We start from the raw sequence: 57,367 nt of genomic DNA on the forward strand, positions 1-57,367 counted from the left end.
ACCGCACAGACCGCCGCCGACCAGGCGTGCGCCGCCGGGCGGCTCCCGTACGCACTGAGCCTGGACACCATCAGGATCGATGCCCTCCTCGCCCGGGGCAGGACCGAGGCCGCCGAGCGGATCGCGCTCACGCACTCGGTGGCCGGACAGACCGAAGTGGCCTGGGAGCAGCCCCGGTTCCTGATGAGCCTGGCGGCCCTGCGGATCGCGCAGGGGGACCTGCGGGCGGGGCTCTCCCTGCTCCGCGAGTGCGGTCACCACTGCGAGGCCGCGGGGATGGTCACCCCCGCGATGGCACCCTGGCGCTCCCGCGCCGCGGCCGCCCATCTCGCCCTGGGCGACCCCGCATCGGCGCGCACGCTGGCCGAGCAGGAGCTCGACCTCGCCCGGCGCTGCCAGATCCCCCGCGCCCTCGGGATGGCGCTGCGGGCGACGGGGGCGGCCACCGGTGGACCCCGGGGGCTGGACATGCTGGCCGAGGCCGTCCACGTCCTCGCCCCCGCACCCGCCCGCCTCGAACTCGCCCGCGCGCTGGACGACTTCGGATTCGCCCTGCTGCACCGGGACGACAAGCGGGGCGCCCGCCGGGCGCTGCGCCGCGGCCTGGACCTCGCCGTGGAGTGCGGTGCCACGGTGCTCGCCGCGCGTCTGGAGGAGCGGCTGCACCTCGCCGGGGGGCGGGTCGGCAGAGCCGGGACGGCGGGGCCCGGGGCGCTGACCGCGGGGGAGGAACGCGTCTGCACGCTGGCGGCACAGGGATACAGCAACAAACAGATCGCCGAACTCCTCGTCGTCACCCTGCGGACCGTGGAGACCCATCTGACCGGCGCCTACCGCAAGCTCGGGATCGCGGGGCGCCCGTACCTCGCCGCGGCCATGGCGGCTGCGGAGAGGTCTCGTGGGGGGAGCGGCACGGCGGAGGCCAGGGGGAACGGCGCGGTGGCGTCCAAGGGGCGCGGTCCGGCGCAGGCCGGCGGGAGGGGCCGCACGGCGGAGTCCTGACGTGCGGCCCGCGGGGTGAGCCGCGTCTCACCGGGGCGGTGCCCACTTGTCTATGCAACAAGTTGCATAGAAGGATCGGGGCATGGCGCTCGACCACGCGATCCTCGTCTCCCTGCTGGAGAAGCCGGGCTCCGGCTATGAGCTGGCCCGGCGGTTCGAGCGGTCCATCGGATACTTCTGGACCGCCACCCACCAGCAGATCTACCGCGTCCTGAAGCGGATGGAGAGCGACGGCTGGATCGACGTCCGCGAGGTGCCGCAGCAGGCCCGGCCGGACAAGAAGGAGTACTCCGTCGCCGCGCCGGGCCGGGCCGCGCTCTCCGCGTGGCTGCACGAGCCGATCGAGCCCGAGAGCGTCCGCCACGACCTCGCCGTGAAGATCCGCGGCGCGGCGTTCGACGATCCGGCCGCGCTGATCCGCGAGGTCGAGCGGCACCACCGGGCGCACACCGACCGGCTCGCGCACTATCTCGCCGGAGAGCGGCGGGACTTCACCGGTCCCCAGGCGCCCGCCACGCCCGACGCGGGGCAAGAGCTCCAGCACGTCGTGCTGCGCGGCGGCATCGCCTACGAGCGGATGACCCTCGCCTGGCTCGACGACGTGCTCGCCACCCTCCACCGGCTCGCCGCGCGCCACCCGAGCGGCCCCGAGCGCTGAACCGGCACCCACGACCCGGGCCCCGCCGTCCACCGGCACGCCCGGAAACCGTCCGTCACGACCCTCGACCCCCGATCCGGAAAGGCGACCCGCCATGGCCGACCAGCTCCTGTTCAACCCCCGCACCTACGACCCGGCGCACTTCGACCCCGAGACCCGCCGGCTGCTGCGCGCCACCGTCGACTGGTTCGAGGCGCGCGGCAAGCGCCGGCTGATCGAGGACTACCGCTCCCGCGCCTGGCTGGCGGAGTTCCTGGAGTTCTCCGCCAAGGAAGGGCTGTTCGCCACCTTCCTCACCCCGGCCTCCGCCGCCGACGGGCAGCCGGACAAGCGCTGGGACACCGCCCGGATCGCCGCCCTCAACGAGATATTCGGCTTCTACGGCCTCGACTACTGGTACGCCTGGCAGGTCACCATCCTGGGCCTCGGCCCGGTCTGGCAGAGCGACAACGCCACCGTCCGCGCCCGCGCGGCCGAACTCCTCTCCCAGGGCGAGGTGTTCGCCTTCGGCCTGTCCGAGAAGGCCCACGGCGCCGACATCTACTCCACCGACATGCTGCTGGAGCCCGACGGCGACGGCGGCTTCCGCGCCACCGGCTCCAAGTACTACATCGGCAACGGCAACGCCGCCGGCCTGGTCTCCGTCTTCGGCCGCCGTACCGACATCGAGGGCCCCGACGGCTATGTCTTCTTCGCCGCCGACAGCCGCCACTCCGCGTACCACCTCGTGAAGAACGTCGTCGACTCCTCGAAGTACGTCAGCGAGTTCCGCCTGGAGGACTACCCGGTCGGCGCGGACGACATCCTGCACACCGGCCGTGCCGCCTTCGACGCCGCCCTCAACACCGTCAACGTCGGCAAGTTCAACCTCTGCACCGGCGCCATCGGCATCTGCGAGCACGCGATGTACGAGGCCGTCACCCACGCCCAGAACCGCATCCTCTACGGCCGCCCCGTCACCGCCTTCCCGCATGTGCGCCGCGAGCTGACCGACGCCTACGTCCGCCTCGTCGGCATGAAGCTCTTCAGCGACCGCGCCGTCGACTACTTCCGCTCGGCCGGTCCCGACGACCGCCGCTACCTCCTCTTCAACCCCATGACGAAGATGAAGGTGACCACCGAGGGCGAGAAGGTCATCGACCTGATGTGGGACGTCATCGCGGCCAAGGGCTTCGAGAAGGACACCTACTTCTCCCAGGCCGCCACCGAGATCCGCGGCCTGCCGAAGCTGGAGGGCACGGTCCACGTCAACCTCGCCCTGATCCTCAAGTTCATGGGCAACCACCTGTTCAATCCGGCCGAGTACGACGAGGTGCCCACCCGCCTCGACGCGGCCGACGACGCGTTCCTCTTCCGGCAGGGACCGGCCCGCGGCCTGGGCGCCATCCGCTTCCACGACTGGCGCGCCGCCTTCGACGCCTACGCCGAGGTGCCCAACGTCGCCCGCTTCCGGGAGCAGGCCGACGCCCTCTGCGAGTTCGTCACGACCGCCGCTCCCGACGAGGCGCAGAGCCGCGACCTCGACCTGCTGCTCGCCGTCGGCCAGCTGTTCGCGCTGGTCGTGCACGGCCAGCTGATCCTGGAGCAGGCCCGCCTGACCGGTCTCGACGCCGACGTGCTCGACGAGCTGTTCGCCGTCCTCGTCCGCGACTACTCCGCCCACGCCGTGGAGCTGCACGGCAAGGATTCGGCCACCGCGGAGCAGCAGAGCTGGGCGCTGGGCGCGGTCCGCCGTCCGGTCGTCGACGAGGCCCGCTCGGCCCGCGTCTGGGAGCGCGTCGAGGCGCTGGCCGGGGCGTACGAGATGGCGCCGTAACCCCGCAGCCCCCGTCGGCCGCACTGCGGAGCGGCGGGCCCGGCCGGCACCCACGGGTCCCGGCCGGGCCCGCCGCTCCTGCCATAGGAGCACGGGTGGCCTGATCCCGTAGGCTCGACGGATGGCGAAATACTTCGATGTGCACCCCGACAATCCGCAGCGGCGCACCATCAGCACGGTGGCCGAGAGCATCCGCTCCGGTGCGCTCATCGCGTACCCGACCGACTCCTGTTTCGCACTGGGATGCCAGCTGGGCAGCCGCGACGGCATCGACCGCATCCGGTCGATCCGCAACCTCGACGATCGTCACCACTTCACCCTGGTGTGCCAGAACTTCGCGCAGCTGGGCCAGTTCGTGCACGTCGACAACGATGTGTTCCGCGCGGTGAAGGCGGCGACGCCCGGCAGCTACACCTTCATCCTGCCCGCGACGAAGGAGGTGCCGCGCCAGCTGCTGCACCCGAAGAAGAAGACCGTCGGCGTCCGGATCCCGGACCATGGCGTCACCCAGGCCCTGCTCGCGGAGCTCGGTGAGCCGCTGCTCTCCAGCACCCTGCTGCTGCCCGACGAGGAGGAGCCGATGACCCAGGGGTGGGAGATCAAGGAGCGGCTCGACCATGTGGTGGACGCGGTGATCGACTCGGGCGACTGCGGCACCGAGCCGACCACCGTCATCGACTTCTCCGGCGACGGCGTCGAGATCGTTCGCCGCGGCGCGGGTGACCCCGCCCGGTTCGAGTAGCCGGGCCGGGGCGCCACAACCGCCGGCACCGGCCGAGGCTCGGTGCCGGCCCCGCTCCGGTACCGGTCCCGGCCGGACCGGCTCGGTCGGAGGTCGGCACCGGCTCGATGACCCGGCCCGAGGAGGACGCCCGGGCGGCCTCCTCGACGTCCTCGAAGCGGAATGCGGTGACGAGCTTCTCCACCGGGAGCCTGCCCTGCCGGTGCAGCGGACGAGGCGGGGGACGAACGCGGCGGGCACGGCGTCCCCTTCGCCCACTCCCCGGACGCCGATCCCCTCGGTCAGCACCGTCATGATGTCGAACTCCGCCCCCGCCCCGATCCCGACCGGGGCCGGCGTGCCCTGCCGGCGCAGTGCGGCCGTCCGGGACCTCACGGGTGGCGGCACGCAGCACGCCCTCGCCACCACCGGTCAGCCGGCCGTCCTCTCCGAGGCCATCGCGCCCCACGCGGCCGGCGCCGAAGACCGTCACGGACCCGGTGCCCCGACCCCGGGTCTTCTCGGCCCGGGGCTGTTCCCGCGACAGCGGGACTCCGCGTCCCCCTCGGCCGCACGGCCCACCGGTCCAGGGCCGGGCAGCTGCGAGCGCGGTCGGGCAGCCGTCCCGCGCGCCCTTGCCGCTCTGCCCCTCCGGCCCCCTGTGGCGCCAAGTGCCCGAAAATCAGGTGGAGTCGGGTAAGGCGGCATATGGCACTATTCCCTGGCGAACATCCATACGGCCGGGCGGGATCGCTTCGGGCCGGAATTCCTTGGAGAGAACCATGCGACGTGCTGCCTTCCTCGCGCTGGGCGCGGCGATGCTGTTAAGTGCCGGATGTTCAGGGGCCGTTGAAGGCGAGCCCCAGTACCAGGCGGAGGATGCGGCGGCGGAGTCCGCCGGACATGAGAAGGCCGTACGGGCAGCCGTGGCCGCGACGAGCCGCGACGCTGCCCGGCTCGACGAGAAGATCACCCTGGGCGGCCGGGGCGAGACGTACTCCCTCGCCGTGCGAGGGCGCTTCGACCTGGCGCGGCACACCGGTCGGCTCACGGTGAACCTGCCGGGAGGGGCGGTCGATCAGGTGGAGGAGATCTTCACCGGCGGCACGGTCTACCTGCGGGGCGTTCCGGCGGCCGCCGGCAAGTGGGCGGCGATCGACCGTGACGACACCGAAACCCACTATCTGCTGCGCTCGCCGGTGAACGACCCCGAGCACCTGCTGCGCCAGGTGGCCGCGATGCGGTACGTCGCGAAGGCCGGGGAGGAGAAGATCGACGGCGTCACCGCCGTGCACTACCGCGGCGTCCTCGACTACTCCACGATCACGCTCCGGATGTCGCCGGAGACCCGCACCAAGGCCGCCCAGATGCGGGAGTCCCTCGGAGGGACCTTCCCGGTCCACGCCGATGCGTGGGTCGACGGGCGGCAACGCCTCGTGCGCGCCCGGCTGTCCTTCGGCAATGCCGGTATCGAGGTGACGAACACCCTCACCCTCTCGGCCCCCGGTGCTCCGGTGGAAGCCGATGCTCCCGCAGCTCGCGGCGTGGTCCGGACGCGCACGGTGAGCGGAGTGCTCCTCGGGTAGCGCCCTTCCCGCACGGGGGCCGTCCCGCCCCCCGCGACTTCCGGTCGTCGCGGCCCGGCCCCACGACGCCCCGCCCGGAAGCCACCCTCCCCAGATGCGCACCTACAGGTGCGCAACCATGGGTGCGCACCTGTCGTGTCACCCATGCGGCTGCCTCCCCCAGATCTTCAGGTACGCCGCGCGGTAGCCGGGCGGGTCCCAGGTCGTGGCGCCGCGGCTGTTGGCGGCCGTGGAGATGTGGACGGGGGCGACGTAGCCACTGGCCGGTTGGTGGGAGAAGGCGCGGTTGAACTCGTCGAGGATCTGCCAGCCCTGTTGGGAGAAGGGCTCGGGGACGGTGGCCGCCTGGAACTGCCTGCTGTTGATGCGCTGGAAGGCGGACGGGTCGCCGTCGCCGGCGCCGATGTTGAACGGGGCGCCGCCGCCCTTCCTGCGGGCCGCGCGCAGGGCCGGGGCGGCGTCGGCGAAGTAGACGTCGTTGATGGCGACGGAGTGGGTCCAGCGGTCCCGGAAGCGGGAGAGCAGCGAGGAGACCTCCTGGGGAGTGCGGCTGCTGGTGTCGGGGATCGGGATGTTCTCCTCCGCCAGCAGCCGCACGCCCGGACAGGTGGCCAGTTGCTTCTTGATCAGTTCGGATTTGTGCCGGGCGAACGGGATCGAGGCATCGGTGAACACGACGACTCCCGCATGGCCGCGGGAGTGGGCGATGACCCAGTCCGCGCTGACCTTCGCGACGTCCCGGACCCGGGTGGTGACGTTGCTGAAGAGTTCCGGGTCCTTGCTCGGGCCGGGGGCGTCGACCGCGTGCCAGCCGACGAGCGGGATGTGGTCCGCGCGGGCCTTGGCGACCTGCTGCGACGTCAGGCGCGGGTCGAAGCCGCCGATGACGATGCCCGAGGGCTTCAGGGCGATGGCCTGGCTGAAGGCCGCCTGGATACCGGCGGGAGTGCCCTGCCCGTCGATCACCCGCACGCGCCAGCCGATGGCCTTCGCGGCTTCCTGTACGCCCTTGGCGGCTCCCGCGACGCCGGGGTTGGTCATGGTCTGCGCGACGTAGACGATTCTTCCGCCGGCGACCGCCCGGGGCCCGCTCGTCGGGCCGTCCCAGGTGGTGCGGGGCTGCTCGGCCCGTGCGACGGCAGCCCGGGCCCGGGCCAGGACGGCGGGACAGCCGGACGACGCCGGGCCCGGCGAGGAGGACGCGGCCCCCGACGAGGCGCCGCGTTCGCAGCCGACGAGGCAGGCTGCCGCCATCGCGATGACGGCGGCGCCGCCCAGGACGGCCCTGCGCCGCGCGCGTACGGGCGCTCCTTGCGGAGGGACGGCACGAGGGGGAGGGCCGGGGGTCATGAGCCGGCGTGGACCGCGTCGTGCCGGGCCCGGGGCGGGTTCGTCCGCCGTCGGCGCAGCTGGCGGCGGGCCGCATAGCCGGCCATGCCGACGGCGAGCAGCAGGGTGGCGCCGTTGAACAGCGGGGTGACCCAGAACTGGGCGCCGAGCTGGCCGATCCCGGCGAGGCCGATGGCGAGCACGACGACGGCGACCAGCGTGCCCAGGGCGTTGGGGCGGCCGGGCCTGATCGCGGTGGACCCGAGCAGCGCACCGACGAAAGCGGGCAGCAGATAGTCCAGGCCGACGCTGGGGTTGCCGATCCGCTGCTGCGCGGCGAGCAGGACCCCGGCGGCACCGACGACCAGCCCCGATCCGGCGAACGCATGGACGACGTAGCGCCGGATGGGGATGCCCACCAGCTCGGCGGCGCGGGGGTTGGCGCCGATGACGTACAGGTACCGGCCGAGCGGCAGCCGCTCCAGGAGCAGCCACAGGACGGCGGTCAGCGCGAGGACGTAGAACGCCGAGACCGGCAGGCCGAGGAACCGGGAGTCGTAGAGGTCGGTGAAGGGCGCCGGCAGGCCGTGCGGACCGGGGACGATCCGGGCGCCGTTGGTGATCCAGCCGGTGAGGGCGTACAGAATGCTGCCGGTGCCGAGCGTGGCGATGAAGGAGTCGATCCGCGCGAATTCCACGACCACCCCGTTGAAGACGCCGACGACCGCCCCGCCGAGGACCACCACCAGGCAGGCAAGGGGCCAGGGCCACGCTTCGACGGCGATCAGCCGCATCGTCATGACGTGCGCGAGGCCGAGCCCGTAGCCGATGGACAGGTCGAAGTTGCCGGTGACGATGGGGATCATGGCGCCGAGGGCGAGGAGCGCGGGGATCGACTGGTTGGAGAGGATCTCCGAGATGTTGTCCAGGGTGGGAAAGGTGCCCGGCAGGGCGAGGGAGAAGGCCAGGAAGAGCAGGGCGGCCAGGGCCAGGAGGCCGTAGGCGCCCAGGAGGTGCCCGGACCGGCGGCCCAGCAGGGGACGGAGGGAGCGGGTCATGGCTCCACCGTCCCGGTGAGCGCGGTCATCGCCGAGGAGGCACGGGCGAGTTCGGCGACCGTGAGGGCCGCGCCGCTCAGCTCGGCCGTCGCCGCCCCGCGGACGAACACCAGGGCGCGGTGGCACACCCGGGCGACCTCCTCGAAGTCGGTGGAGAGGAGCAGGACGGCGAGGCCGTCGGCCAGTGCGTCCCGGAGCAGGCGGTAGAGCGCCGTCTTGGCGCCGACGTCCACCCCGGCGGTCGGCTCTTCGAGGATCAGCAGGCGCCGGTTCGCCCGGAGCCACCGGCCGACCATGACCTTCTGCTGGTTCCCGCCGGACAGGGTGGCGATCGGCGCCTCGGTGTCCCGGGGCGACACCGCGAACCGCTCCAGCAGGTCCGCCGCCTCGGCGCGCTCGCGGCGGGGGGAGAGCAGGCGCCAGGACGGCACCCCGCTCGCCCGGGGGTTGGCCAGGAAGTTCTCCCGTACCGTCAGTTCGGCGGCGCAGCCCTCCTCCTGACGGTCGCTGCTGACGAAGCCGACGCCGGAGCGGACGGCGGCCGTGACCGTGTGCGGGGCGTACGGCCGGCCGTCGAGCAGCGCCCGCCCGCCGGTGAGCGGCCCGGCGCCGGCGAGGGCACGGCCCAGTTCCCGGTGTCCCGCGCCGGTGAGGCCCACCATGCCGAGGATCTCCCCGGCGCGCAGCTCCAGGCTGACCGGCGCCGTGTTCCCGGTCCGGACGCGGTCGAGGACCAGTACGGGCGGACCCGTCGCGGGGGCGAACCGGTAGCCGCCCGGTTCGCGGCCCACGATGTCGCGCACCAGGCGGGCCGGGGGGTAGCCGGCGACCCGGCCCTGACTGATGAGGCGTCCGTCCCGCAGGACGGCGAAGGTGTCCGCGACCTTGTACACCTCGTCGATCCGGTGGGTGACGTGGACGATGGCGCGCCCCTGGTCGCGCAGGGTGTGCAGGACGTCGAACAGCCGGGCGCAGTCCGCTGCCGGGAGGCTGGCGGTCGGCTCGTCGAGCACGAGGACGTCGGCCCGGGTGGACAGGGCGCGGGCGAGGGCCACCAGGGAGCGTTCGGCGCGCGGGAGGCCGGCGACCTGGGCATCCGGGTCGAGATGCGCGGCGACGATGTCCAGGGCCGCGGTGCCCTGCCCGCGGACCATCCGCCGGGACAGCAGCCCCGCGCGGCGCGGGTAGCCGGCACCCAGGGCGATGTTCTCGGCGACCGTCATCCAGTCCACCAGGCCCAGGTCCTGGTGGATGAAGGACAGGGCGCGGGAGGCCGCCTCGGTGCCGAGCGGGTGCCCGGCGACGCTCACCTCGCCCTCGTCCGCGTGGTGGACGCCCGCGAGCACCTTGATCAGGGTGGACTTCCCGGCACCGTTGGGGCCGAGCAGGGCGAGGACACGGCCGGCGTGGATGTCGAGGTCGACGCGGTCCAGCGCGACGGTGCCGCCGAACCGCTTGCTGAGGCCGTGCACCCGGACCAGGGGCTGCGGGGCACGGCGCGGGGGAGGGGGGCGGTCAGGAGCGTCGTGCACGGACTTCTCCGGAGGTCGGCCTCTTGGTCCTGCTGGGTTCGTCCCGACTGACGGGTACTGCGGGGGCGCTTCCCGGCGGCCGGGGCGGCGCGCCCGCTGGTCCGGTGGCGCGCCACCCGTACCGGTTACCGCACGTGCGTCATGCTACGTCCCGCTTCGTCCGAGATGCTGCAGGGGCCGTCAGAGGGCGGGGATGTCGTCGAAATACGCCGCGGCCGCGTCGGGCCCGCCCGCGGGCGCCCCCAGGGCGCACTCGGCCCAGATGACCTTGCCGCCGGAGGTGTAGCGGGTGCCCCACGCCTGGGCGAGTTGGGCGACGAGGAAGAGGCCGCGCCCGCCCTCGTCGGTGGTGGCCGCATGGCGCAGATGCGGGGCGGTGCTGCCGGCGTCGGACACCTCGCAGATCAGCGTGCGGTCGTGGAGCAGGCGCACCTGGATGGGGGCGGCGCCGTAGCGGATGGCGTTCGTGACCAGCTCGCTGAGCAGCAGCTCGGTGGCGAAGACGACGTCGTGCAGTCCCCAATCGGCCAGTTGGCGGGTCACGGCGGCGCGGACGCCGGAGACGAGCGCAGGGTCGGCGGGCAGGTCCCAGGTGGCGATCCGTTGGGGGTCCAGGGCGTGGGTACGGGCGACGAGCAGCGCGATGTCGTCGGCGGGATGCTCCGGCACCACGGCCCGGACCACCGCCTCACAGGTCTCCTCGGGCGGACGGGCCGCGTGTGCCAGGGCGCCGCGCAGCTGGTCGAGGGCCGTATCGACGTCGCGGTGCCGGCCCCCGATGAGCCCGTCGGTGTACAGAACGAGCCGGCTGCCCTCGGGGAGGGTGAACTCGGCCGTCTCGAAGGGCAGTCCGCCCAGGCCCAGCGGCGGTCCGGCGGGGAGCTCGGGGAAGGTGACGGTGCCGTCGGGGCGGACCAGCGCGGGCGGCGGGTGGCCGGCCCGGGCCATCACACACTGCTGGGTGGTCGGGTCGTAGATGACGTACAGGCAGGTGGCGCCGATGATGCCGGTGCTGCCCGCGGTGTCCTCGGTGCCCTCGTCCCGGTCGAGGCGGCCCACGAGATTGTCGAGATGGGTGAGGACTTCGTCCGGGCCGAAGTCGAGTTCGGCGAAGTTGCGCGCGGCCGTGCGCAGCCGGCCCATGGTGGCGGCGGCGTGCACGCCATGGCCGACGACGTCCCCGACGACGAGGGCGACACGGGTTCCCGAGAGGGGGATGACGTCGAACCAGTCGCCGCCGACCCGCGACTCGGCGGGCATATAGCGGTGGGCGACCTCGACGGCGTTCTGCTCGGGGATGCTCTGCGGCAGCAGGCTCCGCTGCAGCGCGAGGACCATGGCGTGTTCGCGGGTGAAACGGCGGGCGTTGTCGATGCAGATCGCGGCGCGGGTGCCGAGTTCCTGCGCCAGCGAACGGTCGTCGTCCCCGAACGGCGCGGGGTCCCGCGAACGGTAGAAGCTCGCCGTGCCCAGGGCGATGCCGCGGGCCAGGAGGGGCACGGCGATCAGCGAGTGGATGTGGTGGTCGAGGAGCCGCCGGGCGTGCGCGGGATCCTGGGCGATCCAGCCGCCGGCCGTCCTCAGGTCCGGTTCGAGCACGGGCTGCCCGTCGGCCAGGCAGCGGAGCTGGGGCGTGCTGGGGCGCAGGTCGACTTGCTCACCGGCAGGGTAGAAGGGGCAGTCGTCGCGGATCCCGTGGACCACCGTGCGGTGGAGGCCGGCGCGCGGATCGGTCGGCTCCTCGCCGCGCAGCACGGCCTCCGGAAGGTCGATGGTGACGTAGTCGGCCAGCCGCGGGACGGCCATCTCGGCGAGCTCCCGGGCGGTGCGGCTCACGTCCAGTGTGGTGCCGATGCGGGTGCTGGCCTCGGTCAGCAGCTCCAGCCGCCGCCGGGCCGCCACCGCGTACGTGCCCACCCCCGGCTCGCCGATCAGCACCAGCCCGCCCGCCGCCCCGGCGGCGGGCTGACCGGCGGCGCCGAGCGCATCGGGCGGACGCACCGACGTGGCCGGCCGCTCCGGTTCGCCGCCGGGAAGGGGACCGGGCGGCGGGGCGGGGGCGAGCATCAGCGGGGCCGGCGGGCCGGGGGCGGCGCCCGCCGTGGTGAGGACGGCGAGGTGCTGGTGCGGGGAAGGGAGGACGGCCTCGATGACGACGCCCTCCACCCCGGAGGGACTGGTCACCGGGCGGCTAAGCAAGGTGATCCGCCGCCCGCCGGGCAGGGGGACCTCGACGGCGGCCCGCTGCGCCGAGGAGATCAGTTCGGTGGCCCGCTCCTTGAGGATCATCTCGTCACGCCAGTCCAGGCCGCTCTCGGCGAGCCCGCCCGGCTGCCCGTCGGCCGTCGTGTCGCCGGCCGGGGCGCCGCTCCTGGCATCGAGGTACGCCTGTAGCAGGGCACGCTCCCGCGTCGAACTCTGCTCCAGGAGCCGTCGTTCGATGGCGCCGGCCGCCCTGCTGATCACGTGGTTCAGCGCCGCATCCGCGTCGGTGGGCGGAAAGCCGAAGCACAGGACGCCCTCGATGCGTCCGCTGAGCGGGTCCCGGACGGGAACGGCCGCACACGCATTGGCCTGGGAGCGTTCGGCGAAGTGCTCGGCGCCGTACACATTGATCAGCTGCCGCTCCGCGAGGGCCAGACCGATCCCGTTGGTGCCCGCGAACTCCTCGGCGAACACGAACCCCGGGACGCTCTGGATCGCTGCCAGGTGCCTGACCAGCGAGGTGTCGCCGAACCGCCGTTGCAGCACGGCCCCGTGCCCGTCGGCGAGGGACACGTTCATGTTCCGGCCCGCGAACCTGGCCTGCAGCCGGTCCAGTACGGGGGTGGCGGCGCGCACGAGGCGGCCGTCCAGATCGATGTCCGGACGGTAGGGAAGCTCGCAGCCCTCCGGCGCGAGGCCCAGGGACCGCGAACGCTGCCAGGAATTCAGGATCGGGCTGCGTACGGTCCCCTCGACCGTCCCCCCGCGCAGGAACTCTTCACGGGCGCGCGCGGGGCCGATGTCCGCTCCCACGAGCCCCATCCCGATCACTTCCCACATCGGTACGTGCTGCTGTGGCCGCCCGTACGTCGGAGCAGCCGCACCCTTCGGTCACTCGGCAGTGCAGCCGCACCATGCCGTCTCATTGTAGATCTTTGCCCATATAACGGTACTGATCGTGAGCGGCGGAGAGGGCCTGGGGCACACGCCGTCACACAAGGTCACAGAAGGTCGGCGACTCGCCCGCGGCCGTCCGGGGCCCGCCGACCGCCCCGCCCCGACCGCCCGTTCACAGCACCGCCACCGGGTCGACCGGCGAGCCCGTGCCACCCGGAATGTCCAGCGGCGCCACCACGAGGAGGAACGCAAAGCGCCCCGTCTCCGCGGCGGCGACCGAGAGCGCTTCGAGATCGAGATTGTCCAGCAGCGGCACCCCCATCGCCGCGAGGGCGAGCGCATGGACCGGGGAATGCAGACCGTCCACCGGCGAGGGCCGTACGTCGCTGTCGCCGTCCGCGCCGAGCAGGGCGATCCCCCGCTCGGCCAGCAGCGGCACGGCATCCACGTGGAAGCCCGCGCTCGCCGCTCCGGGATCCCAGGCACCGACCTCGCGGCGCCGGCGGACGCTGCCGGACCGCAGCAGCACCGCATCGCCCTCGCCGATCGTCACACCGAGTGCCCGCTCGGCGGACGCGATGTCCCCGGCGTGCACGGCCCGTCCCGGCTCCAGCCAGCCGCACCCCGCAACGGCGGGCAGGTCCAGCAGCACGCCCCGGGTCACCAGGGGACCCAGCGCCGACACGGCACCGAAGCGGGCCCCTCCGGCGTCGATCCACTCGCGCGCGGGACGGCCGTCGTAGAGCTGCCCGCGGTAGGCGGCGTGGGACAGCGCGTCCAGATGAGTGACGGCCTTGCCGTGGTAGTCGACGCCGATGAAGTCCTTGTGCGTGGCGGGTTCCGGGGGATCGACGTCGCCGAGGTCGGACATGTAGTGGAGAGCGGGCCTGGGGTTGTCCGGTCCGGCGGCCGTGCTCCAGGGGCGCCCCAGGGCGACGGCCGTTCCCGACCGGACCAGGGCGGTGGCCCGCCGCACGTGCTCCGGGGTCACCCGGTTCCAGGCGCCGCGGTCGGCGGGGACCCAGCGGCCCCAGGTGCGTACCTGCGCGAAGAGCGCGTCGAACTCCCGGCGGGAGACGGCGGGCCCGTTGCCCGTGCCGGTCGGCGGGGGCGTCGGCGCCCCGCCGCGGCCGCCGGTCATCCGCGCGGCCCCGGGTCGGAGGGGAAGGGCTGGGTGCGGGCGATGAGCAGGGCGACGTCGTCCGGGTCGTCGGGGCGCCGCAGGTCGCGCAGGAGCCGGTCGCAGGTCTCCTCCAGGGAGCTGTCGGGTGCGTCGAGCAGGCGGCGCAGGGTGTCGAGCCGCTCGTCGATGGGGTGGTGGCGGGTCTCCACCAACCCGTCGGTGTACAGCACCAGTTGGTCACCGGGGTCCAGGCGGAAGGTGGTGGTCTCGAAGGGGACCCCGCCGACTCCGAGGGGCGTGCCGGTGGGCAGGTCGAGGAGTTCGGGGTGCTTGCCGCTGCGCACCAGGACGGGCGGCAGGTGTCCGGCGGTGGCGATGTGGCACGCGGCGCGGTACGGGTCGTAGATGGCGTAGACGCAGGTGGCGATGTAGTGCTCCAGCCCCGAGGTGATCTTGTCGAGGTGCTGGAGGACCTGCGCGGGTTCGAGATCGAGGTCGGCGAAGGCGCTGGTGGCGGTGCGCAGCCGGCCCATGGTGGCGGCGGCGTCGATACCGCTGCCCATGACGTCGCCCACGACGAGCGCGGTCTTGTCGCCGTCGAGCGGGAGGACGTCGTACCAGTCGCCGCCGATCTCGTACGTGGCTTGGGCGGGCCGGTAACGGGAGGCGATCTGCAGCCCGGGCAGGCGGGGCGGATGGTCGGGGAGCAGGCTGCGCTGCAGGGTCTCGGCGGCGTTGCGCACGCTCTGGTGCCAGCGTGCGTTGTCGATGCAGACCGCGGCGCGGGAGGCCAGTTCGACGGCGAGGGCGAGGTCGTCCTCGTCGAAGGGCAGGGGGGTGCGGGCGCGGGTGAGCCCCAAACAGCCCAGGATCTGACCGCGGGCGATGAGCGGCGCCAGCAGATAGGAGTGCACCCCGGCACGGGCCAGCAACGTGGCGGCGTGGCCGTCGCGGGCGATGCGCGCCAGGTCGTCGTCGTCCGTGTGGGAGACCAGGATCGGGCGGCCGGTGCGTACGCACTGGGTGGCCAGCCGGTCCGCCTCGTAGGCGGCGGTCTGGCCCGGAGGGTCGGCGGCCTGGAGGGCTTCGGTGGGGTAGGCGCCCTTCACCGCGAGGGCACGGAAGACCGCGGGACCCTCGTCACGGGCCGGGCGGTGCGCGCCCAGGATGGAGTCGAGCACATCGACCGTGGCCACGTCGGCGAGTTCGGGAACGGTGACCTCGGCCAGCTCCCGCGCGGTCTGTTCCACCTCCAGCGTCGTACCGATACGCGCCGAGCCGTCCGCGATCAGGGCCAGCCGCCGCCGGGCCTCACTGGCCTCCATGGCCGCCTGGTACCGGTCGGTGACGTCCACCACGAGGTCGGCCACCCCCAGGATGCGCCCCTGCGGGTCCTCCAGCCGGTACAGCGAGATGGACCAGGCGCGCTGCTGGTCGGGGTCGGAGGGGCTGCGGCCGACGACGGTGGCCTGGTCGACCATGGGGACGCCCGTCTCCAGGACCTGCCGCATCGCGGTCTCCGGCACCTCGAACTTCGAGGCGCTCATGATCTCGCGGTAGTGCCGGCCGAGGTGGTCCTTGGCGGGGATGCCGTGCATCCGTTCCAGGGCGGGGTTGACGGCCGCATAGCGCAGCTCGGTGTCGAGGATGGCCACCCCGATGGGGGACTGGGAGATCAGCCGGGTGGACAGGGCCACATCCCGCTCCACCTCGCGGAGCGTCGGCGAGTCGGTGGCGAGTCCGAGGGCGTAGAAATCGCCGCGGTCGTCCAGCAGCCGCATGTTGCGCAGCTCCACCAGCCGTGCGCTGCCGTCCTTGTGGCGGACGGGGAAGGTGCCGCCCCAGCTCCGGCCGGTCTGCATGACCTCGGCGAACTTCTCGATCACCAGGTCCCAGTGCTCCTGGTGGATGAGCAGCGGCGCGGCGTACTGCCCGAGGGCCTCCTCCGCGGAGTAGCCGTACAGATCCGCGGCCTGCGGACTCCACAGGACGATCCGTCCCTCGGCGTCCACCAGCACCGCGGCGACGGCGAGGAGGTCCATCAGCCCGCTCGGCTGCGACGACTTGCCCTCCGGATCACCGGCGCCGGCCACGCGCTCCTCGTCTGCGCTCACCCCGGCACTCCTTCCGTCCGCCGGACCACATGGGCGGTGTGCCGCACTCCGTTCCGTGGCCCGACCCGCCCACGTGTCTCGCTGTGGCCTGCCCCTGGCAGGTGAGTGCTGTGGCTTCCATCGTCCCCCCTGATCGTCCGCCCGCATACTCGTCGCCGCCGGGCCCGGGCCCGGCGGCCCGGCCCGGCACACACCGGCCGGCCCCGCAGAGAGACGAAGGGGTACGCGGCGATACGCAGGGATACGCAGGGCCTTCCCGGAGGCGGCGGACTTCTGAAACGTCGCCCCGGAGGCCGGGAAGACATTCACGACCCGGAAATCATCGAGGAATGCAGACGCCCCCCGAACTGCCGCCTTCGCGAGCTGAGGGCATCACCAGAAGTTGCCCGACCGCACAGCAAGGCGCAAAGTTGAGGGAAACTTATGCGAGATCGGAGCGCGCCGTGGTCGTTCTGGGAGTCATTCTTCTCGTCATCGGATTCCTGACCGGTATTTCGATTCTGTGGACCATCGGAATCATTCTCGCCGTGATCGGCGCGATTTTGTGGCTGCTCGGCACGATGGGCCACGCGGTCGCCGGACGAAAGCACTACTGGTAGCGCCGCACGAGCGCCCTCGCCGACGACCCGCGGCGGGCCGAGGCCGTCAGTCCACGCAGGACGCGGCAGCGGCCCGCCGGCGTGCGAGAACGCCGAGCACCCCATCCACGGCCAGGAAGGCGACGAGCGACCCGCCGAGCAGCGGCACCGCCCAGCCCACTGCGCCGACGACGAGCACCAGCGGAATCAGCACGGGCAGCGGAATCCGCCGCCAGGCGCCCCGCGGGACCGGCCGTCCGAACGACAGGGTGCGGTCGCGGGTGGGACGGCGCTGCCACCACATCCGGTAACCCCAGAGGATCAGGAAGACCAGCGCAAGGGCCAGCGCGGCCAGCGCGAGCTGGTTGACGAGGCCGAACAGGGTCCCGGTGTGCAGGTCGATGCCGTAGCGGGTGAGCTTGGCCAGGACCGGATGGTCGGCGAAGCGCGAGACATCGGTGACCTTCCCCGTACCCGGGTCCACCGCCACCGCGTCCTGCTTCTCGGGCCAACTGCGCTGGACCTGCTTGACGACGTAGGCGGTGCCCCTGCCCGTCGGCAGATCGATCTCGACGGGGTCGGACAGACCCTTCGCGCGAGCCGCCCCGAGCACCTTGTCGACCCCGACGTCCGCGGACGCGGATCCGGCGGCTCCGCTCGCCCCGCCGCCCTGCTTCCCGTCCTTCCCCGGCATGTCCGGCATCCCCGCCATCCCGCCGGAGCCGTGGTGGGCGTGGTCCTCGGCCACGGCCGTGGAGACGGCCGGCGTCTCCTGCCCCAGGGCCCGGCGGAGTTCGTCGATGTTCCCTCCGGCATAGGTGGACCAGGTCAGGCCGGTCGCGGACAGGAAGAAGAGGCCGACCGCCGCCCACACGCCCACCGCCCCGTGCCAGGACAGCGTCCGGCGCCGTCCGGTCGCGGTGCGGTCCGGCAGGGCGAGCGTCCGGAGCCTGCGGTTCGTCCGCTTCCGGCCGATCCACAGCGCGAGGCCGCCGCCGGCGACCACCCACAGCCAGCTGGCGGCCAGTTCGCTGTAGAGGCGGCCGGGCTCGCCCAGGTGCAGGTTGCGGTGCAGGTCGTCGAGCCAGGTGCGCAGCGGCAACGCGCCCGTGGCGCCGTACGTCGGAAGTGCTCCCCGGATCGTGCCGGTGTAGGGATCGACGAAGACGGCGAGCTGGTGCTCGGCGGACACCCCCGGCACGTCGGCGAGCAGGACGCGAGTGGTGTCACCCGGCTGCGGCGCCGGGCGCACGGCGGCGATCGTGCCCTCCGGGTGGGCTGTGCGGGCGGCGGCGACCTGCCGCGACAGCGGCATGGTGTGCTCACCGGCCGGGACGCTCAACTCGTGCGCATAGACCACCTTCTCCGCCTGGAACGCCCCGGCGTACAGCAGCCCGGTGACCGCGGTGACCAGCAGAAAGGGCGCGATGAGCACACCGGCGTAGAAGTGCAGCCGCCACACCAGCGGGCGCAGCGCCGACCACCCGGTCCGTCGGGCGGCCGCCCGCTGCGCACCCGGGCCGACGGCGTCCGGGGCCTCGTCGGCGTCGCTCGATGCGAGACGTTGTTCAGTGGGCACGCGGAGGCTCCCAGCTCGAAGGCGAAGCGGCCCGGCTCGCTGCCGTGCCACTTCAGGGAGTCGGAGAACCGGATGCGTGAGTTCCGGCGGTGGGGTGTGAGCCGGCTCATAGGGGGTGGGGTCGCGCCCCTCCGCCCCGAAAAAAACTACAACGCACTGCAAAATTGCAGTAGGGTTCACCTTCGTTGTTCGGTCAGGCTCCCATTGCAGGGGGAGGAGCGGGTACGCATGGCTGCACCCTCGGACGGGCTGCGCAGCGTGACGGCCGTCCGGTACGTGACCCCGCTGCGCAGCGGCGGCTCCGTCCCGGGCGTCGTGGAGGCCGACGATCTGGGGACGTACGTCGTCAAGTTCACCGGCGCGGCGCAGGGGCGCAAGGCGCTGGTCGCCGAGGTCGTCGTCGGCGAGCTGGCCCGGCGCCTCGGGCTGCGCGTACCGGAGCTGGTCCTGGTGCACTTCGACCCGTCGGTCGCCGGCGAGGAGCCGCACCAGGAGATCCAGGACCTGCTGCACGCCAGCGCGGGGCTCAATCTCGGCATGGACTACCTGCCGGGAGCCGCCGACTTCGCGCCGGACGCGCTGGAGGTCGATCCGGCGGAGGCCGCCCGGGTCATCTGGCTGGACGCCTTCACCGCCAACGTGGACCGTACGGTGCACAGTCCGAACCTCATGACCTGGCCGGCCGCCGGCCCCCGGGAGCCCCGCCTGTGGCTCATCGACCACGGCGCCTCGCTCGTCTTCCACCACCGCTGGGACGGTGCGGCGGACGCCGTCGGCAAGGCGTACCCCTTCCAGCACCACGCGCTCGGATCCCGCCGCCCCGACATGGCGGCGGCGGATGCCGAACTCGCCCACCGCGTGACGCCAAAGTTGCTGCGCGAGGTCGTCGCCGCCGTCCCGGACGAGTGGCTGACCGCCGAAGCGGGCTTCACGACTCCGGACCAGCTCCGCGAGGCCTACGTCGCCCACCTCGCCGCCCGTGCAGAAATATCCGCGCAGTGGCTCCCCGCGCCTTTCCCGGCAAGGCCGCCCCTGCCCGCGTGAAGCGGGTTCCTAAACTGGGCCCATGGGCGAAGGGCTGCGGGAACGCAAGAAGCGGCAGACACGGCAACGCATCTCCGACGCCGCCCTCGGCCTGTTCCTGGAGCGGGGTTTTGACCACGTCACCATCGCCGAGGTCGCGGCCGCGGCGGAGGTCTCGGTCAACACCCTCTACAACTACTACGAGGCCAAGGAGGACCTCGTCCTCCCGCCGGACCAGGCCTCCGCGCAACGGCTCGCCGACATCGTGCGCGCCCGGCAGCCCGGCGAGTCCGCCGCCCGGGCCGTCCTCACCCAGTTGCGGGACGAAGTGCGGCGCCGTGATCGCGCAGTGGGCCTGACCGCGGGCTTCGGCCCCGTCTTCCACATGATGCGGGCGGCCCCCACCCTCACGGCCCGCCTGGAGGACCTCGGCCGGCAGATGACCGACGCGGTCGCCGCCGTGCTGGCCGAGGAGGCCGGCGCCGGGCCGGACGACCGGACACCGTTCCTGGTCGCCGGCCAGATCGGCTGGTTCCACTCGCTGCTCTACGCCGAGATCGGCCGGCGCATCGTCGCCGACGAGAAGCCGGACGCGATCGCCGAGGCCGTACTGGCTCTGCTCGACCTCGTCGAGAGCCTGCTGAGCGAACAGGTGCTGGCCTACGCCACCCGCCGGGACTGACGGGGGCGGGCCGGCGCGGGCGGGCCGCCGCCGAATCCACGGGGGCGGCCCGCCCGCCGACATCACACCGTGGCGCCGGCGGGGTCTGCCGACGCCGGAGGCGCGGTGGCTACTGGGCGACCACGCCGGACTTGGCGATGACGATGTCGGCGCGGGTGGCGCCGCTGCGCGAGCCCAGGGCCTCGATCTTCCTGACGAGGTCCATGCCCTCGACGACCTCGCCGAAGACGACGTGCTTGTTGTCCAGCCAGTCCGTCACGATGGTGGTGATGAAGAACTGCGAGCCGTTGGTGTTCGGGCCGGCGTTCGCCATCGACAGCTGACCGGGCTTGGTGTGCTTGAGCTGGAAGTTCTCGTCCTGGAACTTCTCGCCGTAGATGCTCTTGCCGCCGGTCCCGTTGCCGGCGGTGAAGTCGCCACCCTGGAGCATGAAGTCGGGGATGACGCGGTGGAAGCCGGATCCCTCGTAGCCGAAGCCGTGCTCGCCGGTGGCCAGCTCACGGAAATTCCTCGCGGTCTTGGGGACCACGTCGTCGAACAGGGTGAAGACGATCCGCCCGGCGGGGGCGCCATCGATGGTGATGTCGAAAAACACGTTGTCAGTCATGACGGCATCCTTACATCCGCCTCTGCCGCGGCGAGGCGCGGCCCCCGGTGCCCCTCGCGGCAGGCGTCCGTGTAAGGGGCACGGCGGGAGGAAACCTCCGCCCGGAAACCGGGCCGAAAACCGACCTCGACAAGCGCACTTCCGGACCGGGAAAGCACAGGTCGGACCGCTCCATGACCGAAGGTGAACCGTCCGGCACATTGATTGCGGCTCCCGCCCGCCGAACGGCGGAATACGCAAGACTGCCGAGGTGGATTCGGGCATAGCAGCGATCTTGGGGGCCACCGTCGGCGCACTGGGTACGGGAGGTGCCGCGGTCGTCACAGGACTGTGGGCAGCCCGGGCCGCCCGGGATCAACTCATGGCTCATGAGGTCCAGTTGAGGCGGCAGTTGCGCGTCGATCATGTGCGGGAGCGCCGTGAACCGCGCCGCACGGTGTACGCGGAGTTCCTCACACAGGCACGAGCCGTCGAGCGGGCGCTCGGAAGATACCGGGAAGCGCACACGACGGACATGGATGCCTTCCACCGGGAAGTCGACAAACTCGACCACCTCGGCGTGCACGTACTCCTGGAAGGGCCGCAACCCGTGATTTCTCCTTCACAGGAGCTCATCCGAAGTGCGCACCGATGCATCAGGCCCCTGCGGAACTCCATCGGGGCGCAGGAGCGCTGCGACGCCGGATCCTCCGAGTGCGTGGACGCCGCCGCCTCCGTTGCCGAAGCCGGCCTGGCGTTCACCGCCGAAGTACGGGACTTCGCGGAGACCGCCCGCCGCGTCCTCGACGACGATCCGACGGACGGATCCCCGGCGCGCTGAGAAGGCGCGGCGCTTCGCCGCCCGCGCGATCCGACGCCGCAGGGCGGCCGCCGGCGCCGCGTGCGCGCGAACCGTAGAAGCTACCCACGCACCGCACCCTCATCCGCGCAGCCGACACACACGGAAGCACGCCCGGCGAGGCGGCCGCCGGAAGCCCGGAGAGTGCCGGTGGCATGGGCCACCGGCAGTCGGCCGTACCGGGCGGTGCCCTGCGCACTCCCCGAATCCGCTGCGCGTGCGCCGTTCACCACTCATCGCGACGGGAGAAGCGGCCGCGATTTCGGCCGCCGGTGCGGGGATGCACACTTTCTGTTGAAGGCCGCCGCCCAGGGGCTTGGTGCGGCAGGAAATCAGCAAATCCTTCTCTGGAATCGGGCGCGTCGTGCGCCCACGAGGGAAGGACGGCTATGCGACGCATCATCGTCGGCACCTGCGCGGCACTCGTGGCTCTGGGGATCGGGTGGGCCGGCCCGGCCGTTGCCGCGCCGGTACCGGTGACGGCCCTCACCTGCGATGGCGACACCTACAAGTGCACAGCCAACCTCCGCTTCGGTGACAACAATTGGAAGGCCACCTGGGGAGCGACCATCCAGCACCAGACGCCCCGCGCCGCCTACCGCGCTCCGGTCCCGGTGACCGCGCTCAACTGCGACGGCGACACCGGCAAGTGCACCGCCAACTTGCAGTTCGGGGACGGGAACTGGCGGGCGAGCTGGCCCGCCACCATCTACCACCAGGCCCTCCGGTCCGCCCAGGGCGCGCACCTGGCCGCTCCGGTACCGGCGAACAGCCTGACCTGCGACGGTGACACCGGTCGCTGCTCCGTCAACCTCCAGTACGGCGACGGCAACTGGAAGGCCCACTGGGCCGCAACCATCTACCACCAGTAGTAGCCGGCCGGTTCGTCAGCCGAAGGACGAAGCCGGGGAAACCGGGCCCGGGGGCGCGCGGTCGGCGCCCCCGGGCGTCAGCACCGCCGCACGACAGACGCACCCGCGGACCCGCGTGGCAGCCCCACGCGGCGGACGACCGCCCGTCCGACCGCGCACTCCCAACGGCCCGCGAAATGCGCCCGCGGAATACCGGCGCACACCCGTCGGCAGAGCAGGAGTGACGCTCATTTACCTATTGTCAGGTTGATTGCCGAACGCGTCACTGCTGTCACCCGCACGCCTTCTGCCGAAGTGCCGGGGACCCTACCGTCACAGGCATCCGACAAGTGACGGCGGCACCTCCCGCTCCGAAAAGGACCGTGCGCGAATGGGTTCGTGCACGGATACGGAGCGGCGGCTGCCCAGGGAGAAACCATGTCCGCAGTGATAGCGCAGCAGGACAATCCGCAGTCCTCGGGCTCTTGGCCCGGCGGGGACGGCGGAGGCTGGCCCAGATATCCGCGGCTCTACGAAGCCATTCCGAACTCGGGGCCGACGGCCGGAGGAAATTCCGTCCTGCTCACCGGGGCGGGCCTGCAGGGCACGAGCCAGGTCACCTTCGGTGGCATTCCCGCCACCATCACCGCCCAGGACCCTTCCGGCGGCTCGGTGAGCGTCATCGCGCCCCCGCACGCAGCGGGCACCGTCCAGGTCATCGCCACCACGCCGAGGGGCAACACCAACTCGGTGAGCTACACCTACACCGTCACCCCGCCCAGCGGCCCGACGGTCACCGCCCTCGTGCCCAACAGCGGCTCCACGGCCGGCGGTACGGCGTTCGCCCTCATCGGCACCAACCTCACCGGCGCGACGGTCACCTTCAACGGAGTGCCGGCCACCGGGGTGTCCATCAACGCCGCGGGCACGGTGCTCACCGGCGTCACACCGCCCGGCCCCGCGGGCAACGTCCCGGTCGTCGTCACCACACCCGCCGGAAGCACCACCGTCGCCGGCGGATACACCTACACGGCGCCTCCGCCCGTGGTGACGTCGCTGACACCGACGTCGGGCAGTACGACGGGTGGTACCGCGTTTGTGATCATGGGGAGCAATTTGGGTGGGGCGGTGGTGACGTTCAACGGGGTTGCGGCGACGGGGGTTTCGGTCAATGCGTCGGGTACGGCGCTGGTCGGCTTCACGCCGGCCGGACCGCTCGGCAATGTGCCGGTCGTGGTCACCACACCGGCCGGCAGCGCCGCGGTCGCCGGGGGGTACACCTACACGGCACCGCTTCCGCCGGTGGTGACGTCGCTGACGCCGTCGTCGGGGAGTGCGGCGGGTGGTACGGCGTTTGTGATCGTGGGGAGCAATTTGGGTGGGGCGGTGGTGACGTTCAACGGGGTTGCGGCGACGGGGGTTTCGGTCAATGCGTCGGGTACGGCGCTGGTCGGCTTCACGCCGGCCGGACCGCTCGGCAATGTGCCGGTCGTGGTCACCACACCGGGCGGCAGCGCAACCGCCGCCGGCGGATACACCTACGTGTGAGCGCTGGTCCCCCTTCCTCCGCTCGCCTTGAGCGGCAGGGGAGGGTGGGGCGGGCGGTGCATGCGCACCAAGTTCATCGCGGGGAGCGGCAGTTGAGTCCGCCCGCGCGGTCCCGACGCTGCCGGGGCCGCGCGGGTCCGGGCCTCGGCAGCGCCATCCGGGTGAAGAGGAAGAGGCTCTCTCGCCACCGGTCGCGTTCCCTGCGCCACCGAGGAAAGACGACAGGCGTTTCAAGGGTTTCACCGACGCAGAGGTGGAGTGGGACATGCCGATCAGTCCGGACCAGGGGTCCACCGGCGGTGGGGCCACGGTGACCTTCACCGGCACCGGCCTCGCGGACGCCACTGCCGTGCTCTTCGGAACCAAGTCGGCCACCATCACGGCCAATACGCCCACCTCCGTGTCGGCCGTCCTCCCCTCGGGGGCCGGGGTGGTCGACGCCACGGTGCGCACACCAGGGGGCACCAGTGATCCGGTGCCCTTCTACTACGTCCCTCCGCCCGTCGTCGTCGGCGTCTCGCCGTCCTCCGGGCCCCTCGCGGGCGGCGGGACGGTCACCCTCACCGGGCGCGGCCTCGACACCACCGAGTCCGTGACGTTCGGAGCCACGGAGGTGACGCCGACGGTGGTGTCCGACAGCGAACTCACCGTCGTGAGCCCCGCCCACGCGGCCGGTTCCGTCTCCTTGGCCGTCACCGCCCGGGGCGGCAGTGCCACCGCCACCGACCCCTTCGCCTTCGTGGCCCCGCCCACGGCCACCGGCTTCAGCCCGCTGACCGGCCTGCCCGCGGGCGGCACCCTCGTCGGCATCACGGGCACGAATCTGGCGACGACCACCGGCGTGACCTTCGGCGGTGTCCCCGCCACGTTCGCCGTCCTGTCCGACACCGGAGTCGCGGCCATCGCCCCCGTGCACGCCCTGGGTGCCGTCACCGTCGCGCTCACCACCACGGGCGGCAGCGCCACCGCACCCGGGACCTTCCTCTACCTGATCGGTTGACCGGGAGCGGTCGGCCGGGACCGATGGGCGGGGCCAGTTGACGGGACCGGCTGACGGGCCGTACATGCACCCCCTACCGGGAGTGTGTGCAAAGGGCCTGCAAGGAGGCCCACATTGGCGTTTAGGACCAGGTCAGGTCGCTCTTTGCGGCGTCCGGAAGTACCCCGGCCGCCTCGCCGAGTGGCCTGCGCGCCGGTTCTGTGCTCGGGGGCCGGCCGGCTCGTCCTGCGCGTCGGACAGGAGCCGGTGCCGCGAGCGTCGAAGAGGCGCGCTCGACATGCGTCCCGCGCTTGCCGCAGAAGGGCGAGCACGCCCTTGGGCCATACGGGGAGTATTGCCGCTGAATTGGAACAATTCGACAACCCTCCCCAGGCAGCGCAACATGTGGTTGTGGGAGGTGCACAGATGATTGCGAACCTCAAACAATGGGAGCGCGGCAGGTCGGCGTGTGCCGTACGGGTCGGCCCCCTCCGCGATCGACTGTCATGAGCTCAGATGACCTGATCTTCTCCTGGCCGCCTGCGAGCAGCAGGCCGTCCGTGCACATCGCTCTTCTCGGCGGTTTCGACCTTGTGGTGGGCGACGTCCCGGTGACGGTCCCCGTCGGCTCGAAACGGCTCCTGGCGTTCATCGCGCTCAACGGCCGTGCCGCGGTGCCCCGCTCCCTCGTAGCCGGAACCCTCTGGCCCGAGGCATGCGAACAGAGTGCGTACGCGAATCTGCGGTCGGCGCTCTCCCGTCTGCGCGGCATCGGCAGAAAGGCCCTGGACGTCTGCCCCACCGAGGTGCGCCTGGCGCGCAAGGTCACCGTCGACCTTTACCACGCCCGGTCGTTGGCCCAGCGCATACTCGACCCCGGTATCCCGGCCGAGGAACTCGACATCAATGCGGCGACCGTCGACCAACTCGCCGACGACCTGCTGCCCGGCTGGTACGACGAGTGGGCGCTGCGGGAGGCGGAGCAATGGCAACAGCTCCGACTCCACGCCCTCGAGGCACTGGCGGGCGCCTTCATCGACACCAAGCAGTTCGCCGGGGCGGTGGCGGCCGCCCACGCGGCCGTACAGGCGAATCCACTGCGCGAGAGCAGTCAGGCTTCGCTGATCCGCGCCCACCTCGCGGAAGGCAACCCGTCCGAGGCGCTCGACGAGTTCGAACGCTACACACACCGCCTCCGCGACGAACTCGGGCTGCGCCCCACGCCGCGGCTGTGCCACCTGGTGGACGGGCTGCAGCGGCCGGGCTCCGTCTGGTGACTCTCCGTGGCCGGTGAGGCGGGGTGGGTCCCGCCTCACCGGCCACGTCCTGGGCCCATGTCGTGCGCCCCGGCCCCGGGTTCCGCCTCGGGTTCGTCCCGGATCCCCGATCGAGACCCCCGCCGTGCCGCTTCGCCGCTGCCGGCGCTGTATGCGGAGGGACCTGTCCGGGTCCCTCCGCTCTGTCATGGCGCGGGGAACGAGCTTGCGCGCCCCGTCGAGCCCGGCCCCCGGCCCTGGCCTTGCCGAGCCGGGCCCGGGCCGCCCGCCGCCTGGTAGGGAACGCCCTCTCCACCATTCGGCTCAATAGAGTGTTTATGCGGCAATGGGTGCATTTACTCTCAATTCAGGTGCGGTGACCCTCTGAAGCAGCAGGTGAGCCGCCAGTCATCCGTTGAGAGCCCGGACCCGTGATCGGGGGAGCATTGTGGAGCCACGCGAGGCAGCCTCGGTCGAGACCGGGTCGGAGCGCACCGGCGAGAACCAGGCGCCGGGAGAGTCACCCGCCATCAGGGGGCTGCCGCCCGCGCCGAACGGCTCCTGGTCGTTGGCGTCACGAATAGTGATCATGCTGGCCATCGTGGTGGCGGCGATCGGTGTCCTGCTGCACCTGACCCTGGTCTTCCTCTTCGTCGCCCCGTCGAACGCCATCAGCCGGGAGTACGGCGGACTGGTCGACGGCTATGTCTATCCGGAGTTCGACCAGAACTGGCAGCTCTTCGCCCCGAACCCGCTCCAGCAGAACATCGCCGTGCACGCGCGCGCCCAGGTCAAGTTCGCCGACGGCTCCGTACGCACGACGAACTGGGTGGGCATGACCGCCCAGGACATCAAGGAGATCAGGGACAACCCCGCGCCCAGTCACGCGCACCAGAACATGCTTCGCCAGGCCTGGGACTTCTACAACAGGTCGCACGACGAAAAGGGGAGACCGCTCGGCCTGCGGGGCGAGCTCTCCGAGGCCTATGTGCGCCGGATCGCGGCACACCGGATCGGGCCGCGGGTCGACGGCGGCCAGGTGGTCAAGGTGCAGATCTACGCGTCGAACACCCCGATTGTCCCGCCGAAGTGGAGTACCGAGCGCGTTGACACCAGGACGACCTACCAGGTGCTTCCGTGGTGGCCGGTGTCCAAGGAGGAGTTCCAGTGAGCGTCGAGAAGGACACAGCCCGGGCGCGGTCCCCCTTCAAGGGGATGGGCATCAAGCTCGATACGGCGATCGCCCGGGGACTGAACAGGATCACGGGTGCGGCACTCGCGCCCTATCAGTCCGCGATCGTCCGCATCGGCTTCTCGCTGACCTTCGCGCTCTATCTCCTGCGCGAATGGCCGCACCGGCTGGAGCTGTACGGCACCACCAGCCCCTGGGGATTCGACCTGGCCCACCGCCTCGTCGCGTCGAACCACGCGTTCACGGTGCTGTTGTGGTCCAACGACCGGCTGTGGTTCGAGCTGGTCTACCACGGGACGATCGTCGCGTGTCTGCTGCTGCTCGTCGGATGGCACACCCGCACCATGTCGTTGCTCTTCATGGTCGGGGTGTTGTCGCTCCTGAACCGCAACGTCCTGCTGGGCGACGGCGGTGACACCCTCATCCACCTGATGGCGAGCTATCTGGTGCTCACGCGGTGCGGCCAGGTCTGGTCGCTGGACGCGCGACGGCGGGCGCGCGCGGCGATGTTGGGCGGGGACGGCAGCAATGCGATGAGCGTGACCCTGTGGGTGGTCTGCGGTGCGGGCCTCGCCCTCGCGGAACTGACGGGATTCGCCGACATCCCGTTGGGCTGGGTCCTGATCCTCTGGGGGCTGTGGCTGGTCCAGGCCCTGTGGTTCTGGGCGGTGCGCAGTCGCTTTTCCGAGGTGCGGGCGGTGTGCGACGTCGTCGCCAACCTCGTCCACAACTCGGCGATGCTGGTGATCGCCGCCCAGGTGTGCCTGCTCTACGCCACGGCCGGCTGGTACAAGATCCAGGGGCCGCGCTGGCAGGACGGAACCGCGCTGCACTACCCGCTCCACCTCGACTACTTCAGCCCGTGGGTCTCGTTGTCCCAGGTGCTCGACAGCCGCTCCGCGATGGTCACGCTGATCACCTACGGCACGGTCTTCGCGCAGGTCGCGTTCCCGTTCGCCCTCCTCAACCGCCGGGTGAAGAACGTACTGCTGGCGATCCTGATCACCGAACACGCGACGATCGCGGTGATCTGCGGCCTGCCGTTCTTCTCGCTGGCGATGGTCTTCGCCGACATGGTCTTCATGCCGACCAACGCCCTGCGCTGGGTGGGGGCCAAGGCGGCAGCCGGCCGGGACCGCGTCACCCGGCGAGGCCGCCGCAGCAACAGCCCACCCGAGGACGGGAGTGCGGGTCCGCGTGTGACCACCGGGACGGGCTCGCCTCATGCATAGGGAAGGGTGAACGGTCCCTCCGGCGGCATCGGCTCACCAGAGCGCGAACTGCCGGAGGGACCCTGCGTGTTCAGAACGGTCAGGGCGTGGCCTCAGCCGGTGGTGGCACCGGTCGTGGTGGCACCGGTCGTGCCGCCGACGAGCCCGCCGATGGTGGCGCCCGTGGTGGTGGCGCCGGTGGTGCCGCCGACCCCGCCGCCGATGGTGGCGCCGGTCGTGGTGGCGCCGGTGGTGCCGCCGACCCCGCCGCCGATGGTGGCGCCGGTCGTGGTGGCACCCGTCGTGCCGCCGGTGCGTCCGCCCGTGGTGGCGCCGGTCGTGGTGGCGCCGGTGGTGCCGCCGACCCCGCCGCCGATGGTGGCGCCCGTGGTGGTGGCGCCGGTGGTGCCGCCGACCCCGCCGCCGATGGTGGCACCGGTCGTGGTGGCGCCGGTCGTGCCGCCCACACCGCCGCCGATGGTGGCGCCCGTGGTGGTCGCGCCGGTCGTGCCGCCGCCGCCCGTCGTCGCGCCGGTCGTGGTGGCACCCGTCGTGCTGGTGGCGCCCGTTGTGGTGGTGGTGGCGCCGGTCGTGGTCGCGCCGGTCGTGCTGGTGGCGCCCGTGGTGGTGGTGGTCGCGCCCGTGGTGGTGGCGCCCGTCGTGGTGCCGCCGGTGCGTCCGCCGATGCGGCCCGTCAAGATGCAGTTCGGCGGGAACTTGACCAGCTTGCCCGTCCTCCGGTTGAAGAAGACCGACCGGCAGCGCACATCGGGCACCGCCTTGGACACCTGTGCCTTCGACTTCGCAGACGAGGACGACGTATCAGCGCCCACTGCGCTGATCGCGCCGAGCGTTCCGGTGAGCGTCACAGCCAGGACGGACGCGCCGATGACATGCGGTATGCGCTTACGGATGTTCTGCATGATGCCTCCTCTTCAGGGGCCGTGGGTCCTCCACAGGGTGGAGGCCCGGCCATGACCGAGGCGTTGATCCGGCGTGACCGCCGCGTGACGCGAGGGAGCACGGGGGCACGGGCAGCCCCCGCTCCACCGTCTCCTTCCCTCCGTGACCGGATCCGAGATCTGCTGGTCAGGAGAGGAGGCCGGAGCGGAGGGGAAAGGGGCCGTGATCGCAAGCCGGGGCGAACGGCATCCGCGCATCAAGCCGTCTGTGGTGCGACCGGAGACAGGGCCGGTGCGGGGCGGGCTCGCGGGCGTTGGCCCGCGGGGACCGACCGGCGAGGAGAGGGAGGACGGGAATGGGGAACGTCGCCACGCCGATCGGCGACCTGCGGCAGGATGAGGCCGTGCCAACTGAGCCGGACACCATAGAACTCAGCCACCAGGAACTGCGTGACATCGCGGGCTACGCGGCGGATTGTGCGCGCAGGGTGCTGCCGCTCTTCGAGCAGAGCCGCCCCGCCGACATGCGCCCCCGCGACGCCGTCGACGCGGCCCGGACCTTCGCCGGGGGCGGCCGGCGCACGGGGGAGCTGCGGCAGCGCGCATGGGCGGCGTACCGGGCGGCAGCGGAAGCCGGTTCGCCTGCCGCGGCCGACGCGGCACGGGCGGCAAGCCATGCGGCCGCCGCCGCATACCTGCATCCCAAGGCCAGCGCACATCAGGTGAAACACGTTCTCGGCGCGGCGGCGCATGCCGCACGGGCGGAAGAGCTGGCGCATGCGGCCGGTGGCGAAGCGGCGGCGTCCGAAGAGGGCCAGCAGGTCGCGGCACGGGCTCTGGAACGGGCGCGCCGGGACGCACCGGCGGCGGTCACCACTGTGCTCGGCCGTCTGCCCGCCGCACCTCCCGGAGGCGGGCGCGTAGGAGAGCTCCTGCGCACTCTCGACGCCGCACTCCGCGGCTGAGGGCGATCAGAACGGCAGGAGGTGAGAGGCGCCCCGGCAAGGCCTGGCCCGGTGCCCCTGGACCGCCGCGAAACCGGGTGGAGTCGCGGAGCCGGTGCCGCATACCGTTCAGCGCATGGCTGACGAATGCTTCGGGCATCCCCGGCTCGCCGAGATCTACGACCCGCTCGACCCTGACCGCGGTGACCTCGATGCGTACGTCCGCATGGCGGAGGAGTTCGGCGCACGGCGGGTGCTGGACATCGGCTGCGGGACCGGAGTGTTCGCCCTCCTCCTGGCCGGCCGAGGGGCCGAGGTTGTCGGGGTCGACCCCGCCGAGGCGTCCCTTCGCGTGGCCCGGAGCAAGCCGGGAGGCGAACGGGTGCGGTGGATCCGCGGTGACGCGACCGCACTTCCGCCGCTGCGGGTCGACCTGGCGACGATGACGGCGAACGTCGCCCAGGAGATCGTCGGTGCGAAGGACTGGCAGCAGACGCTGCGGGGGGCCTGCGCGGCGCTGCGGCCGGGCGGGCGGCTGGTGTGCGAGACCCGGGATCCGGCCGGGCGCGCCTGGGAGGAGTGGAACCGCGCGGACTCGTACCGGGTGACGGAGATCCCGGGCGTCGGCGCGGTCGAGAGCTGGGTCGGGGTGACCGAGGTGCGGTGGCCGCTGGTGACGTTCCGCTGGACCTACGCCTTCGCCGCGGACGGGCAGGTGCTGACGTCGGATTCGACGCTGCGTTTCCGTGAGCGGCGCGAGGTCGAGGCGGATCTGGTCGCGCAGGGGTTCGTGGTCGACGACGTGCGGGACGCTCCGGACCGTCCGGGCCGGGAGTTCGTCTTCGTCGCACGGCGCCCGGAGACCGGTTGGGCGTGAGGCCGGGCGGGGTGCCGACGCGGGCGCCGTGCGACGCCTCGTGTGCCGATCGGCCGGTGGGGGAGAACGGCCTCCGGGCGACCGGCCCGCGCCCGTCGCCCGGCGTCCCGGTGCTGCTGCCGGCGGCTCAGGTCAGCAGGTGGCCCGTGTGGGACAGGCGGCGGGCCGTGGTCAGGAGGGCGTGGATCTGGGGGCCGGCCTGGTCGATGTCGGTCACGGGTGTCTTGAACGGCAGGCGGACATCGTGGTGGTCGCGGCGGTATTCGAGGCGCAGGGTCACGCCGTAGCGGTCCATGGCCACCGGGAGGGCGCGCAGCATGCCGCTGTCCGGGTGGGGGCGGACCAGGCGCAGCAGCAGCGGAACGACTTCGCTGTGGTCGTCGACGAGGTGGGTCAGCATGCCCGCTTCGCTGGTGGCGATCGGGTCGAGTTCGGTCGCCTCCAGGGCCTGGAGGGTCACGTACGTACGGCCCTGCTCGTCTTCGAGGACCGCCTGCCCGAACTCCATGCAGGTGCTCTTCGTGGCTTCCGCGTCGTACGGGGCGGCCAGCAGTCCGGTCACGGTGACGCGGGCGCGCAGGCGGTCGCGTACGGGCGTGGGGGCGATGTCGGTGAGCTCCAGCCGGACCGGCACGCGCGTCGCCGTCTGGGCGCCGGCGTCCTCGAACGGCGCATGCAGGTGGAAGTGTCCCATCGCCCCCGCTCCGTCGAGACGGCGCACTTCGGCGTGCTGCCCGTCGCTCACCACCGACATCGAATGGGCGGCGGCGAGGATCGACCGGACGCGCTCGGCGGCGGTCGGTGCGGTGGCGGCGCGGGTGTGGAAAGGACGCATCCGGGTTCTCCAGGCGCGGGTAGGGAGACACCAAAGCGAGTTACTTAGGTTTGCCTAACCTAACTTACGTGATGCGGATTCGGGTAGTCCGCAGCCACGCACTGCGGTTGCCGGACGCCGCGGGTTCCGGTCGGCCCAGCGGGTGAGCGGCGCCTCGGCGGGCTCGGCCGGGCCGGACCCGCGCCTCACCCGGTCGCTCGTCCCCTTCGCCGAACCCGTCGCGGGGATCACCGTGGCGACGCCGGCGGGCAGCAGGTCCGGCGGCCGGCACCACGAGCGTCCTGCCCGACCGGGGCGAGGCCCCGGCCATAGCGCTCGCGCACCCCGGCGGCGACGGAACTCTTGCCGGCAGCGCTGGTTGCGGCGCAGCACCACGAGCGGGGTCGGGAACGGCGTCGTCACCGGGGTCGCGCTGCCCAGCGGGCCGGTCCGCGGAACCGCCCCGCGTCGAGCGCGGCCGAGGCGCCGCGCCGGGATGCCGGGCCCGCTCGCCAGGACGGACCGGCTCGCCAGGACGGACCGGCTCGCCAGGACGGACCGGCTCGCCGGAGCTCCGTGCGGCGCCGACAATGAGGGCAGGCTGCCTCCGGGGGCACGGCCGAGGGCCGGTAAGGCGCGGGGCGGTCTTTCGGCAAGGTGGTGACGGTGGCTACGTGGCGCTTGCGGGACTACCACGACGATGACCTGGACCGGGCGATCCAGATCTGGGATCAGGACCGGCAGAAGGACGAATGGCCCGCGGTGTTCCCCCTCTCCGAGGTCGTGGCCGTGGCCCGCTCCGGCGGACCGGCCGTGGTCGCGGTGGTCGGCACGGAACTGGTGGGCATGGCGGTGGCCCAGGTCCAGGGCGAACGGGCCTGGATCACGCTGGTGGCACTGGCCGGAAGCTGGCGCAATCGCGGCATCGGCAGCGCCCTGATCGCCGAACTGGAGCGGCGCCTGCGGGTGCGGGGCGTCACCCGGATCGGTGCCCTGCTCGCCCCCGGGGCCACCGGGACCGCCGCCCTGGAGAACTCCGGCTACCGCGCACAGGACGGGCTCCGCTTCTACGAGAAGGTCGACCACCTCGGCGCCGGTGACGCGGGGCTGCTGGCCGAACTCGGCGGTCGGGTACTGCCCCAGGGGCTGTGGAGCGCCCTGTCGGGCATGGAGCGGGAGAAGGAGGCCATCGAGCGGCGGATCGTACTGCCGCTGGCCGAGCCCGTGCTGGCCGAGAAGCACGGGGTCACACCGCCCAAGGCCGTCATCCTGTTCGGCCCGCCGGGCACCGGCAAGACGAGCTTCGCCAAGGCCGTCGCCTCCCGTCTGGAGTGGCCGTTCGTCGAACTCTTCCCCTCCCGGCTCGCGGCGACCGGCGACGGGGGACTGGCCGCTTCGCTGCGGGACACCTTCGCGGACCTGGCCGAGCTGGACAGCGTCCTGCTGTTCATCGACGAGGTCGAGGAGATCGCCGGCATCCGTTCGGGGCAGGCCGTCGACCCCGGCCACGGGGTGACCAACGAGCTGCTGAAACTGATTCCGGGCTTCCGCGACCACGACGACCGCCTGCTGATCTGCGCCACCAACTCCGTGCGCACCCTCGATCCGGCGTTCCTGCGGCCCGGCCGGTTCGACTACGTCCTCCCGGTCGGCCCGCCCGACCGGGCCGCGCGGGCGGCGATCTGGCAGCGCTACCTCGGGCCCGTCGCGGACAGCGTCGAGCTGCACCGGCTGGTGGCGGCCAGCGAGCTGTTCACCCCCGCCGACATCGAGTTCGCCGCCCGCAAGGGCGCCCACGCGGCCTTTGAACGCGAGGTCGCCGACCGCCACGGCAGGCCCGCCGACACCGAGGACTTCCTTGCCGCCATCGCCGACACCCGCCCCGCCCTCACCAACGAGGCGATCACCGCCTTCCAGGAGGACATCGAGCGCCACGCACGCAGGTGACGCGGGCGGGAGCCGGGCGGCGGCCACCACACCCCGAAAGCCAGGAAACGGCAGGAAGCCGGGAACGGCGGAAAGGCAGGCCATGGCCGACGAACGGGACCTGCTGCCGCCTCCCGGTGCGGGCGGCCGGCGGCGCCGTCCGCGGTACGAACTCCTCGGCTGCGGTCTGCACGGGCATCACCTGGTCGGTACCGACGCCGCCCGGGTACGGGCCGAGGACGCACTCCTCGTCCGCGCGCCGGCGGACGGGCTGCGCTGGCACCGCTGTCTGCGCTGCGACGCCTGGCTGCCGCTGCGGCCGCCGCCGCACCCCGGCCGGGACGTCCCGCCGGGCCGCGACGAGATCACCCTTCCGCTGCGCGGCAAGCCCCTGCGGGACCGCTACGTACTGCGGCTGATCGCGCTGGACCGGCTGCTGCACTTCCTGGTGCTCGGCGTGCTGGCCGTCGGGGTACTCGTCTTCGCCGACGAGCGCGCCAGGCTGAGAGCGCCGTTCTACCGGGTCATGGACGACCTGCAGACCGGCGTCGGAGGCCCCGGCGGGTCGGGGCACGGCCTGCTGGGAGAGCTGGGCAGGGCCTTCGCCGTGCAATCGGCCACGCTCTGGCGGATCGGCGTGATCCTGGCCTGCTACGCGCTGCTCGAAGGCGTGGAAGCCGTCGGACTCTGGTTCACCAAGCGCTGGGCGGAGTACCTCACCTTCGTCGCCACCACGCTGCTGCTCGTGCCCGAGGTGTACGGGCTGATGGGAAGCGTCTCGCCGCTCAAGGTCCTCACCTTGGCGATCAATAGCGCGGTGGTGGTCTACCTCCTCGTCGCCAAGCGGCTGTTCGGCCTGCGGGGCGGCGGCCGCGCCGAAGCCGCCGAACGCGCCCGGGACGTCGGCTGGGAGGCCCTGGAACGCGTACTGCCCGGACCGGCCGCCACGGGGCCCGCCCGAGAGCCCTCCTGACCGGCCCGGCGACAGGCGTCTCCCGCCGCGCCGCGCTCCCCGGGGCTGGCGCCGGGTGAGCGCGGTGTCGGCGACGTCGAGGATGTTGCGGAGGGTCCGGGTGATGAGCGGGGTGGCGAGGTGACGGGTGAGCAGGGGGCCGAGCACGGGGAGGGGGATCTCGGCGCGGGTGGTCCAGCGGACCGGGTGCCGCCGTCGACCGCGGTGAACGTCAGGCGGCCGAGTTCGTGCCGGGCCGGTGGCAGACTGCACGGCCGTCGACGCCCACTCGGCCAGGATCGCGTCCTCGCTCACGTCGGGCGCGGTGCGGACGGCTCGGGCAGCCACGTCCCGACGTACTCCTCGCGCCGTGCCCTGACCGCGCGCAGGTGGTTGAGGGCCTGCCGGGTCACCACGCGGACCAGGTAGGCGCGCGGAGGCCCGGCCGTGGCCGGATCGACCGCGCTCCACCGCAGGGAGCTCTCCTGCAGCACGTCCTCGGCGTCGGCGGCGCTGCCCAGCATCTCGTAGGCGAGGGTGAACAGCAGCGGACGGTGCTCGGTAAAAGGGATCCTCAGCCATGACCCGCCCCCGCCACCCTGCGTCGGTACCCGGGCATCACCCGCGGCTCCTCTCTTCGGCCGACCATCGAGACACCTCGCGCCGGGGAAAGCGTGACCGCCCGGCCGGGTGACCCGCTTCACCGGGCGGGTGGGCCGCGCCGCAGGGTGCACGGGCCGCCCGCCGCCCGCCCGGTGACGCCGGTCGTTTGGGGCCGTCGGACGGCCGCCGCGGTCCGCTCGGCTGTGGTGGGCCCGTTGGGAGGGCAGAATGGCCTGATGAGGGTGTTGCCGGTGTGGTCACGGGTACGCCGTTGGGTTCCCGCGGTGGTGATTGCTCTGGCGGCGTTGGTGGATCTGCTGACGCCTCGCTCGGTCTCGTCCGCCCCCCTGCTCGCCGTGGCGCCCGTGGCGGCCGTCTCGCTGCTCACTCCGGTGGGCATCGTCGGCATCGGCGTGGCAGCGATGGCGGTGCAGACGGGCCTGGCGTTCGTCGACGGAACCTACGACTGGCAGGGCGACGCGGCCGTCCAGATCACCTTGGCCGCCGTCACCGTGCTGGCCGTAGGCCTGAACCGGTCCCTGCGCTCCCAGCACGTGAGCGCGAACCGGGCACGCTACGCCGCGGAGGTGGCCCAGCGTGCCGTGCTGCCCACACCCCCGAGCCGACTGGGGGACCTGCGCATCGCCGCCCGCTATGTGCCGGCCGAGGACATGGCACTGATCGGCGGCGACCTGTACGTGATGCAGGAGACGCCGTACGGGGTGCGTGCCATGGTCGGCGACGTGCGGGGCAAGGGCCTGTCCGCCGTCACGGCGGTCAGTGTCGACATCGGGGTCTTCCGTTACGCGGCGGACCACGAAGCCGACCTGCCCGCCCTGGTGGAGTGCATGGAGGAGGCCCTGCTGCGCGAGAGCCAGCGCCGGGAGGGCCTGGATGCGACCGAGGGATTCACCACTGCCCTGATCGTGGAATTCTCCGACGACCTGAGCCAGGTCCGGATCGTCAACCGCGGCCACCCCGCCCCCCTGCTGCTCTATACGGACGGCAGAGCGCGCGCACTGGCCCCGGCGGAGGAAGCGCCGCCGCTGGGAATCGCCTCCCTGGGGTCCTGGACCTCACCGGTGGAGACGCACGCCTTCCCGCCCGGGGCGATGCTGCTGTGCTTCACCGACGGTGTCACCGAGGCCCGTGACCCCGCCGGAGACTTCTATGACCCCGCCGACCGCGTCCCCCGCATGACGCAGTCCTATATGCGCCAGACCGGCCACTTCCCGGACCCCTCGACGGTCCTCGACCTGCTGGCCCACGACGTCAGCCGCCACAGCGGCGGCGCGCCCCAGGACGACCAGGCCCTCCTCGCCCTCCACCGCCCCCTGCCGGTACAGGACCTCCTGGCCCGGCCGCTGTAACCGCGGCCGCCGGCCGCCGAGCGCCACGTCCTCAAAACGAGGGCCGGACGCCGCGGGCAGACGGGACCGTGCCGGCAGCCCCTAGCGGGCGCTGCCGATGTTGCGGTCGGCGTCGGAGCCCTGGAGCATCAGCGTCGTCTCCTCGATGCGGCTGAACCGGCCGTCGGCGGCGAGATCGGCGAAGACGTAGACCTCCATGCGCACGGTCGAGCCGTCCGTCTTCGTGATGTGGCAGGTGTGCCGGTCGGCGTACGTGCTCCCGTCGTACAGCTCGTCGTGCACCTCGACCCGGCCGTCGCGGACGAGGGTGCGCAGGTGGCCGATGTGGTCGAGGAATTCGGCACGGTCGACCCATTCACCGTCCGTGCGCTGGCGGTACTCCGGGGTGAAGTGGCGGTCGGCGGCCTCCTGCAGGGTGATGTCGCGGTTGAAGAGCAGGTCGTTCAGGGCGGCCTCGATGCCGGTGCGAGTCATGGGAGTTCCTTCCACAAGAAGAAGTGCGTGCGCCACGCACGCATCTCCGTCACTGTAGCAGTAGAAGCGTGCGCAGCGCACGCTATTCTTGTGGGGTGGAAAACGAGGTAGGACATGAGATCGCCGACGCGCTGGGCATCCTGCTCAGGCGCACCACTCGCACTCAGCTGCACCGGCAGCTCACCGAGGGCATGGGAGAGGCGGTGGACGAACTGACGTACCCGGTGCTCAGCGCACTGGCCCGGACCGGGCCCCGCAGCGCGGCCGACCTGGCTCCCGACGTGGGCGTCGACCGCTCCGGCGTCACCCGCCGTGCCTCACGTCTGGAGGCCGCCGGCCTCGTCCGGCGTGAACCCGACCCCGCCGACGGGCGCGCACACCTGCTGGTTCTCACCGAAGAGGGTCAACGCGCGGTGGCCGAGCTGCGGTCGCGTCTGGCCGCCCACATCATGTCGAGCCTGTCGTCATGGCCGGCCGGCGAGGCCGAGGCGTTCGCCCGCCGGCTGCGCCGCTTCACGGTCGACGGCCCGTTCGGCTGAGGGCCGAGCCGCCTTCGGCCTCACGGCGCGACGAGGCGGGGAACCGCGCCGAACGGCGCCGGCCCCGAGCGGCCGGCGCCCAGGCGCCTCGGCCGGCCGGGCGGCTCAACGCATCACCCGCTCGAGGAACTCGGGGCCCGGGAAGCCGTCACCGTCCTTGCGGCGGGCCGGGCCGGTGAGCTCGACGGCGCCCGTGCACGCCACCCGGTCCGTCACCTTCGCGCATGCCACCGCCTGCCCCAGGTCCGACGTGGCCAGCATGGGGCTGACGGCCAGACCCTCGCGGCCGCGGGGGTGCGAGGTGAGCCGCGCGTCCCGGCCGACCCAGATCGACACCTTCTGCGCGCCGCCGGAGCGCGGCTGCACCTCCGACCAGACGGTGCCGCACGACGGGCTGAAGCGGAGCCGCACGGTGTAGGTGGCGTCGACGTGGATGCTCGCCGCGCGCGCGTCGCGATTGCAGCCGAACCGCCACGGATACCGCCCCTGGCAGCGGTGGCCGTGGCACGTGGGGGAGGCGTGCCCGTCGGCCCGCTCGGCGCGCGCGGGAATCTGCACGATCGAGGCCGCCGCCCCCATGGTCGCCACCAGCGCCGTCAGCGCCACCAGGGCACCGGCGGTCCGCAGCACCCCGGCGCTGCGGAGGATCCTTCGGGCAGGCCCGGTCCGTTCCGTCGAGACGGGGGCCGGGGGAGTGGGGGGAGCCGGGGGAGCGGGGGCCGGCCCGGCCACGGCTGCGGATACGGGAGCGGGCGCGGTCCGGGCCCGGTACGCGGCCTCGTACACCGCGAGCAGCCGTTCCTGATCCGCGCCCGCCACCTGGCCGAGAGCCACCACCGCGCTGCGCGGCGGCAGCTTCTCGCCGTTGAGGTAGCGGTGCCAGGCGGACTTGCTGTACGGGGTTTTCCTGGCCAGCCCGTCGAGGCTCAGTCCGGTCCGTTCCTTGAGTGCGCGCAACTCCTCCGCCAGGCATTGCGCGTGGGTATCGAGTGTGCCGGGCAGCGGCCGCCAGTGGGACACCGTGTGCGCCTCCCCTTACCACCTGCCTCCGCCCCGGGAGCGGTCGCCTCAGCGGTCCCGACCGGCGGTCCGGAGGTCTGTTTCCTCCCGGATGGCGGAATGTGTACCCATGCCCGGCGGCCGATGACACCCCGTACGCACCGAACGGAACATGTCAGCTGAGCGCTTTGTCATACAGGCGGAAGGTGCGACTGCCCGCGGGGCCCTCCACGAACCCCAGGCACAGCCGCGGCGTACCACCGCTCCGCAGCACGGCCAGGCCCTCCGGCTCGCGCGGCGTCAGCCCCGGGGCCGTCCGCTCCACCTGCTGCCACACCACCCGTCCGGTCCGCAGATCGATGCGGTAGAGCCGGGTGTTGCCGCCGGAGGATGCCGGATTGCCCGTTCCGTAGGCGCTGCCCAGGAGTTGGTAGGCGTAGTCGCCGTAGACGGCCATGCCCTGGAAGGGCAGATCGAGGTCGGCGCCCGGCTGGGCGAAGTCGGCCAGCGGGAGGAACTGCCGGGCCCGGAACCGGTCGAGGTCGTACAGGGCGAACCTCGGTATGCCGCCCGTCTTGTACCGCAGCAGCAGTTGCCGGTGCGTCACATCGAGGGCGGGGAAGTTGCTGGTGGAGCCGGTGACGGGGTGGTAGGTGCGGAGTCCGTCGCTGCCGCGTTCCAGTACCCGGCCGTCCGTGAAGCGGAAGCGGCACACGCCCCGCCCGTAGCCGGACGCCGGGTTGGCGTCCCACTCGGTCCACAGCGTGACCCCGTCCGCGGATTCCTCCAGCCCGATCGAGCCGCCGTGACCGAAGCCCTTCAGGTACATGTGTCCGGCCGCGGAGCCGTCGAGGGTGAGCCGGTTCAGGCACAGATCACCGTTCTCGGCCCGTTCCGCGTGGGAGGGCGCCGTCTCCTCGCCCGCCAGCCGGACCCCGCCCGCCACCAGTTGCAGTGCGTAGAGGTGGCCTTGCCGTTCGTCGACGGTGAACGACTGCAGCACCGTGGTGTGCCGCAGCCGCCCGGCGAGGAACTGCCGGCCCGCAGCGGACAGGGCGGGCGGCTTCCGGGCCGAGGCGGGGGCCGCCCGCGCCCACCGCGTCGGCAGCACGGCACCGGCCGCCGCGAACATCCCGAGGCCGCACACGGCCCTGCGTCCCGGTCTCGCCCCCTGCATTTCTGTGACCATCAAGCGCTCCAAGAACTCGGACCGGCCGCCCGCCCGCCCCCTCGAACGGGCGGGCAGCCAATGATCATTGCGGTGCCACTGCGGTCCGCGGCATCAGCCGCCGAGGACGCGGCACCACGGGACGGCTCGGAAGGGCTGGACGTAGTGGGCGGAGACATAGCCCCGGTGGTGCGAGAGCCGGTACCAGCGCTCGTTGCCGCCCACCGGGCTGCCGTTGGTCTTGCACGCGAGGGCCCGCACCCGGCCGGCGCGTACGGTGCCGACCACGCGGTAGCCGGTGCCCGGGCCCGAACGGACGTTCAGGCGGGTGTCGTTCGGGGTCACCACGCGGCCGTACGCATGAGTGGTCCTGGCCGTCGCCGTGTCCTGGTACCCGAAGTGCCGGCCGTGGGCGGGGTGCGGACAGGAGTCGGCGGACGCCACCGCGGGGACCATGGCGAGGGCGGCGACCACGGCGACCACGCCGTTGCGCATCATGCGTCGATTCATCGGATTCTCCTCGAGTGCTCCGCAGGTTCACCGGAGCGTGACCCTGCGTCGCTCAGCGTTTCCGACGACTCCGCCGATGATGTGTCCCAGGCGTCCCAGGGAGAAAGTGGGACGCTCCGGCTCACGTCCGGCCGCGGCCCCTCGCTAGTAGTTCAGTGCGGGGAACCAGTCGTCCCGGCCACGGCGCGTGAGGTCGAGGATGTGCCACACCGGGCTGAGCAGGTCGATGCCCCGCTGGTCGATGGCGTCGGACAACCTGGGGTGGACCGAGTAGAAGTGGCGCACCGGCCCGTCGCTGTCGCGGGTGAACACCGAGACCGTCGAGTCCTGGTTGCCCTCGGCGTCCTCGCTGTCGAAGTCGTATTTGAAGGTGCTGGAACCCGCGCTGAGGAGACGCAGGTTGGTCCATTGCCGGCTTCGGGCGTGTGCGCGGAGCGCCGGCAGGTCGGCCGCGGCGACGATCGCGAAGTCGACCTGCTGCGCGAGGTGATGCGCGACTCCGTTGAAGCCGTCGATCCACATCGTGCACATGGGGCACGCCTCGGTCTGCCGCTTGCCGTACATGAAGTGGTAGACGACCAGGTCGCGTCCGGGCCGCGTGAAGAGTTCGCTCAGCCGCACGGTGGCCGCCGGCGCGTCACCGGCCCGCAGGTCGGCAGGGCCTTCCTCGAACACGTAGTCGTCGACGGCGGGCCCCAGGGGCAGCCGCCGGCGCAGGTCGGCGACGCGTTCGCGATGACGCATCAGCTCGATCTCGGCCTGTCGCAGTTCCTCCCGGGCGTCGACGTATGCGGCCGGCTCCTCGGTGGGGTGGGTGTGATGCATCGCTGCCTCCTGCGCGACGACGACCGACGTAGCTGCCTGGTTTGTCACCATCTGCTCCGGCCACCATTGTCTGCTGGGCCAGGAGGGGTCGCCAGACGGCGAAAGGCCGGACCGGTTGACATCTGTGCAGGTCAGAGGCGGTGAGGGCGAAGCCGTGGGAAGCCAGGGGGAGTCGCGGGAGGCAGGCGAGACCACCGGGTTCGGACGGTGCGCGGGAGCGGAGCTCCAGAGGTGTCCGGAGGAGGGGCACATCCGTGCCGAGTCGCCGTGGGCCGGCCGGTTCTGCGATGTCGGACCGTGTGCCCGGCCGGTTCCACGCAGTCGGATCAGGTTCGAGCCGGTGCTGCCGGGGAGGGCGCGGCGGGCTGACCGCCGAGGCTCATCTCGCGGACAGCGCCCGATGCCGGCCCCTGGTTCTGGTGGCTGTAGCCCAGGCGGGTGACGCGCCCTCGTTTGGAGCCGGAGTCCTGTCCGGGGCCGGGGCGGGGGCCGGCGGAGGTTCGGGATCGGGGTGGACGGGGTCCTGGGGGCCGGGCGGGGGCGGGTCCGGCGCGTCGGAATCCGGCTTCCGGGGTGGCTCGCCCGGTGTCGGATGCGGCTCGGCCGCGGGTGCGGCAGCGAGTGCGGAGAGGGGTGAGTGCATTGGTGCTCCTGGGGGCCGAGGTGTGGGGTGGTCTGCGCGCGGCGGCGTGAAGGCGCGCCGCCACGTCGAACAGGCGTGGTGCGTGGGGGCTGGGTGACGGTGGCCCAGGCAAGGGGGTGAGCGTCCCGCCGGCTAGATGGATGTGCCTCCAGGGCGCCGGGGGCCGTTTCCGCCTGTACGGCATGGCGTCTCGCCTCCCCTCACGTCACCTCGTCCACTCTGCCGCAGCCGCCTGTGGGCCGCGACGGCGCCCAGCCGTGGGGCGCTCGTCGGTCCCCGGCAGCTCGCGCCGCGCCGCGTGCCTGGATCACCGGGTGCCCGGCCCGCCTCGCCTTACGCCCAAGTCGCCGCTTTGGCCTTGCTGACCGTGCCGTGGGAACGGCCGCGGGAGTGTGCGCCGTCGCAGGTCAGGCGTTCAGGTCGTCAGGCGTTCGCGGGCGCGGACGCCCGTGCCCCCGGCGGGCGCACCATGCGGACGTCGACCGGGTCCTGGGTCTCCATGGCGAATCCGTGGCGCTCGTAGAGCCGACGGGCGGCACTGCCCTGCAAGACGTTCAGGCCCACGGTCATGCCCTGCGCATCGGCCCGTTCCAGCACGGTGCGCAAGACCTCGGATCCCAGTCCGAGGCCCTGCCGGTGCGGAGCAAGGTAGAAGTGCTCCAGCCACCACCGGCCTTCGGCGGGCCGGAGCGTGAGGCATCCGGCGAATTCGCGGCCTGTCATGATGACCGAGGTGTGCCGGGTGGAGAAGGAGTCCCGCAGCCGCTGCCGCACCCGGTGCTCGTCGTAGCGCCCGAGACGTTCCAAGTCCGCACGCATGACCGTGGCCCGCAGCTCCGCGATCACCTCGATGTCCGCCACCGTCGCAGGGCGCAGCGCCCAGCCCGTGGGGTGCGCCGACGTGCCGAGTCCGGACGCCTCTCCCCCCGATCGCGTCCCGTGCCCCGCCGCCCCGTTGTCCATGGCCGGAGTATGCCAGTCCGCTTGCCTTGCGGATCCCTAGGAGTCGTGGACGACGAGGAATCCCTGGCGGGGGCTCACCTTGAGGGGGAACTCACCCTCGGCGATGCGGTTCCACAGCGGCCAGGGGCGGTGGTAGACCATGAGCGTCTCCTCGCGGCCGAGGAGGGTGGCGCCGTCCAGGACGAAGGGGAGCTCGTCCCGTACATAGCGCACTGCTGCTGCGGCCTGGTCGTCGTCGACGCGGGCATCGGGGCCCCGGACCGTGCGCAACCGGCTGCTGACGGCCTGTCGGCTCATGCTCAGGCAGGCGAGCCGGAAGCCCTCGTCGCCCGTGAACGCCTCGTCCACTTCGTCGCGGAGCCCGAGGTAGTGCGGGTCGTCGGCGAAGTCGCCGAAGTCGTGGACGGCCACCCGGCGTTGCGGCGCGTACGCCTCCAGTGCCTCCTCCACCGCGCGCCTTCTGCGCGCCACCTCCTTGCGCGCCTTGGCCCGGGGTCTGGACTCGCCGACCGCTTCCAGTATCCAGGAGGCGTGCTCGACCCCGGGGAGCAGCACGTCGAAGTCCTGTGCCGACGCGTGTGCCCAGGCGGCCAAGCGGGCTATGTAGGCGTCGCAGAAACGGCTGTTGAACGGGCTCACGCCCAGCAGCACATGCTCTCGCCGTCCCCATATGGCCTGGCAGTTGGAGGTCGAGGGGCTTGCCTGCAGCACGGTGTCTCAATGCCTTCCGATAGGGCGGCCGAACGGGCGGACGAGTCGATCACGGCTGCGGGACGCGCCGTGTTCTCGGCTTCCGTGCGCCTGTCTGACGCCACCCGGACGCATACCTGCGCTGCGACCAAGGCTCGCCTGGAGCTACTACCAACGGATGAAACGGGTGAAGATGCGCACAGGCTATAGAGATTCGGCCAATATGGCGATCGATTCCCGCGAACATCCGATCCGGCCCTGTCTCACCCGATGGGAGAGGTGGTCGCGCTCCCGGACCGACGGAGCGACTTCGAGCGATGAGGGTGGCACGTCAGCACCTGGATGTGCCGATTCCCAACTGGACTGATGCGAAAGGCCAGTTGCTGGTCAGCAAGAGCGCATGAGCTATCGGGAGTTCAGTCCTGGTGCACCGCCCCCATGCCGAAAGCGGTGGGACGCGCGACCGGTTGGCCGCATGCGGCGCTCTCCGGCGCGGACCAGGCCGACGGCGGTGTTGCGGTGCGGGTCAGGCGATCTGGACGTCTTCGGCCGGTGCGGTGGGCTCGGGGGCGGACAGATGTATCCGTTTGGGCAGCAGCAGCGGGGTGGCGAGCAGGAGAACGCCGGACAGGGTGATCGCGGTGAGCGGGCTGGTGAGGGTGGCGAGAAAGCCCCAGAGCACCATCAGGGCGGCTTGGAGGAGTTTGCTGCTGGCGCTCCATGTGCTCAGGACGTGGGCGGTGCGGCCCGCGGGAGCCCGTTGCAGGCGCTCGGTTGCGTAGATCGGGTTGAAGATGCCCATGCAGGTGATCAGCAGGCCCTCGACGACGATCACGGTGAGGAGCCCGGGGACGCCGGGGCGGACGCACGCGAGACCGAGGGGGAAGAGTGAGCGCAGCCAGCCGGAGACGGCCATGACCCGGTGCCGGCCGTAGCGGGTGACCAGGCGCGCGGAGAGGCGGGCGCCGGCCAGGCCGCCGAGTGCCGGGAGGCCGAAGGCCAGACCGTATTGCCAGGCCGGGAAGTGGTACTGGCCCAGCAGGAGGACGGACAGGAGCGGGACGGTGGCCATGATGAGGCCGCTGACCAGGATCGAGTTGAGGAACAGGCACCTGAGCGCGCCGTCGCGGAAAATGATCCGCCAGCCGCCGAGCAGGTCGGCCCCGCGCAACCTGGTGGCGGGGTCGCGGGGTGCCGCGCCGTCGCCTCCGCGGATGCGGAGGACCCCGAGCGCGGACAGCAGGTAGCTGAGGGCGTCGGTCGTGATCGTGATGACCGGGCCGAGCAACCCGACGAGTGCACCACCGAGGGGCGGGCCCGCCGCGGTCGCCACCCAGCTCGTGCCCTCGAGTCTCCCGTTCGCCACCAGGAGGTGCTCGCCACGGACGAGATGCTTCAGATACGTGCCGGACGCGGCGGTGAAGGTGATGCTCGCGGTTCCGGAGACGACCGAGACAACCAGGAGTTGTCCGTAGGAGAGCCGGCCGAGGACGTAGGCGACCGGGACACTCGCCATCGCGGCGAACCGGATCAGATCCATCGCGATCATCACCGGACGCTTGGCCCGGCGCTCGACCCAGGGCCCGAGCGAGAACGCAACCATCGCCGCGACGGCAGGCCCGGCCGCCTCCAGGAGCGACACGGCCACGGCCGGCGCCTGCAGCACTTGAACCGCGATCAGCGGGAACGCGCCGAAGGCGAGCCACGTGCCGTAGGTACTGACGGCGTAGGCCGACCACAGCCAACCGAAACCACGCCCCAACCGCACGCGCATGCGCCCCCCTCGCGACCACCGATGTTCGGTTCTCCGCATCACACCGGCCGCACCTCGCGGCGTCAAACAACCGGCCCAGGGCGAGCCACAACCATCGGTTGGGCACGCTTATGCTGGATCGATGGATACCGAGGCGGTGCGGTCGTTCGTCCGCGCGGCCGAGCTCGGGCAGCTGCAGCACACTGCCGACGAGCTCGGCGTCACGCAACAGGCCGTGTCGAAGCGGATCGCCACCCTTGAGCGCACGCTCGGCGTCCGGTTGTTCACCCGCACCGCCAGAGGGGTCGAGCCGACCCTCGACGGCCAGGCCTTCCTCCCGCACGCCCGGAACATCGTCACCAGCGTCGACCGCGCCGTCACCGCGATCAGACCCGGCTCGCGGGCCCTTCGGATCGACGTTCTCGGCCTGCGGTCCGCGCAGGCCGTCCTCCTGCACGACTATTGGCGGTCGCATCCCGAAACCGACCTCGACGTGGTGACCCTCAGGGTCAACGACCCGCGCGTGGTGGTCGCCGCCGTCCGGGCGGGCGATGTCGACGCCTCGTTCCGCTCGGTCACCGACCCTGCCGCACTGCCGCGCGAGGTGCGGATGATCCACGCCTTCGACTCCCCGCTGGAACTCCTCGTCGGCCCGAGGCACCCGCTCGCCTCCGCACGCACTCTGAGCCCGTCCCAGCTGCGCCGGCACCGGATCTGGGTGCCGGGTATCGCCCCGCTCAGCGAATGGGCGGAGTTCTACGATCAGCTCGCCACCGACTTCGACCTCCGCATCGACGCCGCGGGCCCGCACTTCGGCGACGAGGTGCTCCTCGACATCCTCGCGGACTCCGCAGACGTGGCCACGCTCGTCGGCTCGCGCGACCGGTACCTCTGGCCGACGAACCACGACCTGCGCCGCATCCCGATCGTGAATCCGACGCTCGCGTACCCGCTCTCGCTCCTCTTCGCCCGGGCGAATCCACACCCGGGACTCGGGGCGGTCATCGACCACTTCGAAAGCCTGGCACCGCTCCCCGGGACGGTCTGGCGCCCGTACTGGGCGACGGCACCGCGCCGTGGCGACGGAAGCGGCGCACACGCCCGACGCTGATGGTCGCCTCCCGCGGCACACTGCCGACGCGACGCCTGAGCGGGAGCGCGATTCGGCAGCCGCGGACCGGAGCGGGCGCCAGGTAGGTCGCGTGCGTCGTCCACCGCCGGGCCGCCTGCGGGAGGCAGAAGGAACTTCTGGTTCCGTGGGCCGCATCGGCAGGCCGAGGGGACATCCGCCCGGGCCAACGCCGCGTCCCCGTACGCGGGATGCCACCGCTTCGAGAGAAGCGCGTCGGTTCCGGACGGCAAAAGACAAAGGCAAGGAGAGATCTCTCCTTGCCACTCTCAACGTATAGCGCACTGGGGGGCTTGCGGCAAGGCCCAGGGGGTGGCGCAAAATCGTCCGCCGAGGCCAGAACCTGCGGAAATGGGGGGCATGACGTGCGTGAGTTGTCGACGTATGGGGGACGCGGTGACGTCGAACCAGCGGTGGGAGGGGCAGTGCGGTCGCGAGCGCTCGGCGCGCCGGCGGGAGGGCAGCCGGCGGCGAGGACGTTGCCGGCACGAGGTGCGACGGAACCGGCGGCGCCGGTGCGGCGATCGGCCGGTGCAGGGCACGGCAGCACGGCTGCCTCGGAGGTGTCACGATGAGCGAGCAGTACGTGCGGGACCTCCAGGAGGTTGACGAGACGCAGCTCGCGGCCGTCGGCGGCAAGGGCGCCCACCTGGGCGGGCTGTCGCGGATCGACGGCATCCGCGTGCCGGCCGGCTTCTGTGTGACGACGGACGCCTTCCGGCGGATCATGGCTCAAGCGCCGTCGATCGACGATCGGCTCGATCAGCTGTCGCGCCTCGACCCGGACGACCGGGAGGCGATCCGCACGCTCAGCGCGGAGATCCGCCGGACCATCGAGGAGATCACCCTCCCGGACGATCTCGCGGCGGCGATCACCCGCGCGCTCGCCCGGCTCGGCGAGCGGGCCGCCTGCGCCGTCCGCTCCAGCGCCACGGCGGAGGACCTGCCGACGGCCTCCTTCGCCGGCCAGCAGGACACGTACCTGAACGTCGTGGGGCCGGCGGCGGTCCTCCGGCACGTCAGCCGGTGCTGGGCCTCGCTGTTCACCGAGCGGGCCGTGACCTACCGCCGGCGGAACGGCATCGACCACCGTACGGTCCACATGGCCGTGGTCGTGCAGCAGATGGTCTTCCCGGATGCGGCCGGCATCCTGTTCACGGCCGACCCCGTCACCGGCAACCGCAAGGTCGCCACCGTGGACGCCGGCTTCGGTCTCGGCGAGGCCCTGGTCTCCGGCCTGGTGAACCCGGACGTCTTCACGGTGCGAGACGGCGAAGTCGTCGCCAAGGCGATCGCCGCCAAACAGCGTGCGGTCCAGGCCCTGCCGGCCGGTGGTACGCAGGAAGTGGCGATCGAATCGCCGCGTCAGGAGCAGCCGGCGCTGACGGATGCCCAGGTCGTGCGGCTCGTCCGGCTCGGGCGGCGGATCGAAGCGCACTTCGGCCGCCCGCAGGACATCGAATGGTGCCTGGTCGACGATGCCTTCCAGATCGTGCAGAGCCGGCCGATCACGACGCTGTTCCCCGTCCCCGAGACCGACGACCAGGAGAATCACGTCTACGTCTCCGTCGGTCATCAGCAGATGATGACCGACCCCATGAAGCCCCTGGGGCTGTCCATGTGGCAGCTGACGGCCATGGTGCCGATGCACGAGGCCGGCGGGAGGCTGTTCGTCGACGTCACCCGGCGCCTGGCCTCGCCCGCGAGCCGCGCCGGCCTCCTGGACGTCCTGGGGAGAGGTGATCCGCTGGTCAGGGACGCGCTGGAGACCGTCCTCGACCGCGGCGATTTCGTTCCGTCGCTCCCGGACGCGGGTCCCGGCGGGCCGCCGCCCGGCGGTGCGCCCGCCCCGATCGAGACCGATCCGGCCGTCGTCACCGAGCTGATCGAGCGCAGCCGGGCGTCCATCGCCGCCCTGGAGCGCGACATCCGGACGAAGACCGGACCGGCGCTGTTCGACTTCCTGCTGGAGGCCTTCGAGGAGCACAAGCGGGTCCTGGGTGATCCGCTGAGCCTCCAGGCGATCATGGCGGGGATGGAGGCCACGTGGTGGCTCAACGACAAGCTGCAGGAGTGGCTGGGCGAGAAGAACGCGGCCGACACGCTCACGCTGTCCGCGCCCGACAACATCACGTCGGAGATGGGACTGGCGCTGCTCGACGTCGCGGACGTGATCCGCCCGCAGCCGGAGGTGGTGGCGTTCCTGCACGGCATCGAGGGCATCGAGGACAAGGCCTTCCTGGACGAGCTGGGTAAGGTCGCGGGCGGGGCCGAAGCGCGCGACGCCATCGAGGCCTACCTCGACCGGTACGGCATGCGCTGCGTCGGCGAGATCGACATCACCAGGCCACGGTGGCGCGAGCGCCCCACCACGCTCGTGCCCGTGATCCTCGACAACATCAGGAACATCGAGCCGGGCGCCGCCGGGCGGCGCTTCGAGCAAGGGCGGCAGAAGGCGCGGAAGAAGGAACAGGACGTGCTGTCGCGCCTGCGGGCCCTGCCGGACGGGGACCGGAAGGCCGACGAGACCAAGCGGATGATCGACCGGGTCAGAACCTTCATCGGGTACCGGGAGTACCCGAAGTACGGCATCGTCAGCCGCTACTTCGTCTACAAGCAGGCCCTGCTGGCGGAGGCCGAGCGCCTCGTGCGGGCGGGTGTGCTTCGCGAGCAGGACGACATCTTCTCCCTCACGTTCCAGGAACTCCACGACGCCGTGCGCGCGCACCAGGTGGATGACCAGCTCGTCCGGCAGCGCGAGGACGCGTTCCGGTCGTACCACGCGCTGACACCGCCCCGGGTGCTCACCTCGGAGGGCGAGGCGGTCACCGGGGCGTACCGGCGCGACGACGTGCCGGCCGGCGCCCTGAGCGGCCTGCCGGTCTCGGCCGGGACCATCGAGGGAAGGGCCCGCGTCATCCTCGACATGGCCCGGGCGGATCTCGAAGCGGGCGACATCCTGGTCACGACCTTCACGGACCCCAGCTGGTCGCCGCTGTTCGTCGGAGTCGCGGGCCTGGTGACGGAGGTGGGCGGCCTGATGACCCATGGCGCAGTGATCGCCCGCGAGTACGGCTTGCCGGCCGTCGTGGGCGTGGAGCGGGCCACCCGGCTGATCCGGGACGGGCAGCGGATCCGCGTGCACGGAACCGACGGGTACGTCGAGATCCTGTCGTGACGGGCCACACCGCGAAGCCCATCGGGGGGCGCGAGCCGAGTGCGGCTCCGTCCCCCGAGGTCACCGCCGTGTGCCACCGCCCGTGAGGATCACTCCTCCTCGTCCAGGGCGAAGGAGCCGTACTCGGGCTTCCCCGCTCGTTCGTAGGTGCAGTACCGCACGCCCGCGCCGGTGGTGCGGGAACGGGTGAGAGTCCAGGTGGCGGGGGCGGCGCCGTCGGTGAACAGGCGCTTGCCGGTGCCGAGGATCACGGGGTGGACGAGCAGCCGGTACTCGTCGACGAGGTCGTGCTGTTGCAGGGTGTGGATGAGGTCGCTGCTGCCCTGGGTCATGATCACGCCGTCCAGCTGTTCCTTGAGCCGTGCGACGGCCTCCGCTGCCTCGCCCTTCAGCAGATGGGAGTTGTGCCACTCCAGGCTGCTGAGGGTGCGCGAGGCGACGTACTTGGGCATGGCGTTGAGCTTCACGGCGATCGGGTTGTTCTCGTCGGTGACGCGGGGCCAGTACGCGGCGAAGATGTCGTAGGTCCTGCGGCCGAGCAGGAGGTGGTCGGTGGTCTGCTCGAGGATCTCCGTCATGAGGCTCATGAGGTCGTCGTCGACGTAGGGGACCTGCCAGCCGCCGTGCTCGAAGCCCCGGTCGACGTCTTCGTCCGGGCCGCCGGGGGCCTGCATGATGCCGTCCAGGGTGACGAACGCGGTGACGATCAGTTTGCTCATGGTGCTGCCTTTCGGGTTTTGCGGAACCTGCCTGCACGGGGAGGGACTCCTGGGGCGGCGAGAACTCATCGCCCGCCGCGCCACCCATTCCGTGATCATGGTTGCGACACACGCCCCCGGCACGGGGGCCGCCGCGCGGTGGGGGTCCGCGAGGCTGCCCCGGATGCCCGGCCGCCGGCCAGGACGTCGTCGGCGGTCCGGTCCGGCAGTCCTCGCCCCGGAGACACGGACCTGGACCTCGCCACGGCGGCACGCGCGGCACGGGAGGGGACACGCCGAGCGCGGCGGGGGAGGGGACGGGCCGAGCGCGGCGCGACGGCTCGGCGCACTCTCTGAGCGGCCCTCAGATCAGTCGGCGTCCACGGGCAGCGGTGGAAGCCGCAGGTGTGCGAGGTCGTCGGGGGCCGGGGTGGTGTGCGGCCACAAGGGGGTGACGCCGGTGTCGTCCGCCGCGGGGGCGTCGGTCAGGCGCATGCGCTCGCGGAGCCTGCCGTAGAAGTCGGTCGGTCCGAGCCGTACGACGCGCAGGCGCCGTGGTGCCGCGTAGACGCCGATCCAGTCGCCCGGCTCCAGGACGCCGCGCAACTGGCCGTCGACGCTGACCGCCGCGCGGCCGGAGTGCCCCAGGACACGGACGGCGACCGCCTCGTCGGGGCCGGCGACCACCGAGCGGTTGAACGTCATGTGCGGGGCGACGGGGGTGAAGACGATGGCGTCGGCCGCGGGGGAGATGACGGGGCCGCCCGCGGCGAAGCTGTAGGCGGTGGAGCCGGTGGGCGTGGCGACCAGGACGGCGTCGGCGGAGTACGAGGCGAGCAGCCGGCCCGCGAGGTACACGCCGAGGGAGACCTGCCGGTCGCGGGCCAGCTTTTCCAGCACGATGTCGTTGAGGGCCGTCAGGTTGAGGGCCACCCCCCAGTCCAGGGCGACGGCGCACTCGGAGCGCACCAGCGGGGGCGGGAGCGCCGGGCCCCGGCCGTAGTGGAGGAGGGCCTCCATCCCCTCGGGGAGCGCCAGCGGACGGGACGCCCGCATCGTCAGCATCAGCCGGGTCTCGACCGTGACCCGGCCGCGGTGGACGGTGTCCAGCGCGCATTCCACGTCGTCGGCCGGGACCTCCGTCAGGAAGCCGAGGGTGCCCAGGTCGACACCGAGGACCAGTGCGTCGTTCTGCGCGGCCAGGCGCGCGCCGCGGAGGAAGGTGCCGTCGCCGCCGAGCGTGACGATCAGGTCGGGGCGGCCGGCGGCGTCGACCTCCTCCCGCGCGTCCCGCCGTTGCTCGTCCTGGTTCCACACATCGATGGCGACGCAGCCGACCTCCCGGCGCTCGCACCACCGTTGGACGACACCGGCGGCGGCCACGGCGGCGGGACGGCCCCCGTGGACGACGATGCCCACCCGTTGCACGCTCACGCGGCGCCTTCTCTCTCCGGTGTCCGGCTCTCTCCGGTGTCCCGGTCGGCTCTCTCCGGCTCCCTGCGGTTCTTCCCGGGCGCTGTGGTGCTCTCCGGAAGTCCGGAGCGCTGTGGGTGCCTTCTGGAAGTGCGGTGGTGCGTCCGTGGTGCGTCCGTCGCTACGGAGGCGGCGGGCCGAGCCGTCACCGGCGTGATGAAATTTGTGCGGATTTGCCCGCTTCTAGGGGCATCTTAGTGGCTGCCTCGCTCTTCATTGAGGTGGCCGGGCCCCGGAGCGGCCGAGGCGGCCGGGTGGGGGCCCGAGGTGTCCGGGATCACAGGGTGGTGGGGCGGCAGGGCGGAATGCCGTCGCCGCCGCGGACCGTTGACGCCAGCACGCATTCGATGCATGTACACATACCGCCTGGTACTTACGAGGAGCACCCCCGTGACCGTCACCGAGTCCGCCGCCTCCCGTGCGGCCGAGATCCTGTCCCGGCCCATCGCGCTCAACGGCCTGACCGTCCCGAACCGCATCGCGATGGCGCCGATGACCCGCATGTTCTCGCCGGGCGGCGTCCCCGGTGAGGACGTGCGGTCGTACTACGCCCGCCGTGCCGCCGCCGGCGTCGGCCTGATCGTCACCGAGGGGACCTACGTCGGCCACGATTCGGCCGGGCAGAGCGACCGGGTGCCGCGGTTCCACGGCGAGGAGCAGCTCGCGGGCTGGGCGAAGGTCGCCGACGCCGTGCACGAGGCGGGCGGCACCATCGTGCCGCAGCTGTGGCACATCGGCATGGTGCGCAAGCAGGGCGAGCCGCCCTTCGCCGACGCCCCCGCCGTCGGCCCCTCCGGCATCCGCGTCGACGGCACCGAGGGCGCCGGCCAGGCGATGACCCGGCGCGACCTGGACGACGTCATCGGCGCCTTCGCCGAGGCCGCCGCGGCCGCCGAGCGCATCGGCTTCGACGGCGTCGAACTGCACGGTGCCCACGGCTACCTCCTCGACCAGTTCCTGTGGGCGGGGACGAACCGCCGTACCGACGCCTACGGCGGCGACCCGGTGGCCCGTACCAAGTTCGCCGCCGAGATCGTGGCCGCGGTCCGCGAGACCGTCTCGCCCGACTTCCCGGTGATCTTCCGCTACTCGCAGTGGAAGCAGGAGGCCTACGACGCGAGGCTCGCCGAGACCCCGGAGGAGCTGGACGCGATCCTGGCCCCGCTGACCGCGGCCGGTGTCGACGCCTTCCACGCGTCCACCCGCCGCTACTGGCTCCCGGAGTTCGAGGGCTCGGACCTCAACCTGGCGGGCTGGAGCAAGAAGCTCACCGGCAAGCCCACCATCACCGTCGGCTCGGTCGGCCTCGACGGCGACTTCCTCCGTTCGTTCGCGGGCGAGGGCGCCGCGGTCCGGGGCATCGACAACCTCCTCGACCGGCTGGAGCGCGACGAGTTCGACATGGTCGCCGTCGGCCGCGCCCTGCTCCAGGACCCGCAGTGGGCGGCGAAGGTGCTGGGCGACCGCTTCGCGGAGCTGAAGCCGTACGACGCGGCGGCGCTCAAGACGCTCAACTAGGGCGTCCGGCGGCCGGGTTGCGGGGCGCGGGGCCGAGGGACCTGCCGGGTTGCCGGGGCCGGGGGCCGCTGGCTCGGGCCGGTCGTTCGGCGCCGGGCGCGAGGGCCGTGTCCGGTGCCGCCGCGGTCGCCGTTCTGGTCGTGTGCGCCGAGTTCACGCCCTGAGCGGCTGCCGTGCCCCCTTGACCTCGCGGCTGAGGGCCTTCAGCGCGGCGGCGTGGATCTCCGAGAAGCTGGGGAACGGCTGGATCGTGTCGCGCAGCACGGCGAGCGGGACGCGGGCCCGGATCGCCAGCGTGGCCTGTTGCATCCACTCCCCGGCCTCGGGGCCCAGGGCATAGGCGCCGGTCAGCACCTCGCCGTCGCTGAGCAGCGTCAGAAAGCCGTTCGATTCGGCGTAGGTGTGCGTGTAGGTGGCCGTCTTGGCGATCTCCGTGAGCAGCGCGGTCGCACCGAACCGCGCCTCGGCGGCGCCGACGGCGGCCGCCTGCGGATCGGTGTAGGTGACGCGCGGGACCGCCTCGTAGTGGGCCTCACGGGGCTCGCCGAGGATGTTCGACGCGACGACCTCGCCCTGGTACTCGCCGACGTGCGTCAGCGGCCAGATGCCGGTGACGTCGCCGACCGCCCACAGCCGCTCGCCCGCCCGCATCCGCGCGTCGACCGGCACGCCCCGGCCGTCCGCGGTGACGCCGACGGTCTCCAGCCCGATCCCCTCGACGCGCGGGCGGCGGCCGGTCGCGACGAGCAGCCGGTCGCCGCGCAGCGCCCGTCCGTCCGCCAACTCCAGGACGAAGTCCTCGCCGTCGCGGCGCGCCCCGGTCGCAGGTGTGCCGAGGACGAACTCGATGCCGTCGCGGCGCAGTGCGGTCGCGAGCGCCTCGCCCAGCGGTGCGGGCTCGCGTGCGAGCAGGTGTGCGGCCGCCTCCACGAGGACGACCTCGCCGCCGAAGCGACGTACCACCTGGGCCAGTTCGAGCCCCGCCGGCCCACCACCGAGCACGATCAGCCGCTCGGGCACCGCCTTCATGCCGGTCGCCTCGCGGGTGCTCCAGACGCCTTCGAGGTCCCGCAGGCCGGGAACCGGCGGGACGACGGGGTCGGCGCCGTTCGCCAGCACGATGTGCTCGGCGGTGTACCGGACCCCGTCGACCTCCACCACCCCGGTGGCCGCCAGGCGGCCGCGACCGCGCAGCAGAGCGATGCCCTTCTCCGTCAGCCACCGCTCGGCCCCGGCGTCGGAGTAGTCGGAGACCATGTAGTCACGCCAGGCCAGGGCCGCCTGGACGTAGACCTCTGCGGTGCCCGCCGCGGTACGCGCGCCCTGCACCGCCTCGCCCGGCCGCAGCAGCGTCTTCGACGGAATGCATGCCCAGTAGGTGCACTCGCCGCCGGCCAGGTCGCGCTCCACGACCGCGACGCGCAGGCCGCCCTCGGCGAGCGCACCGGCGGTGTGCTCGCCCGGAGCGCCGCCGCCGAGGACGATCACGTCGTAGTCGTGGACCGTGCTGCTGCCGTTGCCGCCACTGCTGCCGCTGCCGCTCATCGCGCCCTCCGTTCGCGCTCGCGTGCTCATTCCACGGTCGCTCGTTTCGTGCGGCGTCGCACCAGGGCCGGGCGCCGCACCGGCCGACAGGTGATCAGCGACGGGAAGCGTGACAATGGGGCACAGAAGCCGGCATCCCGAGGTCCGGAGGCGCGGATGACAGGCAGCGCACGGGCTCCCGAGCGGGGCCCGACCCCGAGCGGCGGCGCATCGCCGTGACCGCCGCGTCCGGCGCTCCCGGCAGCGCCGGCCGGGCCGGCCTCGCCGGTCAGACGGTCGTCGTGATCGGCGCCGGCGCGGGTATCGGACGCGAACCCGCCCGTCAGGTACGGGCGGACGGCGGCAGGCTGGTGCTGGTCGGCCGCAACCCCGAACGCCTGCAACAGGCCGCGCAGGAACTCCGGCCGCGCAGCACGGCCGCGTTCGATGCGACCGACTCCGACCGGCTCCGGCGGTTCTTCGAGGAGCTGCCCGGGCCGGTCGACCATGTGATGGTGACGGCCGGCAGCCCTTCCTACCGGCCGTTGCCGGAGATGGATCTGGACGCCGCCCGCGGCGAGTTCGGACAGCGGCTCGCCCTGACGCTCGGTGTGGCCCTCCACAGCCGCGACAAGGTCCGGGCCGGAGGCACGCTGGTGTTCATGGGCGGCACGGGCGGCCGCCGTCCCGGTGCCGGCCTGAGCGTCGTGTCCGCCCTCACGGCCGCGCTGCCCGCCCTCACCGCCAACCTGGCGCTCGAACTGGCGCCGGTCCGGGTGAACCTCATCGCGGCCGGATTCGTGGACACCCCGCTGTCGGCCGCGCTCCTGGGCGATCAACTCGAGGCACGGCGCGAGGAGTTGCGTGCCACGCTGCCCATCCGGCGGGTCGTCGTCCCGGCGGATGTCGCCGCGCTGGCGGTCCACCTCATGTGCAACGAGGCGCTCACCGGCGGCACGTACGACATCGACGGCGGGCAGCAGCTCCTCTCCCACTGAATTCCCGGGGTGTGTCAGGGAAGCCCCGCGGCCGCGCCTCCCGTGCCGTCGGCGCCCCTCTTCGCGGTGCCACGGCCTTGGGCCGATGGCCTGGCGTTCCGGCGAGCGGCGAGGTGACGGGGGCCGCGCCGGGTAGGGAATTTCCGCGGAGCATTCCGCATCGGGACATCCGACTGCCCGACGGCCGCGGCCTCACGGAAAGTGTGGAGATGATCAGCAGGCGAACTTTCGGGAAGGCCGTCGGCAGGGGAGCGGCCGCGGCTTCGGCAGCCGCCTTTTCCTCGGCCTGCTCAGCGGCGGTGTCCGGCGACCCTCGTCACCAGATCCCGCCGGCGGCCGACCGCGCGAAGGCACAGCCGGCCAGGACGCCGGACTTCGGTGCGTTGAAGCAGATCAGGGCCGGAGTGCTGAATGTGGGATACGCCGAAGTGGGCCCGGCCCACGGTCCGGTGGTCATTCTGCTGCACGGCTGGCCCTACGACATTCACAGCTACGCCGCCGTCGCGCCCCTGCTGGCGGCACAGGGCTACCGGGTCATCGTCCCGTATCTGCGTGGTCATGGCACGACGCGCTTTCTGTCGAGCAGGACGTTCCGGAACGCACAGCAGTCGGTGTTCGCCCTCGACATCGTCGCTCTGATGGACGCCTTGCGGATCGACAGGGCGATCCTCGCGGGCTACGACTGGGGATCGCGGACGGCGGACATCATGGCGGCGCTCTGGCCGGAACGCGTCAAGGGCCTGGTCTCCGTGGCCGGCTACCTGATCACGAACCTGGAGGCCAACAAGAAGCCATTGCCGCCGGAACTCGAATGGGCGTGGTGGTACCAGTTCTACTTCGCCACCGAAAGAGGCCGCCTCGGCCTCGAACGGAACCGACGTGATCTGGCCAGGCTGGTCTGGAAATTCAACTCCCCGACCTGGGCTTTCGATGACGCCACCTTCGACCGCACCGCGGCGGCGTTCAACAATCCGGATTACGTCGGCATCGTGATCCACAATTACCGCTGGCGGCTTGGCCTGGAGAAGGGGGACCCCCGCTACGACGGCCTGGAAAGCCGGCTTGCCCGACGTCCCGTCATCACCGTGCCCACGATCACCCTTGACGGAGCGTCCGACCCCTTCACGCCTCCGGGCGGCGGCTCGTCCTATCGCGACAAGTTCACGGGCCGCTATGCGCACCGGACCCTGACGGGAATCGGTCACAACGTGCCCCAGGAGGCGCCCGAGGCCTTTGCGCGGGCTGTCGTGGACGTCGATCGTCCGAGGCGGTAACTGGACCCGCGCGAACGCGACACGCTCGCCGAGCGTCGTGGCGCCTGGCGCCCGCGTCACGCTGAGTGGCATACGTTCTTGGCAGTTGCCACTACGGCCACAGAGAGCAGTACCGGAGGGTGAGGTGTGGTGGACGGCGTCTCCGTTCTGCTCATCGCGGTGATCGTCACGGCACTGGCCTTCGACTTCACCAACGGGTTCCACGACACGGCCAACTCGATGGCGACCTCCATCGCCA

Annotated in this window: 48 protein-coding genes and 2 pseudogenes (2 of these 50 only partly in view); 27 read left to right on the forward strand and 23 right to left on the reverse strand. The window is 72.2% G+C overall.

Annotated elements, in window-relative coordinates; all coding sequences use genetic code 11:
• From AB0411_RS04480 to AB0411_RS04500, 5 genes are all read left to right on the forward strand, one after another.
• Window positions 1–1,002, forward strand: partial view of an ATP-binding protein gene (locus AB0411_RS04480; protein WP_366415733.1) — the 3' end only. Its footprint begins 2,013 nt before the window's first position; 1,002 of the gene's 3,015 nt are visible here — the last part of the coding sequence; its start codon lies off the left edge, out of view; the stop codon is at window positions 1,000–1,002.
• 82 nt (window positions 1,003–1,084) lie between these two features.
• The gene (locus tag AB0411_RS04485) at window positions 1,085–1,660 is read left to right on the forward strand and encodes a PadR family transcriptional regulator (protein ID WP_366415734.1); all 576 of its coding nucleotides are present in this window, start codon (window positions 1,085–1,087) and stop codon (window positions 1,658–1,660) included.
• Between the two features lie 94 nt (window positions 1,661–1,754).
• Window positions 1,755–3,476, forward strand: coding sequence for an acyl-CoA dehydrogenase family protein (locus AB0411_RS04490; RefSeq protein ID WP_366415735.1), 1,722 nt, complete (start codon window positions 1,755–1,757; stop codon window positions 3,474–3,476).
• A gap of 121 nt (window positions 3,477–3,597) precedes the next feature.
• Complete coding sequence (locus tag AB0411_RS04495) at window positions 3,598–4,218, forward strand: L-threonylcarbamoyladenylate synthase (RefSeq protein WP_366415736.1); 621 nt, start codon at window positions 3,598–3,600, stop codon at window positions 4,216–4,218.
• A gap of 761 nt (window positions 4,219–4,979) precedes the next feature.
• Window positions 4,980–5,783 (forward strand): hypothetical protein, encoded by an 804-nt coding sequence (locus AB0411_RS04500; RefSeq protein ID WP_366415737.1) that lies wholly within the window; start codon window positions 4,980–4,982, stop codon window positions 5,781–5,783.
• 138 nt (window positions 5,784–5,921) lie between these two features.
• On the opposite strand, the gene AB0411_RS04505 is transcribed toward AB0411_RS04500, so the two are convergent.
• The 6 genes from AB0411_RS04505 to AB0411_RS04530 all read right to left on the reverse strand — a co-directional run bounded on the left by AB0411_RS04505 (window position 5,922) and on the right by AB0411_RS04530 (window position 15,969).
• The gene (locus AB0411_RS04505; RefSeq protein WP_366415738.1) at window positions 5,922–7,037 is read right to left on the reverse strand and encodes a substrate-binding domain-containing protein; all 1,116 of its coding nucleotides are present in this window, start codon (window positions 7,035–7,037) and stop codon (window positions 5,922–5,924) included.
• A 92-nt stretch (window positions 7,038–7,129) separates the two neighbouring features.
• Window positions 7,130–8,170 carry an ABC transporter permease gene (locus AB0411_RS04510; RefSeq protein ID WP_366415739.1) on the reverse strand — a complete coding sequence of 347 codons (1,041 nt, stop codon included), beginning with the start codon at window positions 8,168–8,170 and terminating at the stop codon, window positions 7,130–7,132.
• Window positions 8,167–9,702, reverse strand: coding sequence for a sugar ABC transporter ATP-binding protein (locus AB0411_RS04515; RefSeq protein ID WP_366415740.1), 1,536 nt, complete (start codon window positions 9,700–9,702; stop codon window positions 8,167–8,169). Before AB0411_RS04515 ends, AB0411_RS04510 begins: the two co-directional genes overlap by 4 nt.
• Window positions 9,703–9,882: 180 nt before the next feature.
• The gene (locus AB0411_RS04520) at window positions 9,883–12,729 is read right to left on the reverse strand and encodes a SpoIIE family protein phosphatase (protein ID WP_366415741.1); all 2,847 of its coding nucleotides are present in this window, start codon (window positions 12,727–12,729) and stop codon (window positions 9,883–9,885) included.
• Between the two features lie 247 nt (window positions 12,730–12,976).
• Window positions 12,977–13,945, reverse strand: coding sequence for a cyclase family protein (locus tag AB0411_RS04525; protein WP_366415742.1), 969 nt, complete (start codon window positions 13,943–13,945; stop codon window positions 12,977–12,979).
• The gene (locus tag AB0411_RS04530; RefSeq protein ID WP_366416294.1) at window positions 13,942–15,969 is read right to left on the reverse strand and encodes a SpoIIE family protein phosphatase; all 2,028 of its coding nucleotides are present in this window, start codon (window positions 15,967–15,969) and stop codon (window positions 13,942–13,944) included. The genes AB0411_RS04525 and AB0411_RS04530 overlap by 4 nt, the downstream gene beginning before the upstream one ends.
• Before the next feature lie 515 nt (window positions 15,970–16,484).
• Here AB0411_RS04530 and AB0411_RS04535 point away from each other — a divergent pair.
• On the forward strand, window positions 16,485–16,640 hold the full coding sequence (locus tag AB0411_RS04535) for a DUF6131 family protein (RefSeq protein ID WP_086716983.1): 156 nt from the start codon (window positions 16,485–16,487) through the stop codon (window positions 16,638–16,640).
• A gap of 46 nt (window positions 16,641–16,686) precedes the next feature.
• On the opposite strand, the gene AB0411_RS04540 is transcribed toward AB0411_RS04535, so the two are convergent.
• Window positions 16,687–18,198, reverse strand: coding sequence for a PepSY-associated TM helix domain-containing protein (locus AB0411_RS04540; RefSeq protein ID WP_366415743.1), 1,512 nt, complete (start codon window positions 18,196–18,198; stop codon window positions 16,687–16,689).
• Between the two features lie 228 nt (window positions 18,199–18,426).
• On the opposite strand from AB0411_RS04540, the gene AB0411_RS04545 reads away from it, so the two are divergent.
• Both AB0411_RS04545 and AB0411_RS04550 read left to right on the forward strand, forming a co-directional pair.
• Window positions 18,427–19,242: a HipA family kinase gene (locus tag AB0411_RS04545; protein ID WP_366415744.1), complete on the forward strand. Its 816-nt coding sequence runs from the start codon at window positions 18,427–18,429 to the stop codon at window positions 19,240–19,242.
• Between the two features lie 22 nt (window positions 19,243–19,264).
• Window positions 19,265–19,903, forward strand: a complete 639-nt coding sequence (locus AB0411_RS04550) for a TetR/AcrR family transcriptional regulator (protein ID WP_366415745.1) — start codon at window positions 19,265–19,267, stop codon at window positions 19,901–19,903.
• A 109-nt stretch (window positions 19,904–20,012) separates the two neighbouring features.
• On the opposite strand, the gene AB0411_RS04555 is transcribed toward AB0411_RS04550, so the two are convergent.
• Window positions 20,013–20,510 carry a peptidylprolyl isomerase gene (locus tag AB0411_RS04555; RefSeq protein WP_366415746.1) on the reverse strand — a complete coding sequence of 166 codons (498 nt, stop codon included), beginning with the start codon at window positions 20,508–20,510 and terminating at the stop codon, window positions 20,013–20,015.
• A gap of 361 nt (window positions 20,511–20,871) precedes the next feature.
• Between AB0411_RS04555 and AB0411_RS04560 the strand changes: the two genes are divergently transcribed.
• The 7 genes from AB0411_RS04560 (at window position 20,872) to AB0411_RS04590 (ending at window position 28,406) form a co-directional block, all read left to right on the forward strand.
• Window positions 20,872–21,330, forward strand: a complete 459-nt coding sequence (locus AB0411_RS04560) for a hypothetical protein (RefSeq protein ID WP_366415747.1) — start codon at window positions 20,872–20,874, stop codon at window positions 21,328–21,330.
• 407 nt (window positions 21,331–21,737) lie between these two features.
• Entirely contained in the window at window positions 21,738–22,220 is a 483-nt protein-coding gene (locus AB0411_RS04565) for a hypothetical protein (protein WP_366415748.1), read from the forward strand.
• Between the two features lie 417 nt (window positions 22,221–22,637).
• A complete protein-coding gene (locus tag AB0411_RS04570) occupies window positions 22,638–23,747 on the forward strand; it encodes an IPT/TIG domain-containing protein (RefSeq protein ID WP_366415749.1) in 1,110 nt (369 codons plus the stop codon).
• A gap of 265 nt (window positions 23,748–24,012) precedes the next feature.
• Window positions 24,013–24,747, forward strand: coding sequence for an IPT/TIG domain-containing protein (locus AB0411_RS04575; RefSeq protein WP_366415750.1), 735 nt, complete (start codon window positions 24,013–24,015; stop codon window positions 24,745–24,747).
• A gap of 485 nt (window positions 24,748–25,232) precedes the next feature.
• Window positions 25,233–26,003, forward strand: coding sequence for an AfsR/SARP family transcriptional regulator (locus AB0411_RS04580; RefSeq protein ID WP_366415751.1), 771 nt, complete (start codon window positions 25,233–25,235; stop codon window positions 26,001–26,003).
• A gap of 427 nt (window positions 26,004–26,430) precedes the next feature.
• Window positions 26,431–27,153, forward strand: a complete 723-nt coding sequence (locus AB0411_RS04585; protein WP_366415752.1) for a DUF5819 family protein — start codon at window positions 26,431–26,433, stop codon at window positions 27,151–27,153.
• Entirely contained in the window at window positions 27,150–28,406 is a 1,257-nt protein-coding gene (locus AB0411_RS04590; RefSeq protein WP_366415754.1) for an HTTM domain-containing protein, read from the forward strand. Before AB0411_RS04585 ends, AB0411_RS04590 begins: the two co-directional genes overlap by 4 nt.
• A gap of 92 nt (window positions 28,407–28,498) precedes the next feature.
• Here AB0411_RS04590 and AB0411_RS04595 read toward each other — a convergent pair whose 3' ends face one another.
• Entirely contained in the window at window positions 28,499–29,308 is an 810-nt protein-coding gene (locus AB0411_RS04595; RefSeq protein WP_366415755.1) for a hypothetical protein, read from the reverse strand.
• Window positions 29,309–29,643: 335 nt separating this feature from the next.
• On the opposite strand from AB0411_RS04595, the gene AB0411_RS04600 reads away from it, so the two are divergent.
• A complete protein-coding gene (locus tag AB0411_RS04600; protein ID WP_403146278.1) occupies window positions 29,644–30,252 on the forward strand; it encodes a putative immunity protein in 609 nt (202 codons plus the stop codon).
• A gap of 115 nt (window positions 30,253–30,367) precedes the next feature.
• The gene (locus AB0411_RS04605; protein ID WP_366415756.1) at window positions 30,368–31,108 is read left to right on the forward strand and encodes a class I SAM-dependent methyltransferase; all 741 of its coding nucleotides are present in this window, start codon (window positions 30,368–30,370) and stop codon (window positions 31,106–31,108) included.
• 127 nt (window positions 31,109–31,235) lie between these two features.
• Here AB0411_RS04605 and AB0411_RS04610 read toward each other — a convergent pair whose 3' ends face one another.
• Both AB0411_RS04610 and AB0411_RS04615 read right to left on the reverse strand, forming a co-directional pair.
• Window positions 31,236–31,943: a DUF2470 domain-containing protein gene (locus tag AB0411_RS04610; protein ID WP_366415757.1), complete on the reverse strand. Its 708-nt coding sequence runs from the start codon at window positions 31,941–31,943 to the stop codon at window positions 31,236–31,238.
• A 278-nt stretch (window positions 31,944–32,221) separates the two neighbouring features.
• Window positions 32,222–32,345: pseudogene (locus AB0411_RS04615) on the reverse strand (kinase); the annotation flags it as partial.
• A 237-nt stretch (window positions 32,346–32,582) separates the two neighbouring features.
• Here AB0411_RS04615 and AB0411_RS04620 point away from each other — a divergent pair.
• On the forward strand, window positions 32,583–33,869 hold the full coding sequence (locus AB0411_RS04620; protein WP_437041299.1) for an ATP-binding protein: 1,287 nt from the start codon (window positions 32,583–32,585) through the stop codon (window positions 33,867–33,869).
• 82 nt (window positions 33,870–33,951) lie between these two features.
• Entirely contained in the window at window positions 33,952–34,821 is an 870-nt protein-coding gene (locus AB0411_RS04625; protein WP_366415759.1) for a DUF2127 domain-containing protein, read from the forward strand.
• Between the two features lie 249 nt (window positions 34,822–35,070).
• On the opposite strand, the pseudogene AB0411_RS04630 reads toward AB0411_RS04625, so the two are convergent.
• Window positions 35,071–35,382 (reverse strand): annotated as a pseudogene (locus AB0411_RS04630) (sigma factor); the annotation flags it as partial.
• A 305-nt stretch (window positions 35,383–35,687) separates the two neighbouring features.
• On the opposite strand from AB0411_RS04630, the gene AB0411_RS04635 reads away from it, so the two are divergent.
• On the forward strand, window positions 35,688–36,773 hold the full coding sequence (locus tag AB0411_RS04635; protein WP_366415760.1) for a PP2C family protein-serine/threonine phosphatase: 1,086 nt from the start codon (window positions 35,688–35,690) through the stop codon (window positions 36,771–36,773).
• A gap of 81 nt (window positions 36,774–36,854) precedes the next feature.
• On the opposite strand, the gene AB0411_RS04640 is transcribed toward AB0411_RS04635, so the two are convergent.
• Window positions 36,855–37,247 (reverse strand): nuclear transport factor 2 family protein, encoded by a 393-nt coding sequence (locus AB0411_RS04640; protein ID WP_366415761.1) that lies wholly within the window; start codon window positions 37,245–37,247, stop codon window positions 36,855–36,857.
• Window positions 37,248–37,342: 95 nt separating this feature from the next.
• Between AB0411_RS04640 and AB0411_RS04645 the strand changes: the two genes are divergently transcribed.
• The gene (locus AB0411_RS04645; RefSeq protein WP_366415762.1) at window positions 37,343–37,786 is read left to right on the forward strand and encodes a MarR family winged helix-turn-helix transcriptional regulator; all 444 of its coding nucleotides are present in this window, start codon (window positions 37,343–37,345) and stop codon (window positions 37,784–37,786) included.
• 105 nt (window positions 37,787–37,891) lie between these two features.
• Here AB0411_RS04645 and AB0411_RS04650 read toward each other — a convergent pair whose 3' ends face one another.
• From AB0411_RS04650 to AB0411_RS04680, 7 genes are all read right to left on the reverse strand, one after another.
• Window positions 37,892–38,806, reverse strand: coding sequence for a helix-turn-helix domain-containing protein (locus AB0411_RS04650; RefSeq protein WP_366415763.1), 915 nt, complete (start codon window positions 38,804–38,806; stop codon window positions 37,892–37,894).
• 154 nt (window positions 38,807–38,960) lie between these two features.
• Window positions 38,961–39,974: a phage baseplate protein gene (locus tag AB0411_RS04655; RefSeq protein ID WP_366415764.1), complete on the reverse strand. Its 1,014-nt coding sequence runs from the start codon at window positions 39,972–39,974 to the stop codon at window positions 38,961–38,963.
• Window positions 39,975–40,067: 93 nt separating this feature from the next.
• Complete coding sequence (locus AB0411_RS04660) at window positions 40,068–40,463, reverse strand: SH3 domain-containing protein (protein ID WP_366415765.1); 396 nt, start codon at window positions 40,461–40,463, stop codon at window positions 40,068–40,070.
• 144 nt (window positions 40,464–40,607) lie between these two features.
• Entirely contained in the window at window positions 40,608–41,339 is a 732-nt protein-coding gene (locus AB0411_RS04665) for a DUF899 family protein (RefSeq protein ID WP_366415766.1), read from the reverse strand.
• Window positions 41,340–42,354: 1,015 nt separating this feature from the next.
• Window positions 42,355–42,894: a GNAT family N-acetyltransferase gene (locus AB0411_RS04670; RefSeq protein WP_366415767.1), complete on the reverse strand. Its 540-nt coding sequence runs from the start codon at window positions 42,892–42,894 to the stop codon at window positions 42,355–42,357.
• 36 nt (window positions 42,895–42,930) lie between these two features.
• Entirely contained in the window at window positions 42,931–43,605 is a 675-nt protein-coding gene (locus AB0411_RS04675; protein ID WP_366415768.1) for a tRNA-dependent cyclodipeptide synthase, read from the reverse strand.
• A 505-nt stretch (window positions 43,606–44,110) separates the two neighbouring features.
• Window positions 44,111–45,358 (reverse strand): MFS transporter, encoded by a 1,248-nt coding sequence (locus tag AB0411_RS04680; RefSeq protein WP_366415769.1) that lies wholly within the window; start codon window positions 45,356–45,358, stop codon window positions 44,111–44,113.
• Between the two features lie 121 nt (window positions 45,359–45,479).
• On the opposite strand from AB0411_RS04680, the gene AB0411_RS04685 reads away from it, so the two are divergent.
• Window positions 45,480–46,448, forward strand: coding sequence for a LysR family transcriptional regulator (locus tag AB0411_RS04685; protein WP_366415770.1), 969 nt, complete (start codon window positions 45,480–45,482; stop codon window positions 46,446–46,448).
• A 589-nt stretch (window positions 46,449–47,037) separates the two neighbouring features.
• Complete coding sequence (gene rph, locus AB0411_RS04690; protein WP_366415771.1) at window positions 47,038–49,644, forward strand: rifamycin-inactivating phosphotransferase; 2,607 nt, start codon at window positions 47,038–47,040, stop codon at window positions 49,642–49,644.
• Between the two features lie 89 nt (window positions 49,645–49,733).
• Here the strand turns inward: rph and AB0411_RS04695 are convergent, their stop codons facing one another.
• On the reverse strand, window positions 49,734–50,363 hold the full coding sequence (locus tag AB0411_RS04695; protein ID WP_366415772.1) for a dihydrofolate reductase family protein: 630 nt from the start codon (window positions 50,361–50,363) through the stop codon (window positions 49,734–49,736).
• Window positions 50,364–50,711: 348 nt separating this feature from the next.
• On the reverse strand, window positions 50,712–51,776 hold the full coding sequence (locus tag AB0411_RS04700; protein ID WP_366415773.1) for an NAD(+)/NADH kinase: 1,065 nt from the start codon (window positions 51,774–51,776) through the stop codon (window positions 50,712–50,714).
• A gap of 429 nt (window positions 51,777–52,205) precedes the next feature.
• On the opposite strand from AB0411_RS04700, the gene AB0411_RS04705 reads away from it, so the two are divergent.
• Window positions 52,206–53,333 (forward strand): NADH:flavin oxidoreductase, encoded by a 1,128-nt coding sequence (locus AB0411_RS04705; RefSeq protein WP_366415774.1) that lies wholly within the window; start codon window positions 52,206–52,208, stop codon window positions 53,331–53,333.
• Between the two features lie 153 nt (window positions 53,334–53,486).
• Here the strand turns inward: AB0411_RS04705 and AB0411_RS04710 are convergent, their stop codons facing one another.
• Window positions 53,487–54,878 (reverse strand): dihydrolipoyl dehydrogenase family protein, encoded by a 1,392-nt coding sequence (locus tag AB0411_RS04710; RefSeq protein ID WP_366415775.1) that lies wholly within the window; start codon window positions 54,876–54,878, stop codon window positions 53,487–53,489.
• Window positions 54,879–55,093: 215 nt separating this feature from the next.
• Here AB0411_RS04710 and AB0411_RS04715 point away from each other — a divergent pair, with 215 nt between their 5' ends.
• The 3 genes from AB0411_RS04715 to AB0411_RS04725 form a co-directional block, all read left to right on the forward strand.
• Window positions 55,094–55,855 (forward strand): SDR family oxidoreductase, encoded by a 762-nt coding sequence (locus AB0411_RS04715; protein ID WP_366415776.1) that lies wholly within the window; start codon window positions 55,094–55,096, stop codon window positions 55,853–55,855.
• 209 nt (window positions 55,856–56,064) lie between these two features.
• Window positions 56,065–57,129, forward strand: coding sequence for an alpha/beta fold hydrolase (locus AB0411_RS04720; RefSeq protein WP_366415777.1), 1,065 nt, complete (start codon window positions 56,065–56,067; stop codon window positions 57,127–57,129).
• A 129-nt stretch (window positions 57,130–57,258) separates the two neighbouring features.
• On the forward strand, window positions 57,259–57,367 hold the start of the coding sequence (locus AB0411_RS04725) for an inorganic phosphate transporter (RefSeq protein WP_366415778.1). The gene runs 1,031 nt beyond the window's last position; only the first 109 of its 1,140 coding nucleotides appear in the window; the start codon lies at window positions 57,259–57,261; its stop codon lies beyond the right edge, outside the window.

The organism is Streptomyces angustmyceticus, from assembly GCF_040701845.1.
Lineage (GTDB): Bacteria > Actinomycetota > Actinomycetes > Streptomycetales > Streptomycetaceae > Streptomyces > Streptomyces angustmyceticus_A.

Excerpts from the sequence above, each read along its gene's own strand:
- AB0411_RS04485 (WP_366415734.1), top strand. The coding sequence starts at position 1,085 with ATGGCGCTCGACCACGCGATCCTCGTCTCCCTGCTGGAGAAGCCGGGC.
- AB0411_RS04490 (WP_366415735.1), top strand. The coding sequence starts at position 1,755 with ATGGCCGACCAGCTCCTGTTCAACCCCCGCACCTACGACCCGGCGCAC.
- AB0411_RS04495 (WP_366415736.1), top strand. The coding sequence starts at position 3,598 with ATGGCGAAATACTTCGATGTGCACCCCGACAATCCGCAGCGGCGCACC.
- AB0411_RS04500 (WP_366415737.1), top strand. The coding sequence starts at position 4,980 with ATGCGACGTGCTGCCTTCCTCGCGCTGGGCGCGGCGATGCTGTTAAGT.
- AB0411_RS04505 (WP_366415738.1), bottom strand. The coding sequence starts at position 7,037 with ATGGCGGCAGCCTGCCTCGTCGGCTGCGAACGCGGCGCCTCGTCGGGG.
- AB0411_RS04510 (WP_366415739.1), bottom strand. The coding sequence starts at position 8,170 with ATGACCCGCTCCCTCCGTCCCCTGCTGGGCCGCCGGTCCGGGCACCTC.
- AB0411_RS04520 (WP_366415741.1), bottom strand. The coding sequence starts at position 12,729 with ATGGGGCTCGTGGGAGCGGACATCGGCCCCGCGCGCGCCCGTGAAGAG.
- AB0411_RS04525 (WP_366415742.1), bottom strand. The coding sequence starts at position 13,945 with ATGACCGGCGGCCGCGGCGGGGCGCCGACGCCCCCGCCGACCGGCACG.
- AB0411_RS04530 (WP_366416294.1), bottom strand. The coding sequence starts at position 15,969 with ATGGACCTCCTCGCCGTCGCCGCGGTGCTGGTGGACGCCGAGGGACGG.
- AB0411_RS04545 (WP_366415744.1), top strand. The coding sequence starts at position 18,427 with ATGGCTGCACCCTCGGACGGGCTGCGCAGCGTGACGGCCGTCCGGTAC.
- AB0411_RS04550 (WP_366415745.1), top strand. The coding sequence starts at position 19,265 with ATGGGCGAAGGGCTGCGGGAACGCAAGAAGCGGCAGACACGGCAACGC.
- AB0411_RS04555 (WP_366415746.1), bottom strand. The coding sequence starts at position 20,510 with ATGACTGACAACGTGTTTTTCGACATCACCATCGATGGCGCCCCCGCC.
- AB0411_RS04560 (WP_366415747.1), top strand. The coding sequence starts at position 20,872 with ATGGCTCATGAGGTCCAGTTGAGGCGGCAGTTGCGCGTCGATCATGTG.
- AB0411_RS04565 (WP_366415748.1), top strand. The coding sequence starts at position 21,738 with ATGCGACGCATCATCGTCGGCACCTGCGCGGCACTCGTGGCTCTGGGG.
- AB0411_RS04570 (WP_366415749.1), top strand. The coding sequence starts at position 22,638 with ATGTCCGCAGTGATAGCGCAGCAGGACAATCCGCAGTCCTCGGGCTCT.
- AB0411_RS04575 (WP_366415750.1), top strand. The coding sequence starts at position 24,013 with ATGCCGATCAGTCCGGACCAGGGGTCCACCGGCGGTGGGGCCACGGTG.
- AB0411_RS04580 (WP_366415751.1), top strand. The coding sequence starts at position 25,233 with ATGAGCTCAGATGACCTGATCTTCTCCTGGCCGCCTGCGAGCAGCAGG.
- AB0411_RS04595 (WP_366415755.1), bottom strand. The coding sequence starts at position 29,308 with ATGCAGAACATCCGTAAGCGCATACCGCATGTCATCGGCGCGTCCGTC.
- AB0411_RS04600 (WP_403146278.1), top strand. The coding sequence starts at position 29,644 with ATGGGGAACGTCGCCACGCCGATCGGCGACCTGCGGCAGGATGAGGCC.
- AB0411_RS04605 (WP_366415756.1), top strand. The coding sequence starts at position 30,368 with ATGGCTGACGAATGCTTCGGGCATCCCCGGCTCGCCGAGATCTACGAC.
- AB0411_RS04610 (WP_366415757.1), bottom strand. The coding sequence starts at position 31,943 with ATGCGTCCTTTCCACACCCGCGCCGCCACCGCACCGACCGCCGCCGAG.
- AB0411_RS04625 (WP_366415759.1), top strand. The coding sequence starts at position 33,952 with ATGGCCGACGAACGGGACCTGCTGCCGCCTCCCGGTGCGGGCGGCCGG.
- AB0411_RS04640 (WP_366415761.1), bottom strand. The coding sequence starts at position 37,247 with ATGACTCGCACCGGCATCGAGGCCGCCCTGAACGACCTGCTCTTCAAC.
- AB0411_RS04655 (WP_366415764.1), bottom strand. The coding sequence starts at position 39,974 with ATGGTCACAGAAATGCAGGGGGCGAGACCGGGACGCAGGGCCGTGTGC.
- AB0411_RS04660 (WP_366415765.1), bottom strand. The coding sequence starts at position 40,463 with ATGAATCGACGCATGATGCGCAACGGCGTGGTCGCCGTGGTCGCCGCC.
- AB0411_RS04665 (WP_366415766.1), bottom strand. The coding sequence starts at position 41,339 with ATGGTGACAAACCAGGCAGCTACGTCGGTCGTCGTCGCGCAGGAGGCA.
- AB0411_RS04670 (WP_366415767.1), bottom strand. The coding sequence starts at position 42,894 with ATGGACAACGGGGCGGCGGGGCACGGGACGCGATCGGGGGGAGAGGCG.
- AB0411_RS04680 (WP_366415769.1), bottom strand. The coding sequence starts at position 45,358 with ATGCGCGTGCGGTTGGGGCGTGGTTTCGGTTGGCTGTGGTCGGCCTAC.
- AB0411_RS04685 (WP_366415770.1), top strand. The coding sequence starts at position 45,480 with ATGGATACCGAGGCGGTGCGGTCGTTCGTCCGCGCGGCCGAGCTCGGG.
- rph (WP_366415771.1), top strand. The coding sequence starts at position 47,038 with ATGAGCGAGCAGTACGTGCGGGACCTCCAGGAGGTTGACGAGACGCAG.
- AB0411_RS04695 (WP_366415772.1), bottom strand. The coding sequence starts at position 50,363 with ATGAGCAAACTGATCGTCACCGCGTTCGTCACCCTGGACGGCATCATG.
- AB0411_RS04710 (WP_366415775.1), bottom strand. The coding sequence starts at position 54,878 with ATGAGCGGCAGCGGCAGCAGTGGCGGCAACGGCAGCAGCACGGTCCAC.
- AB0411_RS04720 (WP_366415777.1), top strand. The coding sequence starts at position 56,065 with ATGATCAGCAGGCGAACTTTCGGGAAGGCCGTCGGCAGGGGAGCGGCC.